General features: G+C 55.4%; 57 protein-coding genes (2 of these 57 only partly in view). 23 read left to right on the plus strand and 34 right to left on the minus strand.

What is annotated here, in order from left to right; translation table 11 throughout:
* The 9 genes from recC to rppH form a co-directional block, all read right to left on the minus strand.
* Window positions 1–1056 carry the 5' end (the start) of an exodeoxyribonuclease V subunit gamma gene (recC, locus tag ACTJJA_RS15310; RefSeq protein WP_440668587.1) on the minus strand. Its footprint begins 2319 nt before the window's first position, so the window shows 1056 of its 3375 coding nt (coding positions 1–1056); it begins with the start codon at window positions 1054–1056; the stop codon falls past the left edge of the window.
* Between the two features lie 12 nt (window positions 1057–1068).
* Window positions 1069–1392 (minus strand): prepilin-type N-terminal cleavage/methylation domain-containing protein, encoded by a 324-nt coding sequence (locus ACTJJA_RS15315; protein ID WP_440668588.1) that lies wholly within the window; start codon window positions 1390–1392, stop codon window positions 1069–1071.
* Window positions 1377–1778: a DUF2509 family protein gene (locus tag ACTJJA_RS15320; RefSeq protein ID WP_440668589.1), complete on the minus strand. Its 402-nt coding sequence runs from the start codon at window positions 1776–1778 to the stop codon at window positions 1377–1379. The genes ACTJJA_RS15315 and ACTJJA_RS15320 overlap by 16 nt, the downstream gene beginning before the upstream one ends.
* Window positions 1775–2335 (minus strand): prepilin peptidase-dependent protein, encoded by a 561-nt coding sequence (locus tag ACTJJA_RS15325; protein ID WP_440668590.1) that lies wholly within the window; start codon window positions 2333–2335, stop codon window positions 1775–1777. The genes ACTJJA_RS15320 and ACTJJA_RS15325 overlap by 4 nt, the downstream gene beginning before the upstream one ends.
* Complete coding sequence (locus ACTJJA_RS15330) at window positions 2326–2790, minus strand: prepilin peptidase-dependent protein (RefSeq protein WP_440668591.1); 465 nt, start codon at window positions 2788–2790, stop codon at window positions 2326–2328. The genes ACTJJA_RS15325 and ACTJJA_RS15330 overlap by 10 nt, the downstream gene beginning before the upstream one ends.
* 184 nt (window positions 2791–2974) lie before the next feature.
* Window positions 2975–3769 (minus strand): thymidylate synthase, encoded by a 795-nt coding sequence (thyA, locus tag ACTJJA_RS15335; RefSeq protein WP_042715869.1) that lies wholly within the window; start codon window positions 3767–3769, stop codon window positions 2975–2977.
* A gap of 6 nt (window positions 3770–3775) precedes the next feature.
* Window positions 3776–4651: a prolipoprotein diacylglyceryl transferase gene (gene lgt, locus ACTJJA_RS15340; RefSeq protein ID WP_010435139.1), complete on the minus strand. Its 876-nt coding sequence runs from the start codon at window positions 4649–4651 to the stop codon at window positions 3776–3778.
* Window positions 4652–4857: 206 nt separating this feature from the next.
* Window positions 4858–7104, minus strand: coding sequence for a phosphoenolpyruvate--protein phosphotransferase (gene ptsP / locus ACTJJA_RS15345; protein WP_440668592.1), 2247 nt, complete (start codon window positions 7102–7104; stop codon window positions 4858–4860).
* Between the two features lie 12 nt (window positions 7105–7116).
* Window positions 7117–7647 carry an RNA pyrophosphohydrolase gene (gene rppH, locus ACTJJA_RS15350; protein ID WP_089601146.1) on the minus strand — a complete coding sequence of 177 codons (531 nt, stop codon included), beginning with the start codon at window positions 7645–7647 and terminating at the stop codon, window positions 7117–7119.
* Window positions 7648–8330: 683 nt separating this feature from the next.
* On the opposite strand from rppH, the gene mutH reads away from it, so the two are divergent.
* From mutH to ACTJJA_RS15365, 3 genes are all read left to right on the plus strand, one after another.
* Window positions 8331–9023, plus strand: a complete 693-nt coding sequence (gene mutH, locus ACTJJA_RS15355; RefSeq protein WP_109081807.1) for a DNA mismatch repair endonuclease MutH — start codon at window positions 8331–8333, stop codon at window positions 9021–9023.
* Between the two features lie 129 nt (window positions 9024–9152).
* Window positions 9153–9371, plus strand: coding sequence for a YgdI/YgdR family lipoprotein (locus ACTJJA_RS15360; protein ID WP_010435144.1), 219 nt, complete (start codon window positions 9153–9155; stop codon window positions 9369–9371).
* 132 nt (window positions 9372–9503) lie between these two features.
* Window positions 9504–10544, plus strand: coding sequence for an NADP(H)-dependent aldo-keto reductase (locus tag ACTJJA_RS15365; protein WP_010435145.1), 1041 nt, complete (start codon window positions 9504–9506; stop codon window positions 10542–10544).
* A 93-nt stretch (window positions 10545–10637) separates the two neighbouring features.
* Here ACTJJA_RS15365 and lplT read toward each other — a convergent pair whose 3' ends face one another.
* The gene (gene lplT / locus ACTJJA_RS15370; protein ID WP_440668593.1) at window positions 10638–11831 is read right to left on the minus strand and encodes a lysophospholipid transporter LplT; all 1194 of its coding nucleotides are present in this window, start codon (window positions 11829–11831) and stop codon (window positions 10638–10640) included.
* Window positions 11824–13983 carry a bifunctional acyl-ACP--phospholipid O-acyltransferase/long-chain-fatty-acid--ACP ligase gene (aas, locus tag ACTJJA_RS15375; RefSeq protein ID WP_440668594.1) on the minus strand — a complete coding sequence of 720 codons (2160 nt, stop codon included), beginning with the start codon at window positions 13981–13983 and terminating at the stop codon, window positions 11824–11826. Before aas ends, lplT begins: the two co-directional genes overlap by 8 nt.
* Before the next feature lie 623 nt (window positions 13984–14606).
* On the opposite strand from aas, the gene galR reads away from it, so the two are divergent.
* Complete coding sequence (gene galR / locus ACTJJA_RS15380; protein WP_440668595.1) at window positions 14607–15623, plus strand: HTH-type transcriptional regulator GalR; 1017 nt, start codon at window positions 14607–14609, stop codon at window positions 15621–15623.
* Here galR and ACTJJA_RS15385 read toward each other — a convergent pair.
* From ACTJJA_RS15385 to ACTJJA_RS15400, 4 genes are all read right to left on the minus strand, one after another.
* Complete coding sequence (locus ACTJJA_RS15385) at window positions 15584–16060, minus strand: GNAT family N-acetyltransferase (protein ID WP_440668596.1); 477 nt, start codon at window positions 16058–16060, stop codon at window positions 15584–15586. The genes galR and ACTJJA_RS15385 overlap by 40 nt on opposite strands.
* Window positions 16057–16830, minus strand: a complete 774-nt coding sequence (locus ACTJJA_RS15390) for a GntR family transcriptional regulator (protein WP_010435154.1) — start codon at window positions 16828–16830, stop codon at window positions 16057–16059. Before ACTJJA_RS15390 ends, ACTJJA_RS15385 begins: the two co-directional genes overlap by 4 nt.
* Window positions 16831–16907: 77 nt before the next feature.
* Window positions 16908–18335 carry a glycoside hydrolase family 1 protein gene (locus ACTJJA_RS15395; protein WP_440668597.1) on the minus strand — a complete coding sequence of 476 codons (1428 nt, stop codon included), beginning with the start codon at window positions 18333–18335 and terminating at the stop codon, window positions 16908–16910.
* 7 nt (window positions 18336–18342) lie between these two features.
* A complete protein-coding gene (locus ACTJJA_RS15400; RefSeq protein ID WP_010435159.1) occupies window positions 18343–19668 on the minus strand; it encodes a PTS sugar transporter subunit IIC in 1326 nt (441 codons plus the stop codon).
* A gap of 300 nt (window positions 19669–19968) precedes the next feature.
* Here ACTJJA_RS15400 and ACTJJA_RS15405 point away from each other — a divergent pair, with 300 nt between their 5' ends.
* Window positions 19969–21006, plus strand: a complete 1038-nt coding sequence (locus tag ACTJJA_RS15405) for a LacI family DNA-binding transcriptional regulator (RefSeq protein ID WP_420986157.1) — start codon at window positions 19969–19971, stop codon at window positions 21004–21006.
* Here the strand turns inward: ACTJJA_RS15405 and lysA are convergent.
* Window positions 20976–22238, minus strand: coding sequence for a diaminopimelate decarboxylase (gene lysA / locus ACTJJA_RS15410; protein WP_431139035.1), 1263 nt, complete (start codon window positions 22236–22238; stop codon window positions 20976–20978). The genes ACTJJA_RS15405 and lysA overlap by 31 nt on opposite strands.
* Window positions 22239–22364: 126 nt before the next feature.
* Here lysA and ACTJJA_RS15415 point away from each other — a divergent pair, with 126 nt between their 5' ends.
* Window positions 22365–23291: a LysR family transcriptional regulator gene (locus ACTJJA_RS15415; RefSeq protein ID WP_010435167.1), complete on the plus strand. Its 927-nt coding sequence runs from the start codon at window positions 22365–22367 to the stop codon at window positions 23289–23291.
* Here the strand turns inward: ACTJJA_RS15415 and ACTJJA_RS15420 are convergent.
* On the minus strand, window positions 23286–23978 hold the full coding sequence (locus ACTJJA_RS15420; RefSeq protein WP_182401383.1) for an aspartate/glutamate racemase: 693 nt from the start codon (window positions 23976–23978) through the stop codon (window positions 23286–23288). The genes ACTJJA_RS15415 and ACTJJA_RS15420 overlap by 6 nt on opposite strands.
* 137 nt (window positions 23979–24115) lie before the next feature.
* Between ACTJJA_RS15420 and ACTJJA_RS15425 the strand changes: the two genes are divergently transcribed.
* Window positions 24116–24439 carry a cupin domain-containing protein gene (locus ACTJJA_RS15425; protein ID WP_042715918.1) on the plus strand — a complete coding sequence of 108 codons (324 nt, stop codon included), beginning with the start codon at window positions 24116–24118 and terminating at the stop codon, window positions 24437–24439.
* Between the two features lie 37 nt (window positions 24440–24476).
* Here the strand turns inward: ACTJJA_RS15425 and wzz(fepE) are convergent, their stop codons facing one another.
* Entirely contained in the window at window positions 24477–25619 is a 1143-nt protein-coding gene (gene wzz(fepE) / locus ACTJJA_RS15430) for an LPS O-antigen length regulator Wzz(fepE) (RefSeq protein WP_440668598.1), read from the minus strand.
* A gap of 539 nt (window positions 25620–26158) precedes the next feature.
* Here wzz(fepE) and ACTJJA_RS15435 point away from each other — a divergent pair.
* Genes ACTJJA_RS15435 through ACTJJA_RS15450 form a run of 4 tightly spaced genes read left to right on the plus strand, consistent with a single transcriptional unit; the run spans window position 26159 to window position 30384 of the window.
* Window positions 26159–27049 (plus strand): carbohydrate ABC transporter permease, encoded by an 891-nt coding sequence (locus ACTJJA_RS15435; protein WP_010435175.1) that lies wholly within the window; start codon window positions 26159–26161, stop codon window positions 27047–27049.
* Window positions 27042–27944, plus strand: coding sequence for a carbohydrate ABC transporter permease (locus ACTJJA_RS15440; RefSeq protein ID WP_100166336.1), 903 nt, complete (start codon window positions 27042–27044; stop codon window positions 27942–27944). The genes ACTJJA_RS15435 and ACTJJA_RS15440 overlap by 8 nt, the downstream gene beginning before the upstream one ends.
* A gap of 12 nt (window positions 27945–27956) precedes the next feature.
* Window positions 27957–29084 (plus strand): ABC transporter ATP-binding protein, encoded by a 1128-nt coding sequence (locus ACTJJA_RS15445; RefSeq protein ID WP_089601123.1) that lies wholly within the window; start codon window positions 27957–27959, stop codon window positions 29082–29084.
* A gap of 13 nt (window positions 29085–29097) precedes the next feature.
* Window positions 29098–30384, plus strand: coding sequence for an ABC transporter substrate-binding protein (locus ACTJJA_RS15450; protein WP_010435180.1), 1287 nt, complete (start codon window positions 29098–29100; stop codon window positions 30382–30384).
* 85 nt (window positions 30385–30469) lie between these two features.
* Here the strand turns inward: ACTJJA_RS15450 and ACTJJA_RS15455 are convergent, their stop codons facing one another.
* Both ACTJJA_RS15455 and ACTJJA_RS15460 read right to left on the minus strand, forming a co-directional pair.
* On the minus strand, window positions 30470–31903 hold the full coding sequence (locus ACTJJA_RS15455; protein ID WP_440668599.1) for a glycoside hydrolase family 32 protein: 1434 nt from the start codon (window positions 31901–31903) through the stop codon (window positions 30470–30472).
* A 19-nt stretch (window positions 31904–31922) separates the two neighbouring features.
* The gene (locus tag ACTJJA_RS15460; protein ID WP_010435183.1) at window positions 31923–33164 is read right to left on the minus strand and encodes an MFS transporter; all 1242 of its coding nucleotides are present in this window, start codon (window positions 33162–33164) and stop codon (window positions 31923–31925) included.
* 221 nt (window positions 33165–33385) lie between these two features.
* Between ACTJJA_RS15460 and ACTJJA_RS15465 the strand changes: the two genes are divergently transcribed.
* A complete protein-coding gene (locus tag ACTJJA_RS15465) occupies window positions 33386–34381 on the plus strand; it encodes a LacI family DNA-binding transcriptional regulator (RefSeq protein WP_440668600.1) in 996 nt (331 codons plus the stop codon).
* On the opposite strand, the gene araE is transcribed toward ACTJJA_RS15465, so the two are convergent.
* The 3 genes from araE to kduI form a co-directional block, all read right to left on the minus strand.
* Window positions 34382–35797, minus strand: a complete 1416-nt coding sequence (araE, locus tag ACTJJA_RS15470) for an arabinose-proton symporter AraE (RefSeq protein WP_010435187.1) — start codon at window positions 35795–35797, stop codon at window positions 34382–34384.
* Between the two features lie 315 nt (window positions 35798–36112).
* Window positions 36113–36874 (minus strand): 2-dehydro-3-deoxy-D-gluconate 5-dehydrogenase KduD, encoded by a 762-nt coding sequence (gene kduD / locus ACTJJA_RS15475; protein ID WP_042717044.1) that lies wholly within the window; start codon window positions 36872–36874, stop codon window positions 36113–36115.
* Between the two features lie 63 nt (window positions 36875–36937).
* Complete coding sequence (kduI, locus tag ACTJJA_RS15480) at window positions 36938–37774, minus strand: 5-dehydro-4-deoxy-D-glucuronate isomerase (RefSeq protein WP_089600936.1); 837 nt, start codon at window positions 37772–37774, stop codon at window positions 36938–36940.
* Between the two features lie 297 nt (window positions 37775–38071).
* Here kduI and ACTJJA_RS15485 point away from each other — a divergent pair, with 297 nt between their 5' ends.
* Window positions 38072–39247, plus strand: coding sequence for an oligogalacturonate lyase family protein (locus ACTJJA_RS15485; protein WP_218400396.1), 1176 nt, complete (start codon window positions 38072–38074; stop codon window positions 39245–39247).
* A gap of 141 nt (window positions 39248–39388) precedes the next feature.
* Here ACTJJA_RS15485 and ACTJJA_RS15490 read toward each other — a convergent pair whose 3' ends face one another.
* From ACTJJA_RS15490 to ACTJJA_RS15500, 3 genes are all read right to left on the minus strand, one after another.
* Window positions 39389–40072 (minus strand): oligogalacturonate-specific porin KdgM family protein, encoded by a 684-nt coding sequence (locus ACTJJA_RS15490; RefSeq protein ID WP_440668601.1) that lies wholly within the window; start codon window positions 40070–40072, stop codon window positions 39389–39391.
* 318 nt (window positions 40073–40390) lie between these two features.
* Complete coding sequence (locus ACTJJA_RS15495; protein ID WP_010435204.1) at window positions 40391–41569, minus strand: acetyl-CoA C-acetyltransferase; 1179 nt, start codon at window positions 41567–41569, stop codon at window positions 40391–40393.
* A gap of 93 nt (window positions 41570–41662) precedes the next feature.
* A complete protein-coding gene (locus ACTJJA_RS15500; protein WP_420984336.1) occupies window positions 41663–42529 on the minus strand; it encodes a LysR family transcriptional regulator in 867 nt (288 codons plus the stop codon).
* Between the two features lie 101 nt (window positions 42530–42630).
* Between ACTJJA_RS15500 and ACTJJA_RS15505 the strand changes: the two genes are divergently transcribed.
* Window positions 42631–43092 (plus strand): multidrug/biocide efflux PACE transporter, encoded by a 462-nt coding sequence (locus ACTJJA_RS15505; RefSeq protein ID WP_042718447.1) that lies wholly within the window; start codon window positions 42631–42633, stop codon window positions 43090–43092.
* A gap of 119 nt (window positions 43093–43211) precedes the next feature.
* Window positions 43212–44441 carry an amino acid permease gene (locus tag ACTJJA_RS15510; RefSeq protein WP_010435209.1) on the plus strand — a complete coding sequence of 410 codons (1230 nt, stop codon included), beginning with the start codon at window positions 43212–43214 and terminating at the stop codon, window positions 44439–44441.
* 30 nt (window positions 44442–44471) lie between these two features.
* Here ACTJJA_RS15510 and ACTJJA_RS15515 read toward each other — a convergent pair whose 3' ends face one another.
* From ACTJJA_RS15515 to ACTJJA_RS15540, 6 genes are all read right to left on the minus strand, one after another.
* Window positions 44472–44744, minus strand: a complete 273-nt coding sequence (locus ACTJJA_RS15515) for a GNAT family N-acetyltransferase (RefSeq protein WP_010435212.1) — start codon at window positions 44742–44744, stop codon at window positions 44472–44474.
* A 10-nt stretch (window positions 44745–44754) separates the two neighbouring features.
* Complete coding sequence (yjdI, locus tag ACTJJA_RS15520) at window positions 44755–44985, minus strand: 4Fe-4S mono-cluster protein YjdI (protein WP_010435213.1); 231 nt, start codon at window positions 44983–44985, stop codon at window positions 44755–44757.
* 62 nt (window positions 44986–45047) lie between these two features.
* Complete coding sequence (locus ACTJJA_RS15525; RefSeq protein WP_440668602.1) at window positions 45048–45716, minus strand: methionine ABC transporter permease; 669 nt, start codon at window positions 45714–45716, stop codon at window positions 45048–45050.
* Window positions 45704–46492, minus strand: a complete 789-nt coding sequence (locus tag ACTJJA_RS15530) for a methionine ABC transporter ATP-binding protein (RefSeq protein ID WP_126544945.1) — start codon at window positions 46490–46492, stop codon at window positions 45704–45706. The genes ACTJJA_RS15525 and ACTJJA_RS15530 overlap by 13 nt, the downstream gene beginning before the upstream one ends.
* Window positions 46485–47288, minus strand: coding sequence for a MetQ/NlpA family ABC transporter substrate-binding protein (locus ACTJJA_RS15535; protein WP_440668779.1), 804 nt, complete (start codon window positions 47286–47288; stop codon window positions 46485–46487). Before ACTJJA_RS15535 ends, ACTJJA_RS15530 begins: the two co-directional genes overlap by 8 nt.
* A gap of 24 nt (window positions 47289–47312) precedes the next feature.
* A complete protein-coding gene (locus ACTJJA_RS15540; RefSeq protein ID WP_440668603.1) occupies window positions 47313–48341 on the minus strand; it encodes an isopenicillin N synthase family dioxygenase in 1029 nt (342 codons plus the stop codon).
* 561 nt (window positions 48342–48902) lie between these two features.
* Here ACTJJA_RS15540 and ACTJJA_RS15545 point away from each other — a divergent pair.
* The 8 genes from ACTJJA_RS15545 to ACTJJA_RS15580 all read left to right on the plus strand — a co-directional run bounded on the left by ACTJJA_RS15545 (window position 48903) and on the right by ACTJJA_RS15580 (window position 55440).
* Window positions 48903–49088, plus strand: a complete 186-nt coding sequence (locus ACTJJA_RS15545) for a general stress protein (RefSeq protein WP_004136767.1) — start codon at window positions 48903–48905, stop codon at window positions 49086–49088.
* Window positions 49089–49179: 91 nt separating this feature from the next.
* A complete protein-coding gene (locus ACTJJA_RS15550; RefSeq protein ID WP_042714546.1) occupies window positions 49180–49674 on the plus strand; it encodes a YciE/YciF ferroxidase family protein in 495 nt (164 codons plus the stop codon).
* 23 nt (window positions 49675–49697) lie between these two features.
* Window positions 49698–49901, plus strand: a complete 204-nt coding sequence (locus ACTJJA_RS15555) for a hypothetical protein (protein WP_042714544.1) — start codon at window positions 49698–49700, stop codon at window positions 49899–49901.
* Window positions 49902–49926: 25 nt separating this feature from the next.
* On the plus strand, window positions 49927–50433 hold the full coding sequence (locus ACTJJA_RS15560) for a ferritin-like domain-containing protein (RefSeq protein ID WP_010435238.1): 507 nt from the start codon (window positions 49927–49929) through the stop codon (window positions 50431–50433).
* Window positions 50434–50450: 17 nt separating this feature from the next.
* Window positions 50451–51323, plus strand: coding sequence for a manganese catalase family protein (locus ACTJJA_RS15565; RefSeq protein WP_010435239.1), 873 nt, complete (start codon window positions 50451–50453; stop codon window positions 51321–51323).
* Window positions 51324–51392: 69 nt separating this feature from the next.
* Complete coding sequence (locus ACTJJA_RS15570) at window positions 51393–52796, plus strand: cytochrome ubiquinol oxidase subunit I (RefSeq protein WP_440668604.1); 1404 nt, start codon at window positions 51393–51395, stop codon at window positions 52794–52796.
* Window positions 52796–53806 carry a cytochrome d ubiquinol oxidase subunit II gene (cydB, locus tag ACTJJA_RS15575; protein WP_126544949.1) on the plus strand — a complete coding sequence of 337 codons (1011 nt, stop codon included), beginning with the start codon at window positions 52796–52798 and terminating at the stop codon, window positions 53804–53806. Before ACTJJA_RS15570 ends, cydB begins: the two co-directional genes overlap by 1 nt.
* Before the next feature lie 8 nt (window positions 53807–53814).
* The gene (locus tag ACTJJA_RS15580) at window positions 53815–55440 is read left to right on the plus strand and encodes an alpha-amylase family protein (RefSeq protein ID WP_440668605.1); all 1626 of its coding nucleotides are present in this window, start codon (window positions 53815–53817) and stop codon (window positions 55438–55440) included.
* Here the strand turns inward: ACTJJA_RS15580 and ACTJJA_RS15585 are convergent, their stop codons facing one another.
* Window positions 55441–56427, minus strand: coding sequence for an SDR family oxidoreductase (locus tag ACTJJA_RS15585; protein WP_172701769.1), 987 nt, complete (start codon window positions 56425–56427; stop codon window positions 55441–55443).
* A 13-nt stretch (window positions 56428–56440) separates the two neighbouring features.
* On the minus strand, window positions 56441–56479 hold the 3' end of the coding sequence (locus ACTJJA_RS15590) for a 2-oxo-tetronate isomerase (protein ID WP_126815930.1). The gene runs 474 nt beyond the window's last position; 39 of the gene's 513 nt are visible here — the last part of the coding sequence; the start codon falls outside the window, past its right edge; its stop codon occupies window positions 56441–56443.

Genomic DNA, 56479 nt, shown 5'->3' on the forward strand with positions numbered 1-56479 from the left:
GACGGCCCGGTTTTCCAGATCCAGAATATCTAACTGAATGTTGTGCAGCAGGCTGTCAGATTCGATTTCGACAAAGGCGTCCACGTCCCCCTCGCCAGATGACGTAATGTCAGAAAGCATGTGAATGTAGTCACGTCCCAGCTTGCCCCATGAGGCAAGTAACGGATTCGGCAGGTTCTGAATGCCCTCTTCATCGAAAAGCTGCGCGGCTGTCGAGCTATCTTTGAACAAGGGCACGGAGCGGTCTTCAAAGAGACGTCGACGCTGCCGCGTGACCAGCCGTGAAAGCCAGCGCGCATCCTGGATATCACCCCAGTAGTGGCGGCAGGGATTCGTGAACAAAATATGGATATCAATGTGTTTACCCAGCGCTTTTAGCGCATCCAGATAGACCGGCGGCAAAGCCGAAATACCGCAGATAAACACGCGTGACGGCAGACGAGCCGGTCGCTCTGACGCATTTTCGAGTATGGAGATAAACCGTTGGTAGAGGTTTGCACGGTGCCACTTTGGTTGACCGAGCGCCTCAGTATGTTCCACCAGTGCTTTCCATAACGGTGCCTGCCAGACTTGTGCTTCCGGCAAGCCCTCCACCCGTTCACCCGCTTCCCAGGCTGTCAGCCATTCAGGCCGGTACACTAAATACTGGTCGTAGAGATCGGCCGTGCGCGACGCCAGCTGGAACAGCTTGCGCTTATCGGTATCGTCATTAAGGTAGTGGCGCAGCATGGCGAACGCATCGCCTGACAGCATATCGGGCAGCAGGGACATCAGCTTCCAGCTCATGCTCTGCTTGTTGAAGGCGCTCTGTTCAGGGATGTCGGGCAGTACGCGCACAAACATCTCCCAGATAAAACTCGCGGGCAGCGGGAAATCAATGTTTGCCGCTATGCCAAATTTCCGGGAAAGCGACATTTGCAGCCATTGCGCCATACCGGTGCTCTGCACCAGCACCATTTCAGGCTCAAAAGGATCGTCAAGCCGCTCGCGCTCAACGATAAATTCCATCAGTGCTTCCAGCACATCCAGACGATTTGAGTGGTAGACCCTTAACATAGACGCTCCCGACTACTGGCTAACCGGGCAATGCAGACGCGTCATCGCGCCGCGCCGCCCCAGAGGAGAAATAAGTGTAACCGTGATGCTGACACATCTGGCGTGCGTTGTCTGCCCCCGACTGGCTTGCCAGCCTTCGGGGAGAACGGGTGTTGAGAGCTGAGCCTGATTCCAGGCATGATGCCAGAGCTGACGATACTGGTTAAACAGGGTAAATCGCGCCGCCAGTGCCCGATGATAACCCGACAGTGCCGTGACGATGATCACCAGCAGCAGCATCGCAAGCAGAACCTCAACCAGGCTAAATCCTTTTTCTCTGTTTACGGCAACTGGCATAGCGCCCTCTCCTTAAGTGGACAAAAATCACTCCAGCCGTGTGGCAAAAAATGAATCTTCCCGTCGATTACCTCTCCTGCACGCCAGAGCAAAAGGTCGTTGTTTCCGGCAATGAGCAAAACACGCGACTCGCTCAGCCGCCGCAAGCATGCTCGCCACGTCGACGCCTTTTTGCATTGAACCTCTGGGGATACCAGCCAATCCTGAACGCGCCCCCACTCAAGCGCGGATTGCACAGATGCCTGCTGCTGGAGTGAACGGCTCTCGCCGCCAACGAGTGCGCTAAATGTAGTCAGTTGCTGATTAAGTCCCGTGAGGATCAGCGTGCCTAACACCAGTAAAAGCAGTACCAGCGCCAGCGAAGACATCCCGCGCTGACGGTTCACAAGTTATACCCCGTGACGCCATAAACAGCCTGAAAGGGCTTCCCCTTTTCACCCTGGCGAATGGCGGCCAGCTCGATATTCAGCTCAGGCGCAAAACCGACGTGTTCCACCTTATCGACCCTAAAGTGCTGGATCACCAGCCTGTTCGGGTCAGTGAGCTTTTCCCATCCTTTTCCTTCACAGGATGTCGCCCCACGCAGCGTTTCTAGCGCACCAGACTCAAGACGAAACCCTGTGCTGTCGTTTTCTGATGCAGAGGCATCCCAGATGCCGTTACTGTTTGCATCCCACTGCACAATGACGCAGCTCCCCTGCCTTGCCGTCACCAGGCCTTGCCCTGGACAGCTACCCGCGCAATATCCCGCTCTCTGCAGCTGTTTACCGACGGCAAAAAGCCTTTGCCAGACCTCTTCTTCCACCTCCCGCTGACCGGACTGCAGTAATACCGCACGCTGTAAACCCGGTAAAAAACACGATGCGCTTATGAGTAAAAGGCTGCTGATAGCCGTGGCAATCAAGACCTCTGTAAGTGAGAAACCGTGCTGGTTCATTGACATCCCCCTCCCTCTGAGGCATTGCACATCCTGATGCGCCCTCCATTTGAGACAATAATCAGCCATTCTCCTGCACGGCTGTTCACGCGTATACGCCCTGCCCATGCTGTATCTCTTAATCCATAAAACCCTAATGAGGGTGTTAGCTCACTTATGGTGACGTCAGCCCAAAGTGGAATCAGCACAAAGGCACTCTCCTTCACACAGCCTTGTACGACAGAACTCAACAGACAGACGCCAGTTTCATCTCGCTGAAGCGTGATGTGGTGGTCACGATTGTGCCGATTCGCATCGTTGCGAAGAAACACCAGGTAGTCGCGTATCTGTACGGCGGTTTGCCAGAGCCGCTGCTGTCGTTGCCAACTGTCCCAGCCGTATAAACCCGTTGCGCTCAGGATCACGACCAGCGAAATGGCCACCAGGGTTTCGATAAGCGTAAAGCCGTTCTCTTTTTTCATGCCGGGAGTGTGGCGAAAGGCGGGACAAGCAGCGAGGGGCAAATCAGGTTTTTACGAGCCGTCATCCAGTGAATATCGACTGTTGCAGGACGTTGCAGCGTCTCTGGAAAACGGCTCGTAAAACAAATCGAGAACGAAAAAAAACCGGCGCTAAAAAGCACCGGTTGTGTGAGTATCTGCCGTATCAGATAGCGACGGGCGCTTTGATGCCGGGATGCGGGTCGTAACCCTCAATCTCAAAATCATCAAAGCGGTAATCGAAGATCGAGTCTGGTTTACGTTTGATAATCAGCTTAGGCAATGCACGCGGTTCGCGAGTCAGCTGGAGATGCGTCTGCTCCATGTGGTTGCTGTAGAGATGGGTGTCCCCACCCGTCCAGACGAAATCACCCACGTCGAGATCGCACTGCTGCGCCATCATGTGAACTAACAGCGCATAGCTGGCGATGTTAAACGGCAGGCCGAGGAACACGTCGCAAGAACGCTGATAAAGCTGGCAGGAGAGCTTGCCATCCGCCACATAGAACTGGAAGAAGGCGTGGCAGGGTGCCAGCGCCATTTTGTCCAGTTCTCCCACGTTCCAGGCGGAAACGATGATTCGGCGCGAGTCCGGGTCGTTTTTCAGCTGGTTCATCACGGTGGTGATCTGATCAATATGGCGACCGTCAGGCGTTGGCCATGCACGCCACTGCTTACCGTAAACCGGGCCCAGATTGCCGTTTTCATCTGCCCATTCGTCCCAGATAGAGACGTTGTTTTCATGCAGATAGGCAACGTTGGTATCGCCTTGCAGGAACCAGAGCAGTTCATGAATGATCGAGCGCAGATGGCAGCGCTTCGTCGTCACCAGAGGGAAGCCTTCTTGCAGATTAAAGCGCATCTGGTGGCCAAAAATGGAGAGCGTACCAGTACCGGTGCGGTCATTTTTCGGCGTGCCCTCATCGAGCACTTTTTTCATCAATTCAAGATACTGTTTCATGGTTCCTCAGGAAATTTGTTGCTGTGGACGACGACGATACGCCCAAATCATCATAATGGCACCCGCGACAATCATCGGAATGGAGAGGATCTGCCCCATGCTGATGTACTGCACCCACTCGCCGGTGAACTGTGCATCCGGCTGACGGAAGAATTCAACGATGATGCGGAACGCACCGTAGCCGATCAGGAACAGACCGGAGACAGCCCCCATAGGACGCGGCTTGCGGATGAAGAGGTTCAGGATGATAAACAGCACCACACCTTCCAGCGCCAGCTCATAAAGCTGGGACATATGACGCGGCAGAACGCCGTAGGTATCGAAGATGGATTGCCACTCCGGATGCGATGGCAGCAGCGCGATATCCTCTGCACGAGAGCCCGGGAAGAGCATCGTATACGGCACGCTCGGGTCAACGCGGCCCCACAGTTCACCGTTGATAAAGTTACCCAGACGCCCCGCTCCCAGCCCGAATGGGATCAGTGGAGCAATAAAATCAGCCACCTGGAAGAAGTTGCGTTTGGTGCGTTTGGCGAAGATCACCATCACCAGGATCACACCAATCAGGCCACCGTGGAAGGACATTCCTCCATCCCAGACGCGGAACAGATAGAGCGGATCGTTGAGGAATACCGGGAAGTTATAGAACAGGACATAGCCAATACGCCCGCCGAGGAATACCCCGAGGAAGCCAGCATACAGCAGGTTCTCAACTTCGTTCTTCGTCCAGCCGCTGCCGGGACGACCCGCGCGACGGCCCGCAAGCCACATCGCAAAAATGAAGCCCACCAGGTACATCAAACCGTACCAGTGCAGCGCGACAGGTCCTACTGAGAAAATAACCGGATCAAATTCCGGAAAATGCAGATAACCACTGTTCATCTGTCACCACAAGATGTTGTTATTCCGCTGAAAGTGGACAGCGGTAGAAATGCGCTTCTGCGTGTCGCAGAGGCTCCAAAGTTGCGAATCATAGCATAAGGCTGGCAAGGAGGATGCGCCTGAGATGTAAAAGATGTGTATAGGGTATTGTGCGGCCTGATGCCCTCGCCCCAGCCCTCTCCTACGGGGAGAGGGAGAAATGCAAATTAGCGGCCGCCGCGAATTAGGCCACCCATGCCGCGTCGTTCCATAAACGCCGCAACCTGATGCCGTACTTCGGTTGCCATCTGTGCGTCCAGACTGCGTTCCGCCAACTCGCGGGCATCTTCTATTTCAATATGACGCAACAGATACTTCACGCGCGCGACGGAACGGCCGTTCATGGACAGGTGACGGAAGCCCAGGCCAATCAGGATGGCGACGCACATCGAATCGCCCGCCATTTCACCACACAGACGCAAGTCAAGACCGTGCTGCTCCGCTTCACGGGCAATCATGGCGAGTGCCCGGAGCATTGCCGGATGCAGGCTGTCATAGATACTCGCGACGCGCGTGTTATTTCGATCAACGGCCAGTATGTACTGCGTTAAATCGTTGGTCCCGACGGAGATAAAATCAACGCGGTTTGCCAGCTGCGGCAGCATAAAGACCATCGACGGCACTTCGAGCATCACGCCAATACGTGGTTTAGGGATCGCATAGCCGATCATCTCTTCCACTTCGCGGCCCGCACGTTCGATCAAGCGTTTTGCTTCGTCGATCTCGTCAATACTGGTGACCATCGGCAATAAAATGCTGAGGTTGCCCGTTGCCGCATTTGCACGCAGCATGGCACGAACCTGGATCAGGAAGATCTCCGGTTGGTCGAGCGTGATGCGGATCCCGCGCCAGCCCAGACACGGGTTTTCTTCACTGATTGGCATGTACGGCAGCTGTTTATCCGCCCCGACGTCCAGCGTGCGCAGCGTGACCGGTTTGTCATTAAACATCTGCAGCATCCCCTGATACTGCGCCACCTGTTCCTCTTCTGACGGGAAGCCGCTTTGCAGCATGAACGGAATTTCAGTGCGGTATAAGCCGATACCGTCGATGCGGCTGCCGAGCTTCTCTTCGTGCTCGGGGCTTAACCCGGCGTTGAGCATGACTTTGATCCGCTCACGGCTTTTGAGCTGCGCGGGCAGGTTGACGTCATCTTCTGCCAGCTTGCTTAATTCATTCTCTTCACTAATGAGACGCTGGTATTCCTGCAACAGTACGGGCTCAGGATCGACCAGCAGTTCACCGCGATAGCCATCCACCACCAGCGTGCGGCGGTGGAGCACCGAGGGCTGGATATCGGCCCCCATGACGGTTGGAATACCGAGCGCGCGCACCATGATGGCAGCATGCGAGTTGGCGGCACCATCGCGCACCACGACCCCAGCGAGCCTGTCCTGCGGTAGCTCTGCCAGCGTCGTCGCTGAAAGTTCATCTGCTACCAGCACAAACCGTTTTGGCCAGGCATTCGCGCCCTGAATGGTGTCATCAAGATGGAACAGCAAACGCTGCCCCAGCGCGCGTAAATCCCCGGCACGCTCCTTCAAATAACCATCGGTCAGTGCCGCAAACTGCTCGGCAAATTTTTCAATGACTTTTTTAACGGCCCATTCGGCCACCGAACCTTTATCCACTTCCGCGAAAAGCTCACGGCGCAGACGCGCATCAGAAAGCAGGTGCGAATAGAGGTCAAAGATCGCCGCCGTCTCTTTTTGCGCACCCGCAGCAAAGCGTTTGCTGTAGCGGCGAAATTCGTTGGAAGCCTCTTCCAGTGCAGCGGTAAGACGCTCGCGCTCGAGCGCTTCATCAAGCGTCGAGGCCTCGTAAACCTGCTCCATCAGCGGCAACGTGGCGTCCATCCAGCCTTCGGCAATTGCCACACCCGGTGACGCCGGGAGCGCACGTATGCGCGTGTGACGATACTGGCCAAACAGGGCAGCAAGCTGAGACTGAGAGAGGATGGCGGCCATCTGCGTGGCGAGCGTCACAAGGAATGACTCTTCGCTTTCATCGTACTGGCGCAGTTCCCGCTGCTGAACAACGAGAACGCCAAGCAGCTGACGACGCTGGATAATCGGCACGCCCAGGAAGGCGCGGAAGCGCTCTTCTTTTACGGAAGGAATATATTTGAAGCTAGGGTGTTTTTGCGCATCAGCAAGGTTAATGGGTTCGGCCAGACGACCAACCAGACCAACAATACCTTCATCAAAAGCGAGCGTAACGGTGCGGCCTCGTGGTTTTTTCAAACCACGAGTCGCCATCAGGTAATAGCAACGCCGGTCATGGTCGGCCAGATACACCGAACAAACTTCGGTTTCCATCGCCAGACAGATATCAGTCACCAGAATATTCAGCGCCTCGTTCAGGCGAGGCGCACTGGCGACCTTCTCGACTATTTCGCGCAAGCGGGTGAGCATGATTTGCGTAGCTTAACCTCTTTTACGTCGCCAGGCAGGTGCGCTTTGCGGCTTAGGCGGGATCTCCTGAAGCTGCATGACAACACTTGCGAACTCTTTCATCACCCTACGGTAAACATCGCGCTTAAATGACACGACCTGACGAACAGGATACCAATAGCTCACCCAACGCCAGCCATCAAACTCCGGCGTACTGCTGGTTTGCATATTGATATCTGAATCGTTGCCCACCAACTGCAGAAGAAACCACTTCTGTTTCTGGCCGATACAAACCGGCTTTGTGTCCCAACGCACCAAACGTTTCGGTAACTTGTAACGCAACCAGTTGCGGGTCGAAGCCAGGATGCGAACATCTTTTCGGCTTAAACCGACCTCTTCAAACAGCTCCCGGTACATCGCTTGTTCTGGGGACTCTCCTGGATTGATCCCGCCTTGCGGGAATTGCCAGGAGTGCTGACCATATCGACGGGCCCACATGACCTGACCCAGACGATTACAAATTACTATTCCTACGTTCGGGCGGTAGCCATCGTCATCAATCACCGGACTACCCCAAACTAAACCTTATATATGAATGATTGTTTCACACTACAGGGAGGCGGTAAACCACTCTCTTACAGGCTTGCAACCTAATAACATTTGAATAACTCACAAATATGTGTGGAGTTATAAACAGATGAGGGACCGTAAGGGCAATTTTATTCACCTTTTCTGTGGATATAGTTGTGAAGAAGTATGGAATTACCGATGAACAACCTGAGTCGTCGTTTAGAGCCGCTTACACCGCACATTACAAAAAATACTATATTTCATTAGGTTATACCTTTAATTATTGATGCGAGGACTGATAACGTGACGATCATCACATCAGCGATCGTTGTACTGATGAAAGATCGAACAGCGTCGGTTTTATCCACAGATTGTGCCAATAAGTTAGGCACAATTTGTCTGAAAATTCGATTTTCGTCGCACGTCAAGGCTGTAAATCGAAACAGTAGTGTGGGTTATTCCCAGTTATCCCACTTTTCTGTGGATAACAGGGTTTAAGATCCTGTTTATTGTCAGTGACCAGATTTGAACAACCTGTTTTTAGCCGCGGACATAATAATTTTTCAGTAGTAAAAAAACCTATAAATCATACACATGGATTATTCGTACAGAAAACGGTAGACTCTATCCACAAGGGATAATTTCTTAGTTTATTTTTTAATCAGAAGGTTACCGTCATGCTTCCGCTTGCTCCCTTGCTTACTCCCCCCTCCAGCGAAACCGAGTTGCTGACTCAGGCGCAGCGCCTGGCAGGCTATTCGCTTGGCGATCTGGCGGCAATGGCGGGTCTACCGATCCCTGACGATCTGAAAAGAGACAAGGGCTGGATCGGCATGCTGCTGGAACTGTGGTTAGGTGCCAGCGCGGGCAGTAAGCCAGAACAAGATTTCGCCGCACTGGGCGTGGAGTTAAAAACGATCCCCATCGACAGGCAGGGAAGACCGCTGGAAACCACGTTTGTCTGCGTGGCGCCGTTGACCGGCAATACCGGCGTAACCTGGGAAACCAGCCACGTACGTCATAAACTGAAACGCGTGCTGTGGGTTCCGGTGGAAGGTGAACGGCAGATCCCGCTAGCCGAACGGCGGGTGGGCGCGCCGCTGCTCTGGAGCCCTGATGAAGACGAAGAGCAGCAGTTGCGTCTGGACTGGGAAGAGCTAATGGACATGATCGTCCTTGGGCAGGTTGAGCGCATCACCGCCCGTCATGGTGAGGTGTTGCAGCTGCGTCCAAAGGCGGCCAACAGCAAGGCCCTTACCGAAGCGATCGGCGCTCATGGCGAGCCGATCCTGACGTTGCCTCGCGGCTTTTATCTCAAAAAGAATTTCACTGGCACGCTGCTCGCACGCCATTTCTTACTTAAAACGTAGGTTTTTAACGAATTTTGCGAGCTATCAAACATAATCACCTGGTTTTTAAGATTTTACTACTTCCTGCTTTCGTCATATCAGGTTATTACTACACTATGATTTAATACAAGCCAGGTGAGGACGATAACGATGAAAAAATGGGCAGTGTTAATTTCTGCAGTCGGGTTGGCGTTTGCGGTATCAGGCTGTAGCAGTGATTATGTTATGTCTACAAAAGATGGTCGGATGATCCTGACCGATGGTAAACCCGAAGTCGACGACGATACCGGGCTGGTGAGTTACCGCGACCCGGCAGGGAATAAAATGCAGATTAACCGCGACGAAGTCTCGCAAATTATCGAGCGCTAAACCCGTTAAAGGTCAGTCGCTTGCTGGCCTTTTTGATTTTTCCCTTCCCCTTTTGCTTCCCCTCTGCCATGTTTATATTCCTTTGTCGGGAAGTTCCTGACGCGTCTGTATGTTTAATGAAGGAAGCCGGCTATGCATTATCACCGTATCCCCCATAGCGCTCTGGAGATAAGCCAACTGGGGTTGGGCACGATGACATTTGGTGAACAAAACAGCGAAGCCGATGCCCATGCACAACTCGATTACGCCGTTAGCCAGGGTATTAACCTGATTGACGTCGCAGAGATGTACCCTGTTCCTCCCCGTCCGGAAACGCAGGGGCTGACTGAAACTTATGTGGGAAACTGGCTGGCAAAACGCGGTAATCGCGAAAAGCTCGTTATCGCCTCAAAAGTCAGCGGCCCCTCACGTAATAACGATGCCGGGATCCGCCCAAACCAGATCCTCGATCGTAAGAATATTCGCGCCGCGCTGGATGCCAGCCTGAAGCGTCTGCAAACCGACTATCTCGATCTCTACCAGGTACACTGGCCGCAGCGTCCGACTAACTGCTTTGGCAAGCTCGGCTACAGCTGGAACGAGAGCGCGCCCGCCGTTACGCTGCTGGAAACGCTGGAAGCGCTGACCGAGTGCCAGCGCGCGGGGAAAATCCGCTACATCGGCGTGTCTAACGAAACGGCATTTGGCGTGATGCGTTATCTGCACCTTGCCGATAAACACGATCTCCCGCGCATCGTCACCATCCAGAACCCGTACAGCCTGCTTAACCGCAGCTATGAGGTTGGTCTGGCGGAAGTGACGCAGTATGAAGAGGTGGAGCTGCTGGCCTATTCCTGTCTCGGCTTCGGCACGCTGACGGGCAAATACCTGAACGGCGCGAAGCCTGCCGGGGCGCGTAACACGCTCTTCAGCCGCTTTACCCGCTACAGCGGTGAGCAAACGCAGAAAGCCGTTGCGGCCTATGTGGATATCGCGAAGCGTCACGGTCTTGACCCTGCGCAGATGGCGCTGGCCTTCGTGCGGCGTCAGCCGTTTGTTGCCAGCACCCTGCTGGGCGCGACCACTATGGAGCAGTTGAAAACCAATATTGAGAGTTTCAACCTGAACCTGAGTGAAGAGGTGTTAGCGGAGATTGAAGCGGTGCATCAGGTTTATACTTATCCTGCACCGTGATAAAAGCAAAACGGCAACGCACGTTGCCGTTTTTAGGATTTGCCCCCTCTCCCTGTGGGAGAGGGCCGGGGTGAGGGCATCAGGCCGCACTTATCAACGCCGACGCTGCCAGATCCATAATCCCGTGATCGCCAGCGCAAACAGCGCGCCAAACCCGACGCCAATGGCCACCACCGGCACACCCACTTTGACCGCCAGCGAATAAAGGCCCAGCATCAGCAGCATCGCCACGTTTTCGCCAAGGTTTTGCACGGCAATGGCATTTCCGGCCCCCACGGTCTGCTTTCCGCGCTCCTGCAAAAGCGCATTCAGCGGCACCACAAAGAAACCACCCAGTATACCAATCAGGATAAGCAGCACGTATGCTGGCAACAACGCATGCTGAAGCGAGAAGAACAGCACGCCGACACCGATTAAAATCCCTGCGGGCATACAGCGCGCAACGGTCTCAAGCGTGACCAGTTTCGCCGCCGCCCCTGCCCCGACGACAATCCCAACGGCGACCATTGCATTCAGGTAGGTTGGCGTTGCGTTGTCGGTGATCCCCAGCGCCATCGGTACCCACAGCACCAGCAGGAAACGTAGCGTGACGCCCGCCCCCCAGAACATGCTGGTTCCCATCAATGAGAAACGCGTTTCACCGTTGCGCCACAGTACGCGGCAGGCGTTAAAGAAGCTGCCGGTCATCGGCCCGAAACGCCAGGATTGACCCGGACGCGCCACCGGCAGTCTGGGAATAAACAGGTTCGCGATAACCGCCCCGCCGTACACCACCGCACAAACGCCCAGAGCCGCCAGCACATGCCAGTCCGCCAGTACACCGCCCGCCACGGACCCGAGCAAAATCGCCGCGATGGTAGAAGACTCCATCAGACCGTTGGCTTTAACAAGCTTATCGCCCGTCGTCAGCTCGCCCAGGATGCCATACTTCGCCGGAGAGTAAGATGCCGCGCCAATGCCTACCAGCGTATAGCCGATAAACGGGTTGATACCAAAGCAGATACTTGCCGCACCCAACAGCTTCAGGCCGTTGGCGAACATCATCACTCGACCTTTAGGGAAGCTGTCCGCCACCTGCCCCACAAACGGCGCGAAAATAATGTAAGCACCCACAAACACCATCTGCAGGATCGGCTGGCTCCAGTCAGGGTAAAACTCGGCCTTGAGCAACGCCAGCGTGGCAAACAACAGCGCGTTATCACCGAACGCAGAGAGAAACTGCGCGGCGATAACCGCCATCATGCCCTTCGACCGGAGTGAGTTGTTAGCCTGTGCTGACTCATGCATTTTGCTGTTCCGCCTCTTCAACCATGCCCTTGAGGGTCACGAAATCGGGCTTACCGCTGCCCAGCACCGGAAGCTGTTTGAGGTAGCGAATATCACGCGGCACGGCCAGTTCAGGGATACCATGCTCGCGCGCATGCTTAAGCAACGCGTCACGCTTAAGCTCACTGTCCGTGGTGAAGAGCACCAGCGCCTCACCTTTACTCGCATCGCTCTTCACGACCGTGGCGTGTAGTTTGTCAGCGGAGACCGCTGTTGCCAGCATCTCCACCATTTCAAGGGAGATCATTTCGCCCGCAATTTTAGCGAAGCGTTTTGCACGTCCCTGGATCTTCACAAAGCCCTGCTCGTCGAAGCGAACAATATCACCCGTGTCGTACCAGCCGGTCTCAACGTCCCCGTTGACGTTTTCCGCCGTTGGCGCTTCGAGCACGCCTGGGTTTTCTACGCGAAGATAGCCGTTCATCACGTTGGGTCCTTTCAGCTGCAGGCGCCCCCCCTCTTCAATCCCCGGTACCGCCAGCAGGCGCGCATCCATCCCCGGCAGAATGCGGCCAACCGTCCCCGGCTTCGCCGCCATCGGCACGTTGATAGAGACCACCGGCGCGCACTCCGTGACGCCGTAGCCTTCCAGAATGCGCAGGCCAAACTTGTCCTGCCAAATCTGCCGCGTGCTGTCCTGCAGTTTTTCCGCACCGGCAACCACATAGCGCACGCGGAAGAAATCATACGGATTGGCAAAGCGCGCATAGTTGCCAAGGAACGTTGAAGTGCCGAACAGCACGGTACAGTTACGGTCATAAACCAGCTCAGGCACAATGCGGTAGTGCAGCGGGCTTGGGTAGAGGAATACTTCGGCACCGGTGAGCAGCGGCGTAAAGAGACCGACGGTCAGGCCGAAAGAGTGGAACAGCGGCAGCGCGGACATAAAGCGATCGTTAGCGGTAAAGTCGGCAATCGTTTTGATCTGCTCAACGTTCGCCAGAATGCTTTTGTGGCTGTGGACGACGCCTTTCGGGTTGCCCTCAGAGCCGGAGGTGAAAAGGATAATCGCATCATCTTCCGGCTGCTGTTTGACCTGCGCCAGGCGAGGCGCGAGCAGGTGAGCAAAAATCCACAGCTTGTCGAGCGTCGTGACGTCCGCTTTCAGATCTTCCAGGAAGACCCAGCGCACCTGGGTAAGCTGCTCCGGCAGGTGCCAGAGTTTGCCTTTTTCCAGGAACTGACGGGAAGTAAAGACGGTATTGATCTGGGCGGCAGTGATGGCGCTGGTAAGCCCTTTCACACCCGCCGTGTAGTTCATCATCGCCGGAATACGCCCGCGAGAAACGGCACCAAAAATCACCGCCGCGCTGATCCCGGCGTTAGGCAGCATCAGGCCAATTTTTTCGCCCCGCTTGCTGTACTTCTCAAGAATACGGCCCACGAACAGGGTTTTGGTCAGCAGTTTGCGATAGGTGTCCGGGGTGAAGTTGATGTCTTCAATGCAGTTTTTCTTCGCGCCGTAGCGGTACTGCGCCGACAGCAGAGATTCGTACAACGTCTCGCGCGGACGGACGGCCATGCGCGCTTCCATCATTATCTGATGGAGCATTTCACCGGCGATTTTACGACGATCGCGCGCGCGCGGCGCTTCCGGCATAGGGAGCGTTGTGGGCGGCAGAATATGCAGGATAATTTGGGGGAACAGGCGCTGCTTCACTAACCCCTTCAGGCGGCTGAAATAGGTCAGTTCTGCTCCATCAATGCGCAGCGGCACCACGGTGGCCTGTGACTTCGCCGCGACAAAACCGGCCCCGTCATAAATTTTCATCAGCGAACCGGTCACGGAAATTCTCCCTTCGGGGAAAATGACCACCGGACGCCCCTGCTCAACCAGACGCACCAGATGTTTGATCATCATCGGTTTTGTTGGGTCGAGCGGGACAAAATCAATCAGCGGCGCCAGCCAGCGCATGTACCATTTTTGGCTGATGGAACTGTAGACCGCAAAGACTGGCCGCACGGGTAAAAACAGCGCCAGCAATATGCCATCAAGAAAAGAAACGTGGTTCGGCGTGATAAGAACACGTTCGCCATAAAGTGCCTGCGCATCGCCCGTGACGCGGAGACGGAAGAGAATACGGAACAGTGTGCGGAAGAACCCAAAAAGCATTTCAACTCCCTTTGCCAGCCAGAATGAAGGGTTGATAGTAAATGGTGGCAGATTACACGAGAAGTGGGGAGGGAGCGACAGCAAAAACGGAGGCGAAAAAAAACCTGCGCATCCGCGCAGGTTGGTGCAAGAGATGAGTACGAAACCGTACCAAGAATTCTCACCAATCAATACCTCTGGGATCTTGATTGTGGCTGTTCACCCGGCGCTTCGCCAGTGAGAAAACGCAAGGGAATGAGCCTAAGTGCAACCAGGTGTGTATATTCTCTTTTGCTGTTACAGGTTGAACTTACAGGCAAAAAAAACCTGCGTATAAACGCAGGTTGGTGTAAATCGTGTTAATCAACCGGAGTTGATTCCACCTATCAATACCTCTGGGATCTCGACTTTATCAACCCCGACATTGTCCTTGCTACCGGACAATCGCAACAGCCTGAGGCAAAGTGTAACTAAAGGTTCGGATTAACATTATTTTGACATGTCTGCCCGTGTAACGATTACACGACCAGGGGTGTTCTGCGTCACGTTTGACGAGGGTGTTACCCCGCTCCCCTTGAATGCGTGCCGCTTTTCCGTAACACTAGTTAGTGTGTAAACGCTTACCCCTAATAAGAAGGTAATAAATGGCGACAATTAAGGATGTGGCTCGTCTGGCTGGTGTTTCCGTCGCGACCGTCTCCCGCGTGATCAATAACTCTCCTAAAGCCAGTGACGCATCACGCCAGGCCGTGCAGGACGCCATGGAAAACCTGAATTATCACCCCAACGCCAATGCGCGCGCCCTTGCACAGCAATCTACCGAAACCATCGGGCTGGTCGTGGGCGATGTTTCCGATCCGTTTTTCGGGGCGATGGTAAAGGCAGTTGAGCAGGTTTCTTACCAGACGGGTAATTTTCTGCTGATCGGCAACGGCTATCATAATGAACTCAAAGAGCGCCAGGCCATTGAACAGCTGATTCGTCACCGCTGTGCCGCCCTGGTGGTTCACGCGAAAATGCTCCCCGATGCCGAACTCATTCATTTGATGAAGCAAATGCCCGGTATGGTGATCATCAACCGCATCATTCCCGGCTTCGAAAAGCGCTGCGTGGCGCTGGATGACCGCTACGGCGCCTGGCTTGCCACGCGACACCTGATTCAGCAAGGTCATACCCGAATTGGCTACCTGTGCTCAAACCACCCTATTTCCGACGCGGAAGATCGTTTGCAGGGGTATTACGACGCGCTACGTGAAAACGGTTTGCCGTGTAACGACCGGCTGGTGGCGTATGGTGAACCCGATGAAAGCGGTGGCGAGCAGGCCATGACGGAGCTGTTAGGTCGCGGACGAAATTTCACGGCGGTGGCCAGCTATAACGACTCGATGGCCGCAGGGGCAATGGGCGTGTTAAATGACAATGGCATTGAGGTTCCGGCAGAAATTTCGCTGATTGGCTTCGATGATGTGCTGGTGTCTCGCTACGTGCGCCCGCGCCTGACGACAGTGCGTTACCCCATTATCACCATGGCGACGCAGGCCGCCGAGCTGGCGTTAGCGCTGGCTGAACAGCGCCAGCCGCCGGATATTACGCATTTGTTCAGCCCGACGCTGGTGCGCCGTCATTCCGTTGCGTCTCTTGCAGAAGCACAGAGCGAATAACGGTAGAGGTGAACCTGCGTATTCGGGTATTCCAGCCCATCGCCAATGTACTGCCAGCCGTAGCGTTCGTAGAAGTCGCGGCAGGCAGACCACAGATGTAGCTCGGTGTACCCGGCCTGCGCGGCATACGCAATAACATGCTCCTGAAGCTTCCCCGCGAGTCCTTTTCCTCGCGCCGCCTCGTCCACGTACAGCGCCGCCAGCCAGGGATAAAGATCCTGACGCGTGATGAGATCGCAGCGCCATAATCCGACGGTGCCCAGAAGCCGTTCATCCTCAACGGCAATAAACGTCAGCGGCAGCGCGCCGGGCGTCTGGCTGTGATCGATAACGCTCTTGAAAAATTCACGCGGCAGGCCGTCTCCGAAGGCCCGCCAAATCCAGTCGATCGCCTGGTCCGCAAACTGCGGCGCGGCGTACAGCGGCAGGATCGTCATACCAGTTTCCCCTGGAACAGGGGAACAGATTCAAACAGATAGCCGTCGAAATCCGGCGCATCTTCATCCGACAGCTCCAGCAAACTCTTTTTCACGTTTTCCAGATGCTGGAACATTGCCTGCCATGCGCCCATGACGTCGCGACGGCGCAGGGCCGCAAGGATGGTCTGCCGGTCGCCCAGCCATTTAAGGCGATACGCGCGGCTGGCGATGTGGACGTTAAACTGCTGCCACAGCGGGCTGCTGTCCATGTGATGCCAGATGCTCTCGACGGTCGCCAGCAGCATCTGGTTTTGCGTCGCCCCCGCCAGCACCAAGTGGAACATCTTGTTGTTGTCCTGGCTGCGATCGTCCGCGGCGATGGCCCGCTGCTCCTGCTCGATGATGCGGCGCAGGTTATCGATATCGGCTCGCGTCGCCATTTTGGCGGCAAAGGCGGCGATGTTGCTTTCGAGGAGCTGGCGCGCCTGTAAGATCTCAAACGGGCCAACGTCGCTATTGAGGAAGCGTTCTTCCTCGTTTTCATGTTCTTCAGGAATACGCATCACGTAGACGCCGGACCCCTGGCGAATATCTACCGTGCCCTGTAGCTCCAGCATCAGCAGCGCCTCACGCACGATAGTACGGCTTACGCCGTAGGTCTCGGCTATGTTGCGCTCCGGCGGCAGGCGCGACCCAACGGGATAATGCCCCTGGATAATTTGCGCCCGTAAATCCTCGCCAATTTCCTGGTACTGTTTTTTTTCCGGCAGGATGACAGCCTTATCCACGTTTTCACCTGTGTTTTTCAGTTAAGCGCAGGCCGGGCGTCCTCCCGGCCAGTTTGTGCGCTATTTTATCAGAATGCCTACTTCCATTCATCGTCAACGCTGAGCGTCAGCACGCGCTCATCGCGCAACTGACGGAACCAGGTGGCCGATTTTTTCGCGCGGCGGGCGCGGTGGTTTTCGAGGTCGATTTCAATTAACCCATAGCGGTTTTTGAAGGCGTTCATCGGCGAGACGTTGTCGGTAAAGGCCCAGAGCATATAGCCGCGGCAATTCGCCCCCTCCTCGCGCGCCAGCAGCGCGTAGTAGAGGTGTTCGCTGATAAAGTCGATGCGATAGGCGTCATCAATCATGCCGTCACGATTGCGCAACTGGGCTTCGTTTTCAACCCCCATACCGCTCTCCGCCACGAACCAGTCGATATTGCGGTACTCCTTTTTAATCCGCATCGCCATGTCGTAGATAATGCGCGGATAAATCTCCCAGCCGCGGGATCTGTTCATCCGCCGCCCCGGCAGCTCGAACGGCTCGTAGTAGTACGCCGGGTGGAACGGCGTCTCCGGGTGCCAGGCGCGGGAAGGCGCTTTCACCCGGTGCGGGTAATAGAGGTTGATGCCCAGCTCGTCCACGGTGTTGTCGGCAATCAGCGCCAGCTCTTCCGCCGTGTAGTCCCATTCAACCTGATGCTGCTCAAGCAGGGTAACGAGTTCCTGCGGGTAGCGGCCGTGCACCAGCGGGTCGAGGAACACGCGGTTATAAAACAGATCGTAGATCTCCGCCGCCCGCACGTCGTGTGGCGCGCGGGAACGCGGGTAGGTCACTTCCGGGTTGAGAATACAGCCGACGGAGCCGTCATATCCCTTTTCCCGGAATAGCTTCACGACCTTCGCCGTCGCCAGCACCTTGTGGTGATTCCACTGCATCCACGTACCGGTGTTCTGCTCGTACGGCCAGCGCAGCGCGTCCAGGTAAACGCGGGTCTGCACCACGATCGGCTCGTTGAAGCTAAACCAGCGGGTAACTTTGCCGTGGTAGCGGTCAAACACCTTTTCCGCATAGCGGACAAATAGCTCAACCACATGCTTCGACGCCCAGCCGCCGTATTTTTCAAGCAGCGCGCCAGGGAGCTCGTAATGCTCCAGGCAGATCATCGGTTCGATGCCCTGACGATGCATCTCATCGAACAGCGCGTCGTAGTACGCGGCGTACTCTTCATCCACCGTCGCGTTTTCATAGTCGGTCAAAAAACGCGACCAGTTGATGGAGGTGCGGTAGTGCGTCAGCCCCGCCTGCTTCATCAGGGCCACGTCCTCGCGAAAGCGATTGATAAAATCGGTCGCCACCGCCGGGCCGTAGCCGTTATGCCAGACGTGACGATCGTTCTTGTACCAGAGATCGATCCACGAATCCTGACCCGGTTTTTTACCGCTCCAGCCCTCGGTTTGCCAGGCTGATGCCGCTGCGCCCAGAATGAAATCCTGCGGTATCGTAATCTGTTTTGTGCTCATCACGTCCTCATACGTTATCGGTGGCTTGCTTCAACGCGGCCTGCTCTGCACGGCGTGAGGCAATTTTCACAAACGGCAGATAGATAATCACCGCCGTCACAATGCAGATAAGCTGGGTGATCACCGCCCCCATCGAGCCTGCGGTAGAGAGCCAGGCGTTAATCAGCGGCGGCGTGGTCCACGGCACCATCACCACGGCTTTGCCGGCAAAACCGGTCACCGTCGCAAAATAACCGATGGAGCCCGTCACCAGCGGGGTAATGATGAACGGAATGGCAAGGATCGGGTTGAGCATGATTGGCATACCGAAAATCACCGGCTCGTTGATGTTGAACAGGCCAGGACCGATGGAGAGCTTGGCGATCTCCTTCATCTCTTTGCGTTTGGTGGCAATCATCACCGCGATCAGCAGACCGATAGTGAGCCCTGAGCCGCCAATGCTCATATACACATCCCAGAACGGCATGGTGATGATGTTTGGCACCTCTTTGCCCTGCTCGAACGCGCTCATGTTGACGGTGATCGCCCCCAGCAGCAGCGGCTCGCGGATCGGCTTGATCATCTGGTTGCCGTGAATGCCGATCACCCAGAACAGCTGGGCGACAAACATCAGCAGCAGAATGCCCGGCAGGCTTTGCACCACGCGCTCAAGCGGCTGTTGCACCACCTGATAAACCGCGTCGTAGAGATACATGCCGGTAAGCTGGTGGAACACAAAGCCAAAGGTGGCAATGGCGGTGGTAGTGATAATGGCCGGGATCAGCGCGGAGAACGACGCCGCCACGTTAGGCGGCACGGTGTCTGGCATTCTGATTTTCAGCCCCTTGCGGTTCTCCAGCCAGCAGTAAATCTCAACCGACAGAATGGCGATAAACATGCCGAGGAACAGGCTGCGGGTATCGGAGAACTGGCGCAGCAGCACGTCTTTCACCACGTGCATTTCGCCGTCCACCAGCATCTCTACGGTGGTCGGCGTGACGCAGATAAAGCAAATCACCGCCAGCAGGCCGGGGAACAGCGATTTAATGCCGTTAATGCGCCCCAGCTCAATACCGATCAGGAACACCGCGCCGATATTGAGGAAGTTCAGCGTGGCGTAATTGAGCGCACTGGTAATCGGTTTTAGCGCAGCGAGAAATGACAAAGACTCAAAGCTCGCCAGGCCATTTTTCGGATCCAGCACCATGTTGGAAATAAGAACAGAAAATGCCCCAACGATGATGACCGGCATTAAGGTAATAAAGGCAGACTTGATCGCCATGATATAGCGATAGCTGTTGAATTTGGTGGCAAAACTGCCCAGAGCGTCGATCAGTTTTTCCTGTAATGCCATAGGGTAATACCTCAGTAAAAGGGCTTTTATTGAATAAGGTGTACAGCCGGATACTATTGGCATACCAAAAATAGCTTCACGCCCCGATTTGTTCTGTGATTAAGCTCTCAACGCGACGTCCGGTATTCCAGATTGTGATTTATGACTGATTTGGCATACCACTTACAGCCGTTTGTCCTGACCTGATGGATCGTGACTGAAAAGCGTGATCCTGGTGGGCGTTTTGCCCTTCCCGCGTCGCTTATGCGCCGGATGGTCTGTGTTAAACTGCATGCCATTACGTGGAAGCAGGAATTTCGAATGGCAACAATGCTGGATGTCTCACTGCGTGCGGGCGTGTCAAAGGCCACCGTCTCGCGCGTACTGAACGGCACGGGTCAGGTTAAAGAGAGTACGCGTCAGCAGGTGTTCGCGGCGATGGAAGAACTGGGCTATCGCCCAAACTTTCTCGCGCGTTCGCTCGCCAACCAGACCAGCAACAGCATTGGTCTGGTGGTCTCCACCTTCGACGGATTTTACTTCGGCCGCCTGCTGCAGCAGGCCTCCCGACAAACAGAAACGCACGGTAAACAGCTGATCGTGACCGACGGTCACGACGCGCCGGAGCAGGAAGAACAGGCGGTACAGATGCTGGCGGATCGTCAGTGCGATGCCATCGTGCTGTACACCCGCTACATGAGTGAAAAGGCGATCATCAAGCTGATGAACAGGGTGCAGACCCCGCTGGTGGTGATCAACCGGGAGGTCAGCCAGGCGGCGGATCGCTGCGTCTTCTTCGAACAACAGGATGCGGCATTCAAAGCGGTGGATTACCTGATTAGCCAGGGCCACAGGGAGATCGCCTGCATCACCGTTCCTATCCACACCCCAACCGGAAAAGCGCGTCTGATGGGCTACCGCAAGGCGCTGGAAAAGCACGGTATCCGGCTGGACGAGCGGCGGATTAAATACGGCGATGCGGGAATGACGCGGGGATATGAGCTGTGCAACGAGTTGATTGAGGAAAAGGTACCGTTCAGCGCGCTGTTTGCCTGTAACGATGATATGGCGCTGGGCGCGTCCAAAGCATTACACCAGGCCGGGCTGAAGATCCCGCAGGATATTTCGCTGTTTGGGTTTGACGATGCGCCGAGTGCAAAATGGCTGGAGCCTGCGCTCTCATCGGTGTATCTGCCGATTGACAACATGATCGTCACGGCGATCGATCAGGCGATCCGGCTGGCAAAAAACCAGCCGGTCGAAGCGATCCCGCCGTTTACCGGCACGCTGGTGTTGCGCGACTCGGTGACAACGGGGCCGTATTTTACTCAGACGAGTTCTAACGCCAGCAGTTCCTGAATGGTCTGGCGGCGGCGAATCAGTCGCGCCACGCCGTTATCAAACAGCACTTCCGGCAGCAGCGGGCGGCTGTTGTAGTTTGAGGACATCGACGCGCCGTACGCCCCGGTGTCGTGCAGCACCAGATAATCACCCGGCTTCACTTCTGGCAGCGCGCGCGTTTCCACTTTGCCGCCCTCCTGCTGGGTAAACACGTCGCCGGATTCGCACAGCGGGCCCGCCACGACGGTTTCTACGCGCGGCGCGTTAATCAGATCGCTACCGTCCGCAGCGAGCGCCGAGATATGGTGATAGCTGCCGTACATAGACGGACGCATCAGATCGTTAAAGCCTGCATCAATCAGCACAAAGTGACGGCTTCCCATCTCTTTCACGCTACGCACCTGTGCCACCAGCACGCCAGCCTCCGCCACCAGGAAACGCCCCGGTTCGATCTCCAGTTTTACCGGATGGCCCAGATGGGCAGCAATTTTGTCGCGCGCCGCACTCCACAGTCCGTAATAGTGATCGGTATCGATCGCCTCTTCCCCTTCACGGTAAGGAATGGACAACCCGCCGCCTGCGGAGATCGCCTCCAGATCCTGCCCGAAGTCGAGCACCTGGCGCACCATCGCACCGCACACCTGCTCAAGGTGACCATAATCCACGCCTGACCCGATGTGCATATGAATCCCCACCAGCTTCAGGTTATAACGCTGCAATACCTCAAGCGCGGCGGGCATATCGGCATACCAGATGCCATGCTTGCTATTTTCGCCGCCGGTATTGGTTTTTTGACTATGACCGTGGCCAAAGCCCGGGTTCACGCGCAGCCAGACGCGGTGGCCAGGAGACACCTGACCCAGCTGTTCCAGCATATCCACAGAGCCCGCGTTGACCGGGATCTGCAGCTCATGCACGCGCGCAAGCGTAGCGTCGTCGATCACGTCGGCGGTAAAGACAATCGCGTCACCGTCGGCTTTCGGATCAAACCCGGCCGCCAGCGCGCGCTCAATTTCGCCCAGAGAAACGGAGTCAACCTTTACCCCCTGCTCGCGCATCAGGCGCAGAATATGAATATTCGAGCAGGCTTTCTGGGCAAAACGCACCACGTCGAACTGATGCAGCGCGGCGATCTTCTCGCGAACGATCTGCGCGTCGTAGACCCACACCGGGCAGCCGAATTCGGCAGGCAGGCGCAGCAGGTTATCGGCGTTCAAATCAGTATCAGTCTGGTTCAGCGGGCGTGGCATGGTTATCTCCGGGGCATGAATCATTTTTTTATGATTACGCCACAAAATGAAGGGAATAAAAAATATCGTTTTATCCCGACTCTATGCAAAAATGATATGGAAACCTCACCCGCTTTCAGGTGCCCTATGCCCGCCGTTAACCTACGCCACATCGAGATTTTTCACGCCGTGATGACCGCCGGTAATCTCACGGAAGCCGCACAGATGCTGCATACCTCGCAGCCAACGGTCAGCCGTGAGCTGGCGCGTTTTGAAAAGGTGCTGGGGCTTAAGCTGTTTGAACGCGCGCGCGGCAGGCTTCACCCGACGGTGCAGGGATTACGTCTGTTCGAAGAAGTTCAGCGCTCGTGGTACGGGCTGGACAGGATCGTCAGCGCGGCGGAGAGTTTGCGGGAGTTTCGCCAGGGCGAGCTTTCCATCGTCTGCCTGCCCGTCTTTTCCCAGTCGTTTCTGCCGACGCTGCTGCAGCCGTTTCTGGCCCGCTATCCTGAGGTCAATCTCACCATTGTTCCGCAGGAGTCACCGCTGCTTGAAGAGTGGCTTTCCGCCCAGCGCCATGATTTGGGCCTGACGGAAACGCTCGCCACACCCGCAGGCACCGAGCGCACGGAGTTGCTCTCGCTGGATGAAGTTTGCGTCTTGCCCGCCGGGCATCGGCTCGCCGGTAAGGCCGTGCTGACGCCTGCAGATTTTCACGGGGAAAACTACATCAGCCTGTCCCAGACCGACAGCTACCGTCAGCTGCTGGATTCGCTGTTTGCCGAACATCAGGTGAAACGGCGGATGGTAGTGGAAACGCACAGCGCGGCGTCAATATGCGCCATGGTGCGCGCGGGCGTGGGCGTAGCGGTCGTCAATCCCCTCACGGCGCTGGACTATGCCGGAAGCGGGATCGTCATCCGCCGGTTTAGCGTGTCCGTTCCCTTCACCGTGAGCCTTATTCGCCCCCTGCACCGTCCGGCTTCGGCGCTGGTGGACGCTTTCACCGGGCATTTGACCGAGCACGCGCGTCAGGTGGCGCTTCGCTTACCTGACCTACAAAACGCCCTATGACAGCATAAACTCGACGGCATCGGCGGCGTGAATGGCCGCGGTGTCGAATACCGGAATGGCGCTTCGCTCGGCCGGCACCAGCAAACCGATTTCCGTGCAGCCGAAGATCACCCCTTCCGCTCCCTGCTGCGCGAGTCTCTCGATGACGCTGACGTAGTACGCGCGGGACGTTTCGCTGAAGGTGCCGAGACATAGCTCGTCGAAGATGATCTGATTGATGCGCGCCCGGTCAGCCTCGTCCGGGATCAGGCTTTCAATGCCGAACTCACTGCTCAGACGGCCACGATAAAAATCCTGCTCCATCGTATAGCGTGTGCCCAGCAGCGCCACGCGCGACATCCCGGATGCACGAATCGCGCGCCCGGTCGCATCCGCGATGTGCAGGAACGGCAGCGAACTGCGGTCTTCGATATGAGACGCCACTTTATGCATGGTGTTGGTACAGAGCAAAATGCCTTCCGCCCCCGCACGCTCCAGCCCCAGCGCCGCCTGCGCCAGGATCTCCCCGGCTTTATCCCACTCGCCGCTCGACTGGCAGGCTTCGATTTCATGGAAATCGACGCTGTGCAGCAGCAGGCTCGCGGAGTGCAGGCCACCCAGACGCTGTTTCACCCCTTCATTAATGAGGCGGTAATAGGGGATGGTCGATTCCCAGCTCATCCCACCCAACAGGCCGATCGTTTTCATGCATCCCTCCTTATGTGTTTCTGCCAGTGAAGCAAACTTGTGATCCTCTTTCCACTTCTTTGTCGCGTCATTTCTTTTTATCGCAGGGTGAGATAAGTTAAATGAAACATTGTTTCATTACATAACGGAGCGGAGAGATGTTTATTTTCCACAAAGAGACCACGCTTGAGGATCTGGGCAATGGCGTGACGCGGCGTATTCTGGCGCACGATGGAAAGATGATGGCGGTGGAGGTCAACTTTGAGCAGGGTGCGATTGGCCCGATGCACAATCACCCGCATGAACAGCTTACCTATGTGCTCTCCGGGGAGTTCGAGTTTACGATAGGTGAAGAAAAGCAGATCGTGACGGCGGGCGATACGCTCTATAAAGCGCCGCACGTGATGCACGGCTGCGTTTGCCTGAAGCCCGGCACCCTTCTGGATACCTTTACGCCGGTGCGCGACGATTTCCTGAAATAAAAAAAGGCGCTGAATCAGCGCCTTTTTAATATCGTCGTTACTCTGTTGCTGGCGTTACGGCCGTTATCGGTTCTGGCAGCGGATTGCGCGAGAGCATTGCCTCACGCAGCAGCACGCTGCCGCAGGCAAACAGGCCGCCCAGAATCCCTGCCAGCAGCACAATCAGGGCTTTGCCCGGACCGTCTTTTTTCACCGGCAGTGACGGTGAAAGCTGATACCTGAAGGGCTCAAGCTTCACGTCTTCCAGGGACAGTTTTTGCAGCTGAGTCAGATAGAATTCCCGGTTCTGGAAATCCGCATTCAGCTCGGCCACGTCCTTCAGATTCTTTTCAATCTGCAGCTTTTGCGCAATACCGTCAGCTCCCAGCGCCACGGAGTAGTCCGGGTCATCTTTTACCGCCTGTCCGTTGCTATAAACCGGCTTCTTAATACCTGCCGCGTTCGCCACTTCCAGCGAATAGTTAAGGCGCTGCAGGTTGGTGTTGTGGATATTGGTCAGACGTACGCGATCCAGCTCCAGCTGCTGCTGAACGACTTTCGTTTTCAGCGTGATCTGGTTACGGATATTTTCCATCGTCTCCTGCTCAACAATGCGGGAGATATAATCGATGTAACCTTCCAGAACCGTCTGCGCATCTCCCGCCGTCGGGGCGGTAAAGCTCAGCGTCCATGAGGTATACGGCGCTTTGTCTGCGTCTTTAACCTGCGTGTTATCTACCGCTTTCATTTTTTCAGCAATATTCACCACCGCGCGATGCAGCTCCAGCGGGTCTACCTCGGTGCCTTCCAGCTGAGACATCACGTACGGGGAGGTTTTCATGTACTCTTCGAGCAGTGACTGCGACTGAAACTTTTTGATGAACAGGTTAAACACGTCTCCATGGCTCACCTTTGCGTCGACATCCAACACCTGCAGCGTCACCATCATCTGGCGCAGCGTGTTCCACTGCGTCTGCTCGGCCGGTGTGATCACAGCTTTACTGGTCCATTTTTGCGGGATTAAAAACGCAATAGCCACCCCTACCACGGCAAACGCCAGGACGATCGTCACAATACGTTTTTTGGCCGCCAGAAGTACGTCTAACAATCCGAGAAGATCTATCTCTTTGGTGCTTACCGCCGGAGTGGCGTAACGGGGAAAATCGAGGTCCGTGTTTTTCTTGAAATCCATCGCTGACATAACCGTTCTTCTTTTTGGAGTGCAGTAAATTTCTGCCTGATTGGTTGCAGTGGTCGGATGATACAAGAAAGTAAGAATAATCTGAACGCCAGATTGTTCTATCTGTAGACCGACTATCAGATTTAGTAGGAAGTTTCTAAGCGGTATTGTTCTTATTAATCATTCGGCTTCTTCCCCCTCCTTTCCTTACTGTCGGGTGCGATTGTGTGAAATAGCGCAAAAATGCCACTCTCATCACCTTATTGAAACAGCGTTTCGACGCCGATCACATTTCCATCATTAAGCGAATGACGCAGAAATAAATAGCAATAATATAAAATAAAACGTTGTTTTAGTATTCAAGAACACCGGTTCGTAAGTTTTGAAACTTAACCATGACGCATTAAGGCAACGCCAATAAAAGCCTTATAAAACATAAAGTAAAAAGCAACGACTAACACATCACCTGACATATTTCCTCTCATGCTGAGCAGGGCAAGCGCGAGAAAGCTGTAACAAACCAGATTCCGTTTTAACCATTGATCGCCAGGTAGGTATGTATGAATGAAAACAAGCTGCTGGGGTTAGCGTGGATATCTCCCTACATCATCGGGTTGATACTCTTTACCGCCTTCCCCTTTGTTTCATCGTTTTTCCTCAGTTTTACGGATTACGATTTAATGAGTCCGCCGGTGTTTAACGGCATTGAGAACTATCGCTACATGTTTACCGAAGACACGCTCTTCTGGACATCCATGGGCGTGACCTTTGCTTACGTATTTTTAACCATCCCGTTAAAGCTCGCGTTCGCATTAGGGATTGCGTTTGTTCTGAACTTTAAATTACGCGGCATCGGCTTCTTCCGTACGGCCTACTATATTCCGTCCATCCTCGGCAGCTCCGTGGCTATTGCCGTTCTGTGGCGCGCGCTGTTTGCCATTGATGGCCTGCTGAACAGCTTTATCGGCGTGTTTGGTTTCGACCCGGTGAACTGGCTCGGTGAGCCGTCGCTGGCGCTGATGTCCGTTACCCTGCTGCGCGTCTGGCAGTTCGGCTCTGCGATGGTCATCTTCCTGGCCGCGCTGCAAAACGTTCCGCAGTCGCAGTATGAAGCGGCGATGATCGACGGTGCATCCAAATGGCAAATGTTCACAAAAGTGACGGTGCCGCTGATTACGCCGGTGATCTTCTTCAACTTCATCATGCAAACCACCCAGGCGTTCCAGGAATTTACCGGACCGTACGTGATTACCGGCGGCGGGCCAACCTACTCGACCTACCTGTTCTCGCTCTACATCTACGACACCGCGTTCAAATACTTCGATATGGGTTACGGGGCGGCGCTGGCGTGGATCCTGTTCCTGGTGGTGGCCGTCTTTGCCGGTATCGCCTTTAAGTCGTCGAAATACTGGGTGTTCTACTCCGCCGATAAAGGAGGCAAAAATGGCTGATATTCAGGAACTCTCCACGGCAAGACGCGTTGCAGAGCGCGAAGTCGCCCGTACGCTGCGCAGAGAGAAAATCAACGCCAGCATTCGCTACGCAATCCTGCTGATTGTCGGCCTGCTGATGCTCTACCCGCTGGTGTGGATGTTCTCGGCCTCGTTCAAACCGAACCACGAGATTTTCACCACCCTGAGCCTGTGGCCTGCCCATGCCACCTGGGACGGCTTTGTGAACGGCTGGAAAACCGGGACCGAATACAACTTCGGCCATTACATGCTCAACACCTTTAAGTATGTGATCCCGAAAGTGATCCTGACCATTATCTCGTCCACCATCGTGGCGTACGGTTTTGCCCGTTTCGAGATCCCGTGGAAGAAATTCTGGTTCGCCACGCTCATCACCACCATGCTGCTGCCCAGCACCGTGCTGCTGATCCCGCAGTACCTGATGTTCCGTGAAATGGGCATGCTTAACAGCTATATGCCGCTGTACCTGCCGCTGGCCTTCGCCACGCAGGGGTTCTTCGTCTTTATGCTGATCCAGTTCCTGCGCGGCGTGCCGCGTGACATGGAGGAAGCGGCGCAAATTGACGGCTGTAACTCCTTCCAGGTTCTGTGGTACGTGGTGGTGCCAATCCTGAAACCGGCCATTATCTCCGTCGCCCTGTTCCAGTTCATGTGGTCGATGAACGACTTTATTGGGCCGCTGATTTACGTCTACAGCGTGGATAAATACCCGATTGCACTGGCGCTGAAAATGTCCATCGACGTCACCGAAGGTGCGCCGTGGAACGAAATTCTGGCAATGGCGAGCATCTCCATTCTGCCATCCATCATTGTCTTCTTCCTGGCACAGCGCTACTTCGTACAGGGCGTCACCAGCAGCGGAATTAAAGGTTAAGAGGGAAATATCATGGCTGAAGTAATCTTCAACAAACTGGAAAAGGTCTACTCCAACGGCTTCAAAGCGGTACATGCTATCGATCTTTCCATCTCCGAAGGGGAGTTTATGGTGATTGTCGGGCCGTCCGGCTGCGCCAAATCAACTACCCTGCGCATGCTGGCCGGACTGGAAACCATCAGCGGCGGCGAAGTGCGTATTGGCAATAAAATTGTGAACAACCTCGCGCCAAAGGAGCGCGGGATTGCAATGGTGTTCCAGAATTACGCGCTCTATCCGCACATGACGGTGCGCGAGAACCTGGCCTTCGGCCTGAAGCTGAGCAAGCTGCCGAAAGATCAGATTGAGTCTCAGGTGAACGAAGCCGCGAAAATCCTGGAGCTGGAAGAGCTGCTCGACCGCCTGCCGCGCCAGCTTTCCGGCGGCCAGGCGCAGCGCGTGGCGGTAGGCCGCGCGATTGTGAAAAAGCCGGACGTGTTCCTGTTTGACGAACCTTTGTCCAACCTCGATGCCAAACTGCGCGCCTCGATGCGAATTCGTATTTCTGACCTGCACAAGCAGCTGAAAGCCTCAGGCAAACCGGCCACCACCGTCTACGTCACCCACGACCAGACCGAAGCCATGACCATGGGCGACCGCATCTGCGTGATGAAGCTCGGCCATATCATGCAGGTGGATACGCCGGATAACCTCTACCACAAGCCGAAGAACATGTTCGTGGCGGGCTTTATCGGCGCGCCTGAAATGAACATTCGTAAAAGCCTGCTGGTGGAAAAAGCAGGGAAGCTGCACATCGCCATCGGCAATGAAACCATGCCGCTGAACGCGGAAAAGCAGGAGAAGGTTTCCGCTTACGCCGGTCAGGAGGTCTTCTACGGCGTGCGCCCGGAGTTCGTGTCCCTCTCTGACGAGCCGTTCCAGGACGGCGGCTGCAGCGGCGAGATGGTGCGCGTCGAGAACATGGGCCACGAATTCTTTGTATATCTGAAAGTCGCGGACTACGAACTGACCGCCCGAATTCCTTCCGATGAAGCTAAACCAATGATTGATAAGGGACTTCACCGTAAGGTGTATTTCACGTTTGATATGAACAAGTGTCATATTTTTGACGCAAAAACTGAACAGAACCTCTCTCTCTGATGGAGTGATAAAAATGAAAAAAGTGCTTTTAAGCGCAGCAATCTCCGCGACTCTGGGCCTTACCGCTTTGCCATCGATGGCGCAAGATGTTGATTTACGTATGTCCTGGTGGGGCGGCAACGGTCGTCACCAGGTCACCCTGAAAGCCCTGGAGGCGTTCCACAAGCAGAACCCGGACATCAACGTGAAGGCTGAATACACCGGCTGGGACGGTCACCTCTCCCGTCTGACCACCCAGATTGCGGGCGGTACCGAGCCGGACGTGATGCAGACCAACTGGAACTGGCTGCCGATCTTTTCCAAAACCGGCGACGGCTTTTACGATCTGAATAAGATGAAGGACGTCATCGACTTAACGCAGTTCGATCCGAAAGAGCTGCAGTCCACCACCGTTAACGGCAAGCTGAACGGCATTCCGATTTCCGTGACCGCGCGCGTGTTCTACTTCAACGACGAGACCTGGAAAAAAGCAGGCGTTGAATATCCGAAAACCTGGGACGAGCTGATGGCGGCGGGCAAGACGTTCGAGAGCAAGCTCGGCAAGCAGTACTACCCGGTCGTTCTGGAGCATCAGGACACGCTGGCGCTGCTGAACTCGTACATGATCCAGAAGTACAACATCCCTGCGGTGGACGAGAAAACCAAAAAATTCAGCTACTCCAAAGAGCAGTGGGTGGAGTTCTTCCAGACCTACAAAAAGCTGGTGGATAGCCACGTGATGCCGGATACCAAATACTACGCGTCGTTTGGTAAGAGCAACATGTATGAGATGAAGCCGTGGATCCAGGGCGAATGGGGCGGCACTTACATGTGGAACTCGACCATCAACAAGTATTCCGACAACCTGAAGCCACCGGCGAAGCTGGAACTGGGCAGCTACCCTATGCTGCCGGGCGCCACCGATGCGGGACTGTTCTTCAAACCGGCGCAGATGCTGTCGATTGGTAAATCCACCAAAAACCCGGAAGCGGCGGCAAAGCTGATTAACTTCCTGCTGAACAGCAAAGAGGGAGTGGATACGCTGGGTCTGGAGCGCGGCGTTCCGCTGAGCAAAGCAGCGGTGCAGTTCCTGACCGAAGACGGCACCATCAAGGAGAACGACCCGTCCGTTGCGGGTCTGCGCCTGGCGCAGTCGCTGCCAGCGAAGCTTACCGTGTCGCCTTACTTTGACGACCCGCAGATTGTGGCTCAGTTCGGGACGTCGCTGCAGTATATCGATTACGGTCAGAAAACCGTGGAAGAGACGGCGGCTGACTTCCAGCGTCAGGCAGAGCGTATTTTGAAACGCGCGATGCGGTGATAGTGTCCTCCCTGCCCGTCCTGCGCTTAGCAGGGCGGCAAACTGTGCCTTTCCGCGATCCGGAAAGGCACAGCGGTATCAGAGATTACTCAAGTTGCCAGGCACCGGCCTCGGTTAAAACGGCCATACCGCTCCAGGCGAATAACGCTAAATCCCGATGGTCGACATCCGGATAAATACGGCTGCTCAGGCACGCCTCACCGTCGTTAACAAAAACTTCCACTGACGAACTATCGAAGAACAGCCGTAGCGTCAGCGCCTTCCCGGCAGTTAATGGCACGCTGCGCACGCCGCACAGTCCATACTGCGGATAATGACGCTCCAGCACCAGCCGCTGCATCTGCGCATCAACATACACGCGCAGGCCATCACCGAAACGGAGTCCATACTGTTCTGCACTGCTGTTTGCGCAGTCCCAGTGAAGGATAACCTCCAGCGCCTCGCCGTTTTCCATCATAACGCTTTGCTGGTTTTTAAGGGTGGCGATCGGCCACGGGAACCAGGCACCGCGCATCCCCTCGACCTCTTTGGCTGGACGCATTTGCAGGCGGTTGTCCGCACTCAGACTCAGCTCGCGCGGCAGTGAAAGCATGCCCGCCCACCCGTCCCGTTGCTCCGGCAATGCCGATTCCCACATGTCCAGCCAGCCAATGACAATGCGTCGGCCATCTGGCGTCAGGAAACTTTGCGGCGCATAAAAGTCATGACCGTGATCCATTTCAACATAGTCGCCCTCGCGGGCAAACGCCTGCCCTGGCTGCCATGCGCCGAGCAGATACCCGCTCTGAAACAGATTGCGGTTCTGGTAGCCATTTGCCTCCAGTCCCTGGGGAGAGAACATCAGAACGCGCTTGTCGTTGAGGGTGAAAAAATCCGGGCACTCCCACATATAGCCCATCTCTTTTTCCGCTTCATCAAGCACACCCGCGTCCTGCCACTGGCGGAGATCGGTCGATCGATATAGCCGCACCTGCCCGGTATCACCGTCGCGAGCGCCAACGATCATGTACCAGTCATCCCCTTCACGCCACACTTTCGGATCGCGGAAATGATGTATCCCTGCCGGGGTGTCCACCACAATACCCTGACGTTCAAAGTGAATACCGTCGCGACTGGTCGCCAGACACTGGACCTGATAGAGGTTGGCCTCATCACTGGGATCGCCATGAAATTTATGCCCGGTATAAATCAGCGCCAGCGTATCGCCATCGACCACCGCCGAACCGGAGAAGCAACCGTCTTTGTCCTCCGGGCCTTCCGGAGCCAGCGCCACCGGCAAATGTTCCCAGTGCACCACATCTTTACTGCGCGCATGCCCCCAGTGCATTGGTCCCCATTCGGTTGAATACGGGTGATGCTGGTAAAACGCGTGATACCAGCCATCGAACCAAACCAGCCCATTCGGGTCATTCATCCAGCCCGCACGGGCGGCCAGGTGGTAGCGCGGATACCAGCGCAGGTTCAGCGCCTCGCGTTTAGCCTGGAGTTCCTGTTCTGCGTTAGAAATGGTGTACATCATAGTCTTCACTCTTTTTGATTCAGATAGCGGAGGGTTGCGAGACCAGCGGGTCTGAGGACGACCGCGAGGAGCGCAGCAAGAAAATGGAGATAAAGGTAGTGCTGAACACCAGCAGTCCCATAATCAGATAGGACTGGGCGAAGCCGTACTTCTCGTAGCTATAGCCCGCCAGCGGCGAAAGTACCGTGGCGATGACCGAACTGGTGCATGCAAAGCCCACCAGATACAGCGTGGATGAGAGTCGTTTATCGAAGTTAAGGCTGTTGTATTTGAAGATGGCCACCAGCAGAACCGGCAACTCTAGCGCGTGCAGCAGCTTGGTGATAGAGATAAGCAGCGGGCCTTCCACCAGCCCGGAGGCGACCATGCGGCTCGCCATCACCATTCCGGCGAAGATGAGGCCGTTTTTCGCGCCGATGCGGTTAACCAGCCATGGCGCGCAAAACATGCCAGCCGCCTCAAGGAAAACCTGGAATGAGTTCAGATAGCCATACATGGCGTTCCCTTCCTGGAGGGTCGGGAACTGAGAAGAGAAGTAGACCGGAAACTGCTGGTCGTAAACGCCGTAAATGCAGGTGCCGATCACGAAGAACACGAGCGCCCAAAAGCGCGGTAGGGTTAGCAGGCGCAGCGCATCTTCCAGCGTCACCTTACCGCCCGCCACGGCTTCTTCCATCGCCTGCGAGGCGGAGAAAACCCGCAGCCGCGCCAGCAAAATGAAAAATACCAGCCCTGAGCAACTGGCCACCGCAAAGTTGAGTTTTGGGTTGATGTTGAAGAGTAAACCGGCAAAGAACGTCGCGACTGCCCAGCCCAGCGAGCCCCACATCCGCGCCTTGCCAAACTCAAACTGGCTCTGACGTGCCACACGTTCGGTATAAGACTCTAAAACACCGATACCGCCGTTAAAGGTCAGGCCGATGTAAATCCCACCGAAAATGCTGCCAAGCAACACGTTAATCTTCAGCAGATAGCCAAACAGTAAAAAGGCCGGGCCAGAGAGGATCAGCAGTACGGTGATGTACCAGAGGAGATTTTTACGCAGGCCGAGCTTGTCCTGAATAAAACCGTAGCAGACCTGTGCAAACAGCGCGGAGACGGAGAGCACCGCGTAGATAATGCCGGTATCCCCCGGCTTGAGCCCTACCTCCTGGTGCAGCCAGATAGAGAGCAGCGATCCGGAAGAGGACCAGCAGACAAAAAAGAAAAACAGTAACGCACTGAGTAACGGGTAGCTGTGAGAGTGATGTTTCTTCATCATGACATTCTCATCGTGGAGGAATGTCGAAAATGGTAACGTTAACAAACAAGTTAACTCATGTCATTTTGCTGAGATTCATGATGTTAATCACAAAAGTTAACGTTAACATTAATGGAGTGCGATCGCGATCAACTATTTCTTACCTGCGCGCGCGTCACGCGTAAGATAGAATATCGAACGATCTTTTACATCAGCAGCTTAGCAAGGGCGGAGTAATCAACATGGCATCGCTTAAGGATGTGGCAAAGCTGGCCAATGTGTCACTGATGACGGTATCCCGCGCGCTAAACAGCCCGGAAAGGCTAAAACCGGAGACGCTGGCCCGGGTTCAGGCCGCTATTGAACAGACCCATTACGTGCCCGACCTGTCAGCGAAAAAAATTCGCGGGGCTCACGCCATGCCGAACACCATCGGGGTGCTGGCGCTGGATACGGTGACCACGCCCTTTTCGGTAGAGATCACGCTGTCGATTGAAGAGACCGCGCGGGCGCACGGCTGGAACAGCTTTGTGGTTAACATGTTTACCGACGATAGCCCGGAGACCATGGTAGACCTTCTGCTCTCTCATCGCCCGGACGGGATCATCTACACGACCATGGGGCTGCGCAAGGTGCCGCTCCCGTCAAAGCTGCTAACCCTTCCCTGCGTGCTGGCAAACTGCGAAAGTTTGCACGATCCGGTGGCCAGCTACATACCCGATGACGAGCAGGGCCAGTTCTCTGCGGTTCAGGCTCTGCTGGCTGCGGGCTACCGCCGCCCCCTTTGCCTGCATCTGCCAGCTAACCATCTGGCTACCCTTCGCCGTCGCCAGGGGCTGGAGCGCGCCTGTCGGGAAGCGGGAATCGACCCAAATACCCTGGTTCACTGCTATATGGAATATGGCGATGAGCACTATCGCGATATTCCGGCACGCGTTCTGGCGCATATTCAACAGCAAACGCCGCTGTTCGACTCCGTGATTTGCGGCAACGACCGCATTGCGTTTATGGTTTATCAAACGCTGCTGGGACATGGGTTGCGCATTCCGCAGGATGTGGCCGTGGTGGGGTACGATAACATGGTGGGGATCGGCGATTTGTTCTTACCGCCCCTCTCAACGGTGCAGTTACCTCATTATGAAATCGGGCGCCTGAGCGCCCTGCATATTATCAACGGTGACAGCCATCGCGAGACGGTACGGGTCGCCAGCCCGTGGCTCCCCCGAGAGTCGCTATAATTAGATGCCGATGTTCCGCAATTTCTCCCCCGCCATCAGCTTGCGTTCAATATGCTCCAGCGTCACGCCTTTGGTTTCAGGGATCAGCCAGAAGGTGACACCGATAAACGCCACGTTCAGCACCGTATAGAGCCAGAAGGTTCCCGCTGCGCCAATCGCATCCAGCAGCGTCAGGAAGGTCGCGCCGATGATCATGTTTGACACCCAGTTGGTGGTGGTGGAACAGGTGATACCAAAGTCACGGCACTTCAGCGGCTGAATTTCAGAGCACAGGATCCACACCACCGGTGCGGCGCTCATCGCATAACCGGCAATGCACATCATGGTCATGCCGACGGAGAGCCAGGACAGCCCGCTTGAGGCCGTGCCGTTATCAAACTGCATCAGGCAGTAGCCGAGGATCAGCGTACCGAGGGCCATCACGCTAAAGCCAATCTTCAGCGCCGGTTTACGTCCGGCTTTATCCACGGTGAATACCGCAATAAAGGTCGCGAACATAAAGGTCAGCCCCACCACCAGCGTGGCAATCATCTGCTGTTCGGTGGTCGTGAACCCGGCCATTTTGAAAATGCGCGGAGCGTAATACATGATGATGTTCATCCCGGTGAACTGCTGCATCGCCTGGAGCAGCATGCCGAGGAACACCGCGCGGCGCACGTTGCGGTTGACCTTAAACAGCGCCCAGCCGCCCTGCTTCAGCTTCAGGCTTTCGCGGATTTCATTCAGCTCTTCACGCGCTTTTTCCGAGGTATCACGCAGCATGCGCAGCACCTCTTCCGCCTCCACGTGACGCCCTTTTTGCGCCAGCCAGCGCGGGCTGTTTGGCAGGAAAATCACCAGCACGATCAGCAGCAGCGCAGGCAGCGCCAGTACGCCCAGCATCGCGCGCCAGTTGCCGCTGTAGCTGAAGTACGTATCGGACAGGAACGCCAGCACGATGCCGAGCGTGACCATCAGCTGGTACATGCTGATCATCTTCCCGCGCACGTTCTCGCTCGCCATTTCGGAGAGGTACAGCGGCGCGGTGTAAGACGCAATCCCCACCGCCACGCCCAGCAGCACGCGGGAGAGCAGCAGCACCTCCACGTTCGTGGCAAACGCCGAGCCAATCGACCCCGCGACGAACAGGATCGCCCCGACCATCAGGCTGTATTTGCGCCCGAGGCGGAACGAGAGCCAGCCGTTAAACAGCGCCCCGATAGCCGCGCCGAGCATCATGCTGCTCACCACCCACTCCTGCAGGCGGTTACTCAGCGTAAAGTGATCGGTAATAAACGGTAGGGCCCCGGCAATGACGCCGATATCCAGACCAAACAGCAAACCGGCCACGGCTGCCGCAATAGAGACGAACTGATTCATGCGTCGGGTATCGCGCAACGCGGCGGGCATCAGGGTAGAGTCATTTATAGATGTCATATTTTTCCTGCCTCAACAGCAAAATTCGTTAAGTGAAATTACGAGATAGTGAAGAAAAGTGTCAGGCGGGAATTCGTGAAGATATGGATTATTTCGCTATGGCATAGCGTTCTGTGATGGACATTACAATTTCAACTAATGCTGAAATAGCACCGTTTTTTATTAATCACCTAATATTTAAGCAATAAAACTGTGATGCGCGTCATTTATGAATTTTCAGTATGGATTTTTCATCTTATGTCATATGGATAATGGCAATTTTTAGTCAAAAAAAACCTCCGCCCGGGGGCAGAGGCTCGCGTCATGCAGGCGGAATTAACGCGCCAGCCAGCCGCCGTCGACGGCCACGGTGTAGCCGTTGATATAGTCAGAAGCCGGGGATGCCAGGAACACAATCGGCCCCATCAGATCGCTCGGCAGACCCCAACGTCCCGCAGGGATACGCTCCAGGATTGCCGCGCTGCGCTCTTCATCCGCACGCAGCTGCTGGGTGTTGTTGGTGGCCATGTAGCCTGGCGCAATCGCGTTAACGTTGATGTTGTGCTGCGCCCACTCGTTGGCCAGCAGACGGGTAACGCCCATCACCGCACTTTTCGACGCGGTATAAGACGGCACGCGGATACCGCCCTGGAAGGAGAGCATGGAGGCAATGTTGATGATCTTGCCGCCTTTGCCCTGGGCGATAAAGTGCTTCGCCGCGGCCTGAGACATAAAGAACACGCTCTTAATGTTCAGGTTCATGACGTCGTCCCAGTCGCGCTCGCTGAAGTTGATCGCGTCTTCACGACGGATCAAACCCGCGTTGTTCACCAGGATATCGATATGACCGAATTCCGCTACCGCGCGATCCAGCAGTTCAGGGATCGCGTCGATTTTACGCAGGTCGGCGGTCAGGCTCAGGAATCGGCGGCCCAGCGCGGTGACGCGCTCGATGGTTTCGGTAGGCTCAACAATGTTGATACCGACAATGTCGCAGCCCGCTTCCGCCAGACCTAGCGCCATACCCTGACCCAGCCCAGTGTCACAACCGGAAACCACAGCCACTTTACCCTGCAGAGAAAATGCATCCAGAATCATGTTTGTTCCTTAATCGTTCAGCGCCTGTCACCAACAGGCAGGTTTATGCTTCACTGCCTGCGACTAGCGCAGATCCTTAACAGCGACATGGTCCATGTCATCAAAGACCTGGTTTTCACCGACCATTCCCCAGATGAAGGTATAGGCTTTCGTCCCCACGCCTGAGTGAATGGACCAGCTTGGCGAAATTACCGCCTGCTCGTTGTGCATCACGATATGGCGGGTTTCCTGAGGCTGTCCCATCATGTGGAATACACAGGCGTCTTCATCCATGTTGAAGTAGAAATAGACTTCCATGCGGCGCTCGTGGGTATGGCACGGCATGGTGTTCCACAGGTTGCCCGGCGCGAGCTCGGTCAGCCCCATGCTGAGCTGGCAGGTTTCCAGCACGTCCGGAACGAAGTATTTGTTGATGGTGCGGCGGTTGCTGGTGAGGTTATCGCCCAGCGTGACCGGCGCGACGTCCGCTGGCGTCACTTTTTTGGTTGGGTAGGTGGTATGCGCCGGAGCGCAGTTGTAGTAGAACTTCGCTGGCTTACCGCCGTCAATGCTCGCAAAGACCACCTCTTTCGCCCCTTTTCCGACGTACAGCGCGTCGCGATGGCCAATCTCATAGCACTGGCCGTCGACGGTAACGGTGCCCGGTCCGCCGATGTTGATCACGCCCAGTTCACGACGCTCAAGGAAATAGCTCACGCCCAGCTGTTTGCCCACCTCTCCACCCACGGAGACGGTTTTCGCCACGGGCATAATCCCGCCCACAATGATGCGGTCGATGTGGCTGTAGACCATGGTGTACTTGTCGGCTTCAAAAACCTGTTCCACCAAAAACTCATTACGCAATCCCTGCGTATCCAGCGCCTTTGCATGCGCACTGTGGATGCTTTGTCTGATGTCCACGTTGACCTCCAGAAATGATCGTGCCCAAGGGCAAAGATGATTAACGAAACGACGTTCCGTTTTCTTGATGAGCACATAGTATCCGCTGAGATTTGGCTTTTCAATTGTATTTAAAACAACGTTTCACTTTTTCTGCATCTTAATACCGAAAATGATGTTTCGATCACGATAATGTCAGAACATCCTTCTCAATCCCGATGACTCTTACGAATTGCGCCATCAGTCACACATAATGAAACATTGTTTTGATAATTTAACACCCAGTTTTTAACTCAACCTCATCCAAAGGAGTGCATTATGGCTAAAGGTATGCGGGTCAAGCTGAACTACGAGGTCAGCCGCGATCCGGATACAGGCGTGGAAGTCACCCGCCTGACCCCCCCGGAAGTCACCTGTCATCGCAACTACTTTTACCAGAAGTGCTTCTTCAACGACGGCAGCCATCTGCTGTTTGCAGGGGCGTTCGACGGTCACTGGAACTACTATCTGCTGGATCTGAAAAAGGCTGAAGCGGTGCAGCTGACGGAAGGCGCGGGGGATAACACGTTTGGTGGTTTCCTTTCGCCGGATGACAGCGCCTTCTACTATGTGAAGAACGATCGCACCCTGCTGGAAGTGGATTTGCAGACGCTGGAAGAACGCGAAGTGTATCGCGTCTCTGACGACTGGGTCGGTTACGGCACCTGGGTTGCCAACAGCGACTGCACCAAACTGGTGGGTATTGAGATCGCCAAAAGCGACTGGACGCCGCTTAACGACTGGAAGATTTTCCACGATTTCTTCCACAAGGGGCCGCACTGCCGCCTGCTGCGCGTGGATCTGAAAACGGGCGCAAGCGCCACTATCCATGAAGAGAAGAACTGGCTGGGCCATCCTATTTACCGTCCGTTCGATGACAACACGGTGGCCTTCTGCCACGAAGGCCCGCACGACCTGGTCGACGCGCGTATGTGGCTGGTTAACGAAGACGGCAGCAACGTGCGTAAGGTGAAAACGCATGCAGAAGGCGAAAGCTGCACGCACGAATTCTGGGTGCCGAACGGATCTGCGCTGGTGTACGTCTCGTATCTGAAGGGTCAGCAGGGTCGCACCATCTCCCGTTTTAACCCGGAAACCGGCGTTAACGAGGCAGTGATGCAGATGCCCGCCTGCTCGCATCTGATGAGTAATTTTGACGGCACGCTGCTGGTGGGCGACGGTTCCGGCACGCCGGTCGACGTGAAGGACACGGGGGGTTACACCATAGATAACGACCCGTACCTGTATGCCTTCGACGTCGCGAAAAAAGCCTGGTTCCGCATCGCGCGTCACGACACCTCCTGGGCGACGGTGGCAAACAGCCGCCAGGTCACCCACCCGCATCCATCCTTTACCCCGGATGATAAAGCGGTGCTGTACAGTTCCGATAAAGACGGCAAACCAGCGCTCTATATCGCGAAACTCCCCGAGCAACCTGAAATGTTGCATGCCTGATTTGAGTTAGTGTTTCTGTAACTGGCCTTGCCCTCCGTTTCGGAGGGCTTTTTTTTGGTTGGTGGCTGCCTGACTGGAGGGTATGACCAGGCCGGGTAAGCGCTAGCGCCACCCGGCAGTTTTTGGAGAATAAGTTGGATTTTAGAAGGAATACGCCACGCCTAAACGGAAACGGGTCTGGCGCTCGTCGGTGTCTTTTACGCCCACGTTGCCCACCTCAACATACGGCGCCCAATTTTGATCCCATTTATAGGCCAGCTTGGCGTTATATTCGTTAGAATAATCTTTATTATTATTACGAATCATACCCTCGGTACTTTTCGCATAAACGTAATTCAGCTCGGTACGCCAGTCTCCCATGACCCAACCCACCCAGGCATCGCCACGGTTAACTTTGTCATCGTCTTTATTTGAGCTGGACGGATAACGGGTATATTCGTAACGGTAACGTGCCGCCACGTAAAAACCATTATCGAAGCTGTATTGCAGGTGCAGGTTCGGTTTATAAATGGTACGGCTGTCATTACTCTCAATGGTAAATGCAGGCGTCACCGCAATATTGTCGGTTGCTTTCCAGCGCCAGCTAATTTGGTCTTCATGACCGTTGCCCACGACATCGGCAAAGGGCTGGTCGGCCTTGTCGCCACCGGATTTCCATTTCGCTTCAACAGAGAAGCCGAAGCCGTTAGCAAAGCGATGCGAGACCGCAACGCGGTCTGCGTTCGCGCCGTTATCAATATATTCATGGCGCAGATCGACGGTAACCGCCTGAGCCGCAAAAGACGCACCAATAAGAGAGGCAAGGACCAGAGATTTATTAAACATGAAAAAACCCTCAAATAAAATAGCGTTTCGTTTTTATGGAACTGCAGTTTATTTTTTAATAAACGTTATTTTAGTGATCGAGATCGTAATTATTTGTTTCATTTTTTTTGGCAAAGATGGACGTGATGCCAGTCAACAAAAGAGGATTTTTAACCTTAAATTTCAGGGGAGAGATCACAGTAAGACGTTAGCGGGGATAATAATACAGCGCGTAATTATTCTACTCTGCATTGAGATTGGACTGATAATCGTAAAAACGTCACGCTATGTGTAAAAAAAAACCTCCCGAGGGGAGGTTTGCTTTTTGAAAGGGAAGGATCACCGCTCAATCGCCAGCGCCACCCCTTGCCCACCGCCAATACAGAGCGTGGCAATGCCTTTACGGGCGTTACGCTTTTTCATTTCATGCACTAAGGAGACCAGTATACGGCAGCCGGACGCGCCGATAGGGTGCCCCAGCGCGATAGCGCCACCGTTGACGTTGACCCGCAGCGGATCCCACTCCAGCATTTTGCCCACCGAGATCGCCTGCGCGGCAAAGGCTTCATTGACTTCAATCAGATCCACGTCGCTAAGCTGCCAGCCTGCGCGCTCCAGACAGCGGCGTGTCGCATAGACGGGGGCGATCCCCATCAACGCCGGATCCACCCCCACGCTGGCAAAGGCTTTAATACGTGCGAGCACCGGAAGATCCAGCTCCTGCGCTTTGCTTTCGCTCATCATCATCACGGCCGCAGCGCCATCGTTAATGGAAGAGGCATTCCCTGCGGTCACCGACCCCAACGTTTCAAAAGCCGGGTTAAGCTTCGCCAGCCCTTCTGCGCTGGCATCGGTGCGCGGCTGCTCGTCGGTATCCACCATCACGGCTTCACCGTTCTGACGCAGGGTGCTGACCGGGACGATCTCATCACGAAACCGTCCGGAATCAATTGCGGCGCGGGCTTTTTGCTGCGAGCTGAGCGCGTAGGCGTCCTGAAGCTCGCGGCTGATGCCATATTCACGCGCCAGGTTTTCCGCCGTGACGCCCATATGATAATCGTTGAACGCATCCCACAGGCCGTCATGCACCAGGCTGTCGAGCAACTGGCTGTTTCCAAGCTGCGCGCCGGTACGGCTGTCGGTCAGAACGTGTGGCGCGCGACTCATGTTCTCCTGCCCACCGGCAATCACCACATCCGCCTCGCCGCACTGAATGGCCTGCGTGGCGAGATGCAGCGCTTTTAAACCGGAACCACAGACGTCGTTGATGGTAATGGCGGAAACCGTGTTGGGCAGCCCGCCTTTCAGTGCCGCCTGTCGGGCAGGGTTTTGCCCGGCTCCGGCGGTCAGCACCTGGCCGAGGATCACCTCATCGACTTCATGGGCGGCAATCCCGCTGCGTTCCACCAGCGCTTTCACCACCACGCTACCCAGATCAACAGCCGAGTGGCGCGCTAATGCCCCCTGAAAACAGCCGATAGCTGTACGCAACGCACCCACTATAACGACATCTTTCATCACGACCTCAGTGTTAAATGACCTGACGATAGTAGAGTATTGTTATCAACAATTATCGCGATTGTTTAAAATTAGTGAGTTAAATCACAAGGATCAGCGCGCGTCCTGCAAATACTGTCGCAGCCAGCTTCCGGCGACGCCAGGGGGAGATCGTTTGTTCCAGAGCAGATCGACACCAATCGCGCGTGGCCAGCCGGGAACATTGAGTTGCACCAGCGATTTCGCCGCCGCAAATTCATCGACCAGCGCACAGGGCAGTACACACCAGCCAAATCCCTGAACCGCCATACTCAAGAGTAACAGGTAATTCGGTGCTGACCAGACCGGCCCCCGGGCAAGGGTGGCTTCGCGTTCGAGATAGGTGCTCAGGCGCAGCTCGCGCCAGCCCTGTAGCTCATCAGCCTTGGTTTCGTGTTGCCCGGCAAGCGGGTGTTCCGCGCTGACGTAAATCGCCATCCGGGTCTGCAGGGGAAGCCGGGTCACGCCGATATCGGTAGGATAACTGCCGCGCGCTTCCGTCAGGCCAATTTGCGCCCTCTCCTTCTGCAGCAGATCGATGACATCCTCTTCTTCGCCAATCAGACATTCGAATTCCGTATGCGGAAAACGCTGGTCGAACTGTTTCAGCAGGTTTTCAAGCACGTCCGGGTTGAGCGTATCGGAGAGCACAAACGTCAGCCGCGCCTCGGTCTGCGCGGTCAACGACACCGCCAGTTCGTCCAGCCGCGCGCTGGCGGCCAGGATCGACTGCACATAACCCAGCACCTGCTCGCCCTGGACGGTTAACACCGGCTGACGCGCCGAGCGGTCAAACAGATCAAACCCGAGATCGGCTTCCAGGTTGGCAATGGACGTGCTGATCGTGGACTGGCTTTTACGCAGGCGACGGGCGGCGGCGGAAAAGGAACCTGCGGCAACGGTCTCGACAAACGCGGTGAGGGCTTCAGGGGAATAGCGCATGAACTATCTACTTTATCGATGGATACCATCTTTAATATATCAGCTTTAGCGATAAAAATAGACCACATCGACGCCCATCCTGGCGAATTAATGAGGTCACTATGCAACATCAAGATGCACTCCACCGCAAACTGCCGGAGCGGATCTTCCATGCCGTCTGCTTTGAAGGGATTGCCACGGCGATCCTCGCCCCAACCGCAGCCTGGCTTATGCAGCGCTCCGTGGTGGAAATGGGTGGGTTAACCATTATCCTGGCGACCACGGCGATGCTGTGGAACATTATTTATAACTTTGGCTTCGACAGGTTCTGGCCCGTTCAGCGGGTCAAACGCACGGCGAAAGTGCGCGCCCTGCACGCCCTGGGCTTCGAATGCGGGTTTATTGTGATTGGCGTGTCCATTGTCGCCGCCGTTCTCGGCGTGACGTTGCTTCAGGCATTCACGCTGGAAATAGGTTTCTTCCTGTTCTTCCTGCCGTACACCATGTTCTATAACTGGGCGTACGATACCCTGCGCGAAAAATTCCTTAAGCGTCGCCAGCAACGACGCGCCCTGGCTGGCTAAACGCCCTCTGGCCGGACGCCCGTTCCGGCCAAACTCCTTCGAAGCAACTGCGCTCTCCACGCATAATTATGGTAAATTGCACGCCATTCTGATGGTTTGATAGTTGAAACGTTGCTCTAATGTCGAAAATTTGGTCAAAAGATGAGACTCTCTGGAGTTTCGCTCTCTATGGCACGGCCGTGGGCGCAGGAACGCTGTTCTTGCCCATTCAGCTGGGCTCCGCAGGCGCCATTGTCCTGTTTATTACCGCCCTCGTGGCCTACCCATTAACCTACTGGCCGCACAGAGCGCTGGCGCAGTTTATTCTGTCGTCGAAGACAAAAGGTAATGAGGGGATCACCGGTGCCGTTTCCCACTACTACGGCAGGAAGATTGGGAATCTGATCACCACGCTCTATTTCATCGCCTTTTTTGTGGTGGTGCAGATTTATGCCGTGGCTATCACCAACTCGTTAACCGAGCAGCTGGCAAAACAGATGACCGTGGATACCGCCGTTCGCGTGCTGGTCAGTTTTGGCGTGGTGCTGGTACTGAATCTGATCTTCCTGATGGGACGGCACATCACCATCAAAGTGATGGGATTCCTGGTGTTTCCGCTGATTGCCTATTTTCTGTTTGTCTCGCTGTACCTGACGGGAAGCTGGCAGCCCTCGCTGCTCACCAGCCAGATGGCGTTTGATCGGCATACGTTGCATCAGGTGTGGATCTCGATCCCGGTGATGGTTTTCGCCTTTAGCCATACCCCGATTATCTCGACGTTCGCGGTTGACCGTCGTGAGAAGTTCGGTGATGAGGCCATGGGTAAATGCAAGAAAATCATGAAGGTGGCGTATCTGATTATCTGCCTGAGCGTGCTGTTCTTCGTGTTTAGCTGCCTGCTCTCTATCCCGCCGTCGTACATTGTGTCGGCGAAAGAGCAAGGGGTCACGATCCTGTCAGCGCTGTCGATGATGCCCTCTTCACCTGCCTGGTTGGGCATTTCCGGGATTATTGTGGCCATTATCGCGATGTCGAAATCGTTCCTCGGCACTTATTTCGGGGTGATTGAAGGGGCGACGGAGATTGTCAAATCGTCGCTGAATCAGGTGGGGGTCAAAAAGAGCCGCGCCTTTAACCGCGCGATTTCAATTCTTGGCGTGTCGTTGATCACCTTCGCGGTCTGCTGCATCAATCCGAACGCCATCTCGATGATTTATGCCATTAGCGGCCCGCTTATCGCGATGATCCTGTTTATTATGCCGACGCTGTCGACGTACCTGATCCCGTCGTTGAAGCAGTATCGTTCCATCGGCAACCTGCTGACGCTGATCGTCGGCGTGCTGTGCGTGTCGGTGATGTTTGTAGGATAAGCCCGCGGTGCCCGGCGNCGGGCACCTCTCTCACGCACGAATATCGTCATATTCCCGCGTATTATCAAATTCATGTTTGGCAAACGGGCACAGCGGGATAATTTTACGGTTTTCACCGCGCATTTTCTCCACCACTTTCGCCACCAGCTGCTTCCCCACGCCCTGCCCTTTCAGGCTCTCGTCCACGTCGGTATGTTCAATAATGCTGAGGTGTTCACCGGTGGGAACAAAGACAATCTCCGCCACCTGGTTCCCGTCTGCATCATTCACGTAAAATTTGTTATGGCCTTCCAGAATATCCATGGTTCCTCGCTTATTTTTGGCGATACTTCAGCGCGCCGCTCGGGCAGGTATCAATCACGCGTATGACGGTCTCAACGTCCACCTCATCCGGCACGATCCACGGTTTACGTTTCAGGTTGAACAGCTTCGCGCTGCCGCGCACGCAGTTTCCTGAATGTTTGCAAATCCCGGTATTGAAGTAGACGTCGATCTTCTCACCGGTGTAGGCCCGGTATCCCGCTTCCAGTAGCTCTTTATCCACGACATAGCCTCTGTTGTTATTATGTTGGTGAATGGGTTATAGCACAGGAAAGCGGGGGGCGGTTAGCGTCGGTAAGCGAGCGATCGTACCAGTCTGTCGCCGAGTTTCTGGATAGTCTGCACCAGCAGCAGTAGCACGATGACCGTGCCAGCAATCAGGGTGTTATCGAAGCGTTGATAGCCATAGCGAATGGCCAGGTCTCCCAGCCCGCCGCCGCCGACAACGCCCGCCATGGCGGAAAAACCGATCAACATCACAATGGTCAGCGTAATTCCCGCCACCAGCGCGGGCAGCGCTTCGGGCAAGAGCACCCGGCTGACAATATGCCAGTGGCTGCCCCCCATCGACTCCACCGCTTCAATGCGCCCCCTATCCACCTCATCCAGCGCGCTTTCAACAATGCGTGCGAAAAAGGGAAAGGCGCCAAGCATAATGGGTACCACGGCGGCGGTGCTGCCAAGCGTGGTGCCGACAATCCACCGGGTGACCGGGATAAGGGCAATGAGCAAAATAACAAAGGGCAAGGCTCGACCAATATTGACGAGGCTATTGAGCACCACAGCCACCGCCCGGTTGGGTAACACACCGTCTTTACGCGTGATAAACAGCAGCACGCCAACGGGTAATCCAATGGCTACCGTAAAGAGCGTCGCCAGCGCCACCATGTAGAGGGTTTCCAGGGTGGCGTTAATCATTAAGTCCTGAAAACGATCCCAGTTCACGCTACGCATCTCGCCCCCGTCTCTGACTCATATTTTGCCAGGAAAGCACGATCGGTTTCGCCATCCTGCAGCAGCATTTGACGCAGCCGCCCTTCCCGACGCGACATAATTTGCGAAAGCGACCCGCTCTCAATGAGCGCCCCCTGCTCCAGCAGGGCCGCTGCATGGCAGATCTGCTTCACGACCGTCATTTCGTGGGTGATCAGCACAATGGTGATATTGAGCTGCTGTTGAATATCAGCCAGCAGATCGAGAATAGCGCGAGTCGTTTCCGGGTCGAGCGCGCTGGTCGCTTCATCGCACAGCAGGTAGCGAGGCTGTACCGCCAGCGCACGGGCAATGCCCACCCGTTGCTTCTGACCACCTGAGAGCTGCGAGGGCCACGCGTGACCAAAATTCCCCAGCCCCACCAGTTCGAGCAGGGCGGCAACCCGCTGCTGGCGCAACGGGCGCGGGACACCGGCAATCTCCAGCGGCAGATCGATATTGTCGTTGACGGTACGCGAGTGCAGCAGATTGAAGTGCTGGAAGATCATGCCCATCTGCTGGCGCTGCTGGCGAAGCTGCGCCACGCCCAGCGTGGCGATGTCCTGGCCATCGATAAGTACGCGGCCCGACGTCGGCTGTTCAAGGCGATTCAGACAGCGCAGCAGGGTGCTTTTTCCCGCCCCGCTGCGCCCGAGAATGCCAAAGATGGTTCCTTCTTCTATCGACAGCGAAATGTCCGTCAAGGCCGGCGCGGTTGCGCCGGGATACTGTTTACTGATGTGCTCGAGTTTAATCATGCTGTGGCGCCGTAACGGGGATCACCGAGCCGTTGTATTTCTCGCGGATAAACGCTGCCACCTGCGGGGAAGTTAAGTCTTTCGCGAGTTCGGCAATACGCGGGTCTTTCAGCAATTCAGGCGTGGTGACCAGCAGGTTGGCATAAGGGTTGTTGCTGGCAGATTCCAGCCCTAAAGCATCTTTCGCCGGAACCAGCCCCGCTTCCAGAGCATAGTTGCCGTTGATCACCGCAGCGTCCACATCGTCTAACGCGCGCGGGATTTGCGGCGATTCAATCTCCACAATCTTGATTTTCTTCGGGTTGTCGCTGATGTCAGCAGGCGTAACCAGCGTCGAGGCCGCGTCGCCGCTGGCCTTCAGTTTCAGCACGCCTTTGCTCTGCAACAGCCACAATGAACGGCTGAGGTTGGTGGCGTTATTCGGCACGGCAATGCTTGCCCCTTCCGGTAATTCATCCAGTGATTTCACCTTACGGGAATAGATACCCAGGGGTTCAATATGAACTTCAGCAGCCACGCTGAAGGTTTTTCCCAGCGCCTTCTCCTGATCTTTCAGGTACGGCAGATGCTGGAAATAGTTGGCATCCACCTCTCCGGAAGCCAGTAACTCATTCGGGTTTATCCCGCCGCTGCTCATCTCGATAATTTTCAGATTGAGTTTAGGATCGATTTTTTTCACATACTCCAGGATTTCCGCATGGGGAATAGGATCGGCGGCGATACGTAACGGTGCGGCGTGCAGCGTTTGTGAAACCAGTAAAGCGAGCCCAGCCAGCGTAAAGAATGCAGATTTCATCATCGTCTTATCTCTTATTGTTTATTAAAACTGTGGTTCGCTGTTGAGGTGATCCGCGTAAAAACGGTTTGCCACATCAGGATGAGAACGCAGTCGGCCTTTCAAATAATTCCAGCCCACTTCGCGTAACAGGGGGTTGAGCGGATCGCTGGTTGGTCCGTGTGCCAACCGCGCGAGGGAGTCGGGCAGTTGAAAGACCGGCACGACCGCATTCAACTGTGCGCCGAGGAAGAAAGCGTATGACAGGCGCTCCCGGCCAGCCTGCGGGGAGACGACCCGGTGTACGGTAGCGCGCAGATAGCCATTGGTTGCCAGTTCGAGCAGTTCGCCGATGTTGACCACAAATGCGCCAGGCAGCGGCACCGCGTCCACCCATTCATTCGGCGAGACCTCAACCTGCAAACCGCCCTGCTCGTCCTGCAATAACAACGTCAGGAAACCCGAATCTTTATGCGCGCCAACGCCCTGGCGGGATTCATTTTCACTGCGCCCCGGATAGCGGATCAGCTTGATGTGCTCGTTGGGATATTCGCCGTAAAGGTCATCGAAGGCGTTTCTCGGCAGGGACAGCGCTTCGGCAAAAGCCCGCAGAAGTTCAAGCGCCACGTCGGTCATTTTATGCTGCCAGAGAGTGATCACATCACGCATTTCCGGCAGCGCTTCGGGCCACTGATTGGGTCCCTGCATGCGTTGCCATACCGGGCCAGTGCTGCTTTCGATGGCAGAGCGTTCAGCGCCGATATCAAATTGCTCGCGGTAGTCCGGCTGGCTGCGGGTAATTTCCGATCCCGCGCGGTTATAGCCGCGAAAATGCGGTGAATTGGCCATCCTGACCTTCAGCTTTTCCTGCTCCGGCAGGGCAAAAAACTCACGCGAGACGCGCTGCACGTCGTCCAGCAACGCCTGAGAAATACCGTGCCCGGTAAGATAAAAGAACCCCACATCGCGGGCCGCTTTCCCCAGGTCTTCAAGAAAGGCTTGGCGCTGTTGAGGATCGCCTTGCAACCGGGAGAGTTCAATAACAGGTAATGAGAGATTTTGCGCTGTGCTCATCGTTTTTTTCCAGCTTATGACAATGCGCTCACCTTGCCATTTCGCCACATAGTGCACTACGAAGATTTCTGTCTATCGATATCAAAAAGCCAGCAATGGGCTTGCAAGAATAAGGGTTAAATTTTATTCCAGTGGCGCTTTCACTCTGACCACTTTTATTTATAAATAACGTTCGCATCTACCCCAAAATAATTACCCACATATATTTTTCACCTTGAGAACATTCTTATTGCGCACGTTGCCTTTTCATTCTCTCACGCGCAATTTGTAAACTCATGTAATTCATTTCCGCGGCGGGTTAACGATAAAAACACCCGGTATTATGCGGCAGGCACGGAGGAATCGAACCAGTAAGCAACGGATATCCTAACCATTTATAAGATACCGACCTGTAAAATAACGAAGCGGTATATTTCGCAGCGGCAACCACTTCGCGCCAAAATAAAGCGAAACTGTAATTTGACTCTTCCAGCATAACGACTAATGTTAATTCCTGAACGACAAATGATACGAATTAAAAAATCGTATCTCCTGACATAAACGCAACAAGAGGGTTGATATATGGCAGAACATCGTGGTGGTTCCGGTAATTTCGCTGAAGACCGTGATAAAGCATCTGAAGCTGGACGTAAAGGCGGCCAGCACAGCGGTGGTAATTTCAAAAACGATCCGCAACGCGCGTCTGAAGCAGGTAAGAAAGGGGGACAGAACAGTCACGGCGGGGGCCGTAAATCTGATAACTCCTGATCTTATTTAAGTCTCTTATAAATAAACCAGAGAGCATGCTGCGGGCCCCCAGGCTCGCAGTACCCTTTACTTATTTAACCGGAGCGTAAATATGAACATGAAAAGTATCGAAGACGTTTTTATTCATCTTCTGTCCGATACCTACAGCGCAGAGAAGCAACTCACCCGAGCACTCAGTAAGCTTGCCCGAGCTGCTTCCAGTGAGAAACTGAGCGCCGCGTTTACGGCTCACCTTGAGGAAACGCAGGGACAGATTGAGCGTATTGACCAGATTGTCGAGCAGGAATCTGGCATTAAGCTGAAGCGAATGAAATGCGTTGCGATGGAAGGTCTCATTGAAGAGGCCAATGAAGTCATTGAGAGCACTGAGAAAGACAACGTACGTGATGCTGCATTGATTGCCGCAGCGCAAAAAGTCGAACACTACGAAATTGCCAGTTACGGTACCCTTGCCACATTAGCTGAGCAACTTGGCTATAAAAAAGCCGTCAAACTTCTTGCCGAAACGCTTGAAGAAGAGAAAGAAACCGATCTTAAACTCACCGATCTGGCCGTAGGGAATATTAACCAAAAAGCGCAAAAATAACGCTTTAACACAGGTTAAATAAAATGAGCATCAGTCCCAGGACAATTAAACGGTGCCATTTAGCGGCAGCTATAATATGGCTCATTCTCGCCATACCCTCCATTATCTGGTGGAAGAATAGCGTGCTCTGGGTCATTATCATCAGCATTTACGCAAATATAGTCGGCCACTTATCTGGCTATACTGCCGCGCGTGCCGACCAGGCTGCTGAAAGTGAGACCAAATAACCACGCCAATGCAGAGGAAATAATGATGAATCACGTAGAACACTACCATGACTGGCTACGCGATGCCCATGCGATGGAAAAGCAAGCCGAATCGATGCTGGAATCCATGGCCAGCCGTATTGAAAATTATCCCGACTTACGTGCTCGTATCGAACAACATATTAATGAGACAAAACGCCAAATTACATTGCTGGAAGAAATACTCGACCGCAATGATATTTCACGTTCGGTTTTAAAAGATTCAATGAGCAAAATGGCGGCCCTGGGACAGTCCATTGGCGGCATGTTCCCCTCCGATGAGATCGTAAAAGGCTCAATCAGCGGCTACGTTTTCGAGCAGTTTGAAATTGCCTGTTATACCTCCCTGCTGGCAGCCGCCAAAAAAGCGGGTGATACCGCCTCGATACCCGCCATTGAGACCATCCTGGCGGAAGAGCGCGAAATGGCCGACTGGCTGATTCGCCATATTCCGCAAACGACGGAACAGTTCCTGCTGCGCTCAGACGCGGACGGCGTTGAAGCGAAAAAATAACTGGAGAGGGAGAGTCTATGTTCCGACACGTAAAACAGCTGCAGTATACGGTTCGCGTGGCCGAACCCAATCCGGGCCTGGCCAATCTGTTACTGGAACAGTTTGGCGGCCCGCAGGGCGAACTTGCCGCCGCCTGTCGTTACTTCACTCAGGGGCTGAGCGATGACGATCCTGGCCGCAAAGATATGCTGATGGATATCGCGACCGAGGAGCTGAGCCACCTCGAAATTATCGGCACCCTGGTCGGTATGCTTAACAAAGGGGCCAAAGGCGAACTGGCGGAAGGGGTTGAAAGTGAAGCGGAACTGTATCGGTCAATGACCGAAAACGGCAACGACAGCCACATTACGTCGCTGCTATACGGCGGGGGTACGCCGCTGACCAACTCGGCGGGCGTGCCGTGGACCGCAGCCTACATTGACACCATCGGCGAACCCACCGCCGACCTGCGCTCAAACGTGGCGGCGGAAGCCAGAGCCAAGATCATTTATGAACGACTGATCAACGTGACTGACGATCCGGGGGTTAAGGATGCGCTGGCGTTTCTGATGACGCGTGAGGCGGCGCACCAGCTCTCCTTTGAAAAGGCGCTGCAGTCCATCCGCAATAATTTTCCTCCCGGAAAATTGCCGCCAATCGAGGAGTACACCAACAAGTACTACAATATGTCTGAAGGTGGAGAAGTTCGCGGAAGCTGGAACAGCGATAAGCATTTCGACTACGTGGAATCTCCCCAGCCAGCGGTTGACGGAGGAGACGGCAGTGCAAGCGTAACGCTTACGACCGAGCAGGCCACGCTGGTCAAAGCAATGTCTGCACGCACGAAGTCCGATCCAAACGCCGATCCGCTAACCGGCGCCGAGCTTGGCGCAGGGAAGAAAAAACCGTAATCGGTTTTGCCAGGTAGCCTGACGCTACCTGGCAATTCTCGTTAGCCCTCCGTTCCAGAGGTACGGCCCATGTTCGAACTCTATGCGTTTCATCTGGCCAGAATACAATTCGCCTTTACCGTCTCGTTTCACATCCTTTTTCCCGCCATCACCATCGGGCTTGCCAGCTATCTGGTGGTGCTCGAAGGCATGTGGCTGCGTACCAAAAACGACGTCTGGCGCTCGCTGTACCATTTCTGGCTAAAGATTTTTGCCGTCAACTTTGGCATGGGCGTGGTGTCCGGGCTGGTGATGGCTTACCAGTTCGGGACTAACTGGAGCGGTTTTTCCCAGTTCGCAGGCAGTATCACCGGCCCGCTGCTGACCTATGAGGTGCTCACCGCCTTCTTCCTTGAAGCCGGTTTTTTGGGCGTGATGCTGTTCGGCTGGAACAAGGTCGGCCCTGGCCTGCACTTCTTCGCGACCTGCATGGTGGCGCTGGGTACCCTGATGTCTACCTTCTGGATCCTCGCCTCCAACAGCTGGATGCACACTCCGCAGGGCTTCAGTATTCAGAACGGCCAGGTGATCCCTGAGGACTGGCTGGCAATTATCTTTAACCCCTCCTTCCCGTATCGGCTGATCCACATGTCTATCGCCGCCTTTCTGAGCAGCGCGCTGTTTGTGGGCGCATCGGGCGCGTGGCACCTGCTGCGGGGCAACGACACGCCCGCCGTGCGTAAAATGTTCTCAATGGCGATGTGGATGGCGCTGCTGGTCGCCCCCATCCAGGCGGTGGTCGGCGATATGCACGGCCTGAACACGCTGGAGCACCAGCCCGCCAAGATTGCCGCCATCGAAGGGCACTGGGAGAACCCGCCGGGCGAAGCGACGCCGCTGCTGCTGTTTGGCGTGCCGGACATGGAGGAAGAGCGCACCAAATACGGGCTGGAGATCCCCGCGCTCGGCAGCCTGATCCTGACCCACAGCCTGGATAAACAGGTTCCCGCCCTGAAGGACTTCCCGAAAGAAGATCGACCGAACTCCCTGATTGTCTTCTGGTCGTTCCGCGTTATGGTCGGGATGGGGCTGCTGATGATTGCGCTCGGCGCGCTCAGCGTCTGGCTGCGCTATCGGCACCGGCTATACCACTCGCGTCCGTTCCACTGGTTTGCCCTCTGCATGGGGCCCGCCGGGCTCCTCGCACTGCTGGCCGGCTGGGTGACCACCGAAGTGGGCCGGCAGCCGTGGGTAGTCTACGGCTACCTGCGCACCATCGACGCCGTATCGCTGCACAGCACGCTGCAGATGAGCATCAGCCTGCTGGCCTTTATCGTGGTCTACTGTTCGGTATTTGGCGTGGGCTATGTCTATCTCGTTCGGCTAATTAAGAAAGGGCCGCAGCCTGTTGGCACGCTAACCTCTAACACTTCGGGCACCCCTGCCCGTCCGCTGTCTGCCGCTGAATCGGTTCCCGAAGAGGAGAGAAGCTGATGGGCGTTGATATCTCGGTTATCTGGTTTGCAATCATCGTCTTCGCCACGCTGATGTACATCATCATGGACGGCTTCGATCTCGGGATTGGGATGCTCTTCACCTTTGTGGGTGATGCCAAAGAGCGCGACGTGATGGTAAACAGCGTGGCCCCGGTCTGGGACGGAAATGAAACCTGGCTGGTGCTGGGCGGTGCGGGGCTGTTTGGTGCGTTTCCGCTGGCCTATGCGGTGATCATTGATGCGCTGACCATTCCCCTTACCGCCATGCTGATTGGCCTGATCTTTCGCGGCGTGGCGTTCGAATTTCGCTTCAAGGCGACGCCGTCGCACCGCAAATTCTGGGACTACTCCTTTGCTGGCGGATCCTTGCTCGCCACGTTCAGTCAGGGGATCGTCGTCGGGGCGATGATCAACGGTTTCGATGTGGAAGGCCGACGCTTTGTCGGCTCATCGCTGGACTGGCTGACGCCGTTCAACCTGTTCTGCGGGCTGGGGCTGATTGTCGCTTATACCCTGCTGGCGACGACCTGGCTCATCATGAAAAGCGAGGGCGCCCTGCAAACCCGCATGCGCGAGCTGACCCGCCACGTACTGCTGGCGCTGATGGTGGTCATCGCCGTGGTCAGCATCTGGACGCCTCTTGGCTGGCAGTACGTGGCCGACCGCTGGTTCACCCTGCCGAATTTCTTCTGGTTCCTGCCGGTCCCCCTGCTGGTGGCGGTGTTTAGCCTGTGGATCTGGCGACTGACCCGCAATCCGAACAGCCATGCCCGCCCGTTCCTGCTCACCCTGGGACTCATCTTCCTCGGGTTTAGCGGTCTGGGCATCAGCCTGTGGCCGCACATTATTCCGCCGCGTATTACCCTGTGGGAGGCCGCCGCGCCGCCTGCCAGCCAGCTGTTTATGCTGGTCGGGACGCTGCTGATTATTCCGGTGATTCTGGTGTACACCGCCTGGAGCTACTACGTCTTTCGGGGCAAAGTATCTGATACGGAAGGCTATCACTGAGGTGCGCTATGGCAGGCTGGCATACACGAGCCATTATTTATCAGATTGATACAGCCCTGTTTTACGACCTGAACGGCGATGGCTGCGGGGACATCGCCGGAATTGGGGCCAAGCTGCGCTACATCCGCCGGATGGGGGCAACGGTTATCTGGATCACCCCGTTTTATCTGACGCCGTTTCTGGATGAAGGCTACGATGTTAGCGACCACCTGCAGGTCGACCCGCGTTTCGGAAAACTGAAGGATATCATCGCGTTTATCGAGCAGGCCCGCGAGCTGGGTATGCAGGTGATTATCGAGCTGCTGATCCAGCACACCTCGGACGCGCATCCCTGGTTTCAACAGGCCCGGCGTAACCCGCACTCCCCTTTTCGCGACTATTACCTGTGGTCCGATAACGACGATGACGACACGCCGCCCATGTTTCCCGGCGTGGAGAAAAGCATCTGGTCATGGGACGAGGAGGCCGGACAATACTACCGGCATATGTTCTATCGCCATGAGCCTGACCTCAATCTCGCCTCGCCTGCCGTACTCAAAGAGATCGACAACATCATCCTCTTCTGGCTCAAGCTTGGCGTATCGGGCTTTCGCCTGGATGCGGCATCTCATCTGACAAAGCAGGCCGGGCGTGGGGATGAGAAAAAGGGGATGTGGATCCTCGAACATATGCGTCAGCTGATTGAGCAACACAACCCGGATGCGATCCTGCTTGGGGAAGTAGACGTCGAGGTCGAGGAATATAAAGACTACTTTGGGGATAACGATCGCCTGAATCTGGTGCTGAACTTCTGGCTCAACAAGTATTTTTACGTCAGCCTGGCCGAGAAAAGCGCCCGCCCGCTGCGCAAGGCAGTGAAGAAAATGATCGTGCCGCCGGATTCCTGCTGCTTCGCCAACTGGCTGCGCAATCATGACGAGCTGGATCTGGAGGGGATCGGCAAAAAAGAGAAGCAGACCGTTCTTGATACCTTTGCCCCGGATGACGACATGAACGTGTATCAGCGCGGCATTCGCCGCCGCCTGGCGCCGATGCTGAATGGCGATCAAAAACGACTGGCGTTCTGTCACGCGGTGCTGTTCTCTCTGCCGGGCGTACCGGTGATGCGCTACGGGGATGAAATCGGCATGGGTGACGATCTGGAGCTGGAAGAGCGTTACGCTGTCCGCACCCCCATGCAGTGGGCAGGCTCGCAGGGCGGCGGTTTTTCGGATGCCGACCCTGACACCTTTATCGCCCCTGTCATCGGTAGCGGTCCTTTCCGCTATCAAAAAATCAACGTGGCGGATTCCCTTCTGCACCGCAACTCGCTTCTGCATCGCATCATTGATATTGCCAATACGCGTTCAGAGTTCCCGGAAATTGGTATGGCGCCGTTTCGACTCATCAACATCGACAACGATGCAGTCCTGGGGCTCTATTATGAAACCGACGAGCGCAGCATTCTGACCTTCGTGAACTTCAGCGACAAGGCGGTTCAGTTCACCGCGAAAGGGATCCGGCACGCCACCTGGACCGCCTGTCTGGCCGACAAACGGTACGAGGATGCGCTACTGCCCGGTAAAACGGTGGAGCTCAATATCGGCGGATACGGCTACCGTTGGTTCTGGACCAACCGCACCGCGCTGCGCTGACTATTTTTTCCGGGTCGACAGCAGGCGCGCCATGACCAGCCCCGCGACCGCGAGCGAACCGAGCAACACTTTCCCCGGCATACCGGAGGAGACGGTCGTGGCACGATCCTTTGCTTCGGCAGAAAAGCGTCCATGGATTTTATGCAGATCGTTGACCGGTTGATCCAGATAGTCCCGGCGGTTTTCGGCGTTCAGCTTATCGGTCATCTGCCCTTCCCACGCCTTTTTTACCATCAGCCTGTCAAGAAAACCGGGGAAGAGAAACTGCCCGACAATCGACTGAACGGTACTGCTGCCCACCCAGAGTTCACGCACCGGTTTCTGCACGACCTTAAAAATGGCGCTGGCCGCCACTTCGGGCTGGAAGACGGGCGGAACGGGGCGCATCGCCCAGGCAAATTTGTTTCTCGCCCAGTCAAACTGCGGCGTATTGAGACCCGGCATTTGCACCATTGAAAGCTGAACCCGGCTGTTTTCGTGCATCAGTTCGGTACGCACGGCGTCGGTGAATCCGCGGATCGCCGCTTTTGCGCCGCAGTAGGCAGACTGAAGGGGGATAGAACGGTAGGCCAGCGCAGACCCGACCTGAATAATTACCCCGCGATCGCGAGGGACCATCAGTTCCAGCGCGGCGCGGGTGCCGTTCACGTAGCCCAGATAGGTGACCTCCGTAACGCGGCGAAATTCATCGGGCGTCATCGTGCGAAACGGTGCCAGCACGGCCCCCATCGCGTTATTGACCCATACGTCAATGGCACCCAGGCGGTACTCAATATCGTTGGCGGCATCGACGACGGCCTGGCTGTCCGCCACATCGGCCTGCACGGCATACGCATTGACCCCAAAACGGCGTAGCTCCTCTTGCGTGGAGTGCAGGCTCTCTTCCTCGCGGGCAATAATACCCACATCGTAACCCGCTTTCGCAAAGTGCAGCGCCGTCGCTTTCCCCACGCCCGCCGTACCGCCGGTAATGACAATTACAGCCATACAACCTCCGCCTTTATTTCAAGCCTGATAGCTTCTCGATCAGTTCAGATAA

It is taken from the genome of Enterobacter sp. 22452 (assembly GCF_052045065.1).
In the GTDB taxonomy this organism is placed as follows: Bacteria; Pseudomonadota; Gammaproteobacteria; order Enterobacterales; family Enterobacteriaceae; genus Enterobacter; species Enterobacter mori.

Coding starts and splice junctions, on each gene's coding strand:
- ACTJJA_RS15420 (WP_182401383.1), bottom strand. CDS start 23,978: ATGAAAACGATCGGCCTGTTGGGTGGGATGAGCTGGGAATCGACCATC.
- ACTJJA_RS15525 (WP_440668602.1), bottom strand. CDS start 45,716: ATGCGTAGCGTGAACTGGGATCGTTTTCAGGACTTAATGATTAACGCC.
- ACTJJA_RS15545 (WP_004136767.1), top strand. CDS start 48,903: ATGGCAGAACATCGTGGTGGTTCCGGTAATTTCGCTGAAGACCGTGAT.
- ACTJJA_RS15550 (WP_042714546.1), top strand. CDS start 49,180: ATGAACATGAAAAGTATCGAAGACGTTTTTATTCATCTTCTGTCCGAT.
- mutH (WP_109081807.1), top strand. CDS start 8,331: ATGCTTCCGCTTGCTCCCTTGCTTACTCCCCCCTCCAGCGAAACCGAG.
- ACTJJA_RS15425 (WP_042715918.1), top strand. CDS start 24,116: ATGTTTATTTTCCACAAAGAGACCACGCTTGAGGATCTGGGCAATGGC.
- galR (WP_440668595.1), top strand. CDS start 14,607: ATGGCGACAATTAAGGATGTGGCTCGTCTGGCTGGTGTTTCCGTCGCG.
- ACTJJA_RS15580 (WP_440668605.1), top strand. CDS start 53,815: ATGGCAGGCTGGCATACACGAGCCATTATTTATCAGATTGATACAGCC.
- araE (WP_010435187.1), bottom strand. CDS start 35,797: ATGACATCTATAAATGACTCTACCCTGATGCCCGCCGCGTTGCGCGAT.
- ACTJJA_RS15560 (WP_010435238.1), top strand. CDS start 49,927: ATGAATCACGTAGAACACTACCATGACTGGCTACGCGATGCCCATGCG.
- ACTJJA_RS15465 (WP_440668600.1), top strand. CDS start 33,386: ATGGCATCGCTTAAGGATGTGGCAAAGCTGGCCAATGTGTCACTGATG.
- ACTJJA_RS15505 (WP_042718447.1), top strand. CDS start 42,631: ATGCAACATCAAGATGCACTCCACCGCAAACTGCCGGAGCGGATCTTC.
- ACTJJA_RS15440 (WP_100166336.1), top strand. CDS start 27,042: ATGGCTGATATTCAGGAACTCTCCACGGCAAGACGCGTTGCAGAGCGC.
- ACTJJA_RS15460 (WP_010435183.1), bottom strand. CDS start 33,164: ATGATGAAGAAACATCACTCTCACAGCTACCCGTTACTCAGTGCGTTA.
- ACTJJA_RS15485 (WP_218400396.1), top strand. CDS start 38,072: ATGGCTAAAGGTATGCGGGTCAAGCTGAACTACGAGGTCAGCCGCGAT.
- lplT (WP_440668593.1), bottom strand. CDS start 11,831: ATGCATGAGTCAGCACAGGCTAACAACTCACTCCGGTCGAAGGGCATG.
- ACTJJA_RS15325 (WP_440668590.1), bottom strand. CDS start 2,335: ATGTCAATGAACCAGCACGGTTTCTCACTTACAGAGGTCTTGATTGCC.
- ACTJJA_RS15365 (WP_010435145.1), top strand. CDS start 9,504: ATGCATTATCACCGTATCCCCCATAGCGCTCTGGAGATAAGCCAACTG.
- ACTJJA_RS15570 (WP_440668604.1), top strand. CDS start 51,393: ATGTTCGAACTCTATGCGTTTCATCTGGCCAGAATACAATTCGCCTTT.
- ACTJJA_RS15315 (WP_440668588.1), bottom strand. CDS start 1,392: ATGCCAGTTGCCGTAAACAGAGAAAAAGGATTTAGCCTGGTTGAGGTT.
- kduD (WP_042717044.1), bottom strand. CDS start 36,874: ATGATTCTGGATGCATTTTCTCTGCAGGGTAAAGTGGCTGTGGTTTCC.
- ACTJJA_RS15490 (WP_440668601.1), bottom strand. CDS start 40,072: ATGTTTAATAAATCTCTGGTCCTTGCCTCTCTTATTGGTGCGTCTTTT.
- ACTJJA_RS15515 (WP_010435212.1), bottom strand. CDS start 44,744: ATGGATATTCTGGAAGGCCATAACAAATTTTACGTGAATGATGCAGAC.
- ACTJJA_RS15405 (WP_420986157.1), top strand. CDS start 19,969: ATGGCAACAATGCTGGATGTCTCACTGCGTGCGGGCGTGTCAAAGGCC.
- ACTJJA_RS15455 (WP_440668599.1), bottom strand. CDS start 31,903: ATGATGTACACCATTTCTAACGCAGAACAGGAACTCCAGGCTAAACGC.
- ptsP (WP_440668592.1), bottom strand. CDS start 7,104: ATGCTCACCCGCTTGCGCGAAATAGTCGAGAAGGTCGCCAGTGCGCCT.
- ACTJJA_RS15510 (WP_010435209.1), top strand. CDS start 43,212: ATGTCGAAAATTTGGTCAAAAGATGAGACTCTCTGGAGTTTCGCTCTC.
- ACTJJA_RS15450 (WP_010435180.1), top strand. CDS start 29,098: ATGAAAAAAGTGCTTTTAAGCGCAGCAATCTCCGCGACTCTGGGCCTT.
- thyA (WP_042715869.1), bottom strand. CDS start 3,769: ATGAAACAGTATCTTGAATTGATGAAAAAAGTGCTCGATGAGGGCACG.
- ACTJJA_RS15540 (WP_440668603.1), bottom strand. CDS start 48,341: ATGAGCACAGCGCAAAATCTCTCATTACCTGTTATTGAACTCTCCCGG.
- ACTJJA_RS15555 (WP_042714544.1), top strand. CDS start 49,698: ATGAGCATCAGTCCCAGGACAATTAAACGGTGCCATTTAGCGGCAGCT.
- ACTJJA_RS15415 (WP_010435167.1), top strand. CDS start 22,365: ATGCCCGCCGTTAACCTACGCCACATCGAGATTTTTCACGCCGTGATG.
- ACTJJA_RS15360 (WP_010435144.1), top strand. CDS start 9,153: ATGAAAAAATGGGCAGTGTTAATTTCTGCAGTCGGGTTGGCGTTTGCG.
- ACTJJA_RS15395 (WP_440668597.1), bottom strand. CDS start 18,335: ATGAGCACAAAACAGATTACGATACCGCAGGATTTCATTCTGGGCGCA.
- ACTJJA_RS15385 (WP_440668596.1), bottom strand. CDS start 16,060: ATGACGATCCTGCCGCTGTACGCCGCGCCGCAGTTTGCGGACCAGGCG.
- ACTJJA_RS15495 (WP_010435204.1), bottom strand. CDS start 41,569: ATGAAAGATGTCGTTATAGTGGGTGCGTTGCGTACAGCTATCGGCTGT.
- ACTJJA_RS15530 (WP_126544945.1), bottom strand. CDS start 46,492: ATGATTAAACTCGAGCACATCAGTAAACAGTATCCCGGCGCAACCGCG.
- ACTJJA_RS15445 (WP_089601123.1), top strand. CDS start 27,957: ATGGCTGAAGTAATCTTCAACAAACTGGAAAAGGTCTACTCCAACGGC.
- lgt (WP_010435139.1), bottom strand. CDS start 4,651: ATGAACAGTGGTTATCTGCATTTTCCGGAATTTGATCCGGTTATTTTC.
- ACTJJA_RS15565 (WP_010435239.1), top strand. CDS start 50,451: ATGTTCCGACACGTAAAACAGCTGCAGTATACGGTTCGCGTGGCCGAA.
- ACTJJA_RS15400 (WP_010435159.1), bottom strand. CDS start 19,668: ATGGCATTACAGGAAAAACTGATCGACGCTCTGGGCAGTTTTGCCACC.
- ACTJJA_RS15435 (WP_010435175.1), top strand. CDS start 26,159: ATGAATGAAAACAAGCTGCTGGGGTTAGCGTGGATATCTCCCTACATC.
- ACTJJA_RS15500 (WP_420984336.1), bottom strand. CDS start 42,529: ATGCGCTATTCCCCTGAAGCCCTCACCGCGTTTGTCGAGACCGTTGCC.
- ACTJJA_RS15330 (WP_440668591.1), bottom strand. CDS start 2,790: ATGAAAAAAGAGAACGGCTTTACGCTTATCGAAACCCTGGTGGCCATT.
- ACTJJA_RS15535 (WP_440668779.1), bottom strand. CDS start 47,288: ATGAAATCTGCATTCTTTACGCTGGCTGGGCTCGCTTTACTGGTTTCA.
- ACTJJA_RS15585 (WP_172701769.1), bottom strand. CDS start 56,427: ATGGCTGTAATTGTCATTACCGGCGGTACGGCGGGCGTGGGGAAAGCG.
- cydB (WP_126544949.1), top strand. CDS start 52,796: ATGGGCGTTGATATCTCGGTTATCTGGTTTGCAATCATCGTCTTCGCC.
- lysA (WP_431139035.1), bottom strand. CDS start 22,238: ATGCCACGCCCGCTGAACCAGACTGATACTGATTTGAACGCCGATAAC.
- aas (WP_440668594.1), bottom strand. CDS start 13,983: ATGCTTTTTGGGTTCTTCCGCACACTGTTCCGTATTCTCTTCCGTCTC.